Source organism: Sediminicola arcticus (genome assembly GCF_040566695.1).
In the GTDB taxonomy this organism is placed as follows: domain Bacteria; phylum Bacteroidota; class Bacteroidia; order Flavobacteriales; family Flavobacteriaceae; genus Sediminicola; species Sediminicola arcticus.
In genome coordinates this window covers 288,358-346,028 of the sequence record NZ_JBEXAE010000005.1, presented here as the reverse complement: position 1 = coordinate 346,028, position 57,671 = coordinate 288,358, and the positions used below count along the sequence as shown (strand labels likewise).

Sequence of the window (57,671 nt, the reverse complement as noted above, 5' to 3'; positions counted from 1 at the left end):
AGCGATATCCTGTGAATTTAAACTCCTAAAATTGCTTTCATCTACAGGAGCACCGTCAATAATGAATAAAGGCTGTGTATTTCCGTTAATAGAAGTAACCCCCCTTAAGTTAATATTGGATGCTGCACCTGGTTGTCCACTAGCAGTTGTTATGTTAAGACCAGCTACTTGACCAGAAAGAGTTTGAACGAAACTCGCATTAGGCCTGTTTTCAATTGTCTCTGCACTTATGGTAACCGAAGCAATACTAGATTTCTCTTTAGTAGAAGTTCTGTACCCCTGTACCACCACTTCTTCCAATGCCTGAGCATCATCTTCCATTGAAACATTAATGACATTATTAGCCCCAACGTTTCTATCAGTAGTCTTTTGCCCGATATAACTGAATCGTAACACTTGATTACTGTTGGCCTTGATGGCGTAATTACCATCAAAATCTGTTTGTGTCCCTGAAGCAGTTCCTACCACCACAACGGACACACCAGGCAATGGCACACCTTCTTGGTCTGTCACATTACCTGTAATAGTTTTTCCTTGTGCAAAGGAAAAACTCATGTTTAACACCATGAATGATGTTAAAATCCAAGTTAACTTTGATTTCATTTAATTGTATTTTTGAATTAGTCAGCCGTAAAAATGATAATTATTAGTTAATTATCCAAAAATAAATACAAAGACAGATCTGGATTTGTTAAAAAAAGAGAAATAATTATCAATTATTTAATATAATGACAATTTTTCGTAGTTATATGCATAAAATTAACACGTTTTGTTTAGGTTTATTTTGAAAAAAATAAACAGTTTTGTTTTTTCATTATCATTAAATAAAAAATAATGCTAATTCGCAGTCTTTATAACGAAGTAGGAACCGATGAAGCGGGAAGAGGATGTCTTGCTGGACCTGTGACCGCGGCCGCTATTATCTTACCTGAAGGTTTTTATCACAAACATTTGAACGATTCCAAGATAGTATCCGAAAAGAGGCGTAACCTCCTGCGGCCTATTCTTGAGCAAGAATCCTTAACATTTGGCGTATTCCATATTTCCCCCCAAGAAATTGACAACATAAATATCCTGAACGCTTCTATTTTAGCTATGCACAAATCTATTGCCCAACTAAGCAAATTACCTTCTTGTATTATGGTAGATGGGAACCGATTTAAACCTTTTGAACAAATACCCCATAAATGCATCATAAGAGGCGATAGCACCTATACCAGCATTGCAGCAGCTTCCGTACTCGCCAAAACCCATAGAGATGCCTATATGGAAAAACTGCATGAAGAATTCCCCATGTACAATTGGATTAAAAATAAAGGATACCCCACAAAGGAACACAGAGAAGCCATTAGAAAATATGGGATTACCAAATACCATAGGAAAAGTTTCAGACAATTACCAGAACAACTCAAAATTGAAGTTTAAAATTATAAATTTGCTGAAAAGCACCTATATGACCTATAAAATATTATTGATCATAGCATTACTCTTCTTTAGCTGTACTGAAAAGAAAAACACCTCAACTTCTTTATTGGATTTTGTACCCAAAGACGCTTCTTTAGTAATTAAGATCAATCATCTGCCTGGCCTTAAAAGCGAATTAAAGAACAATGAATTTTTATCCCTCCTTAAAACCAATACTATTTATAAGAATGTTTTTGAGACTATAAAAAATATTCAATACCTGAATCCCAAATCGGAGAGTCTATTGGTTTTCTCCGAATTGGGAAAAGAAAATTTTGAATATCTTTTTATTGTGTCTACTGCGGATGGACTCTATAACTTTGATGGCATTAAAAATAAGTCAGAAGAAACTTTTACCTATGAAAATAACAGTATCAAAAAATACTCCCTTGAAGAAGTTGCTTTTTTTACTACGACCATTGACCAAACCACCATCATCAGTTCTTCCCGCCTATTATTGGAAAATAGCATCCGAAATACATTAGAACCTTCCATAAATTTAAGCTTTAAGGAACTTTATAAAATATCTAATACCAAGAAATCAGCTACCCTTTTCCTGAACACCAAAAATAGTAATGCCCTTTTTAATACTATACTCAAAGAAAATTCGAGTTACAGTATTTCCAACTTCTCTGATTGGATCAACCTAGACTTAGATATTGCACAGGATCATTTGAACTTTACAGGAATCAGTATGGCAAATGATTCCTTAAAACACTTTACCAACTTATTCAAGAATACCGGAGCCCGGACCAATACCATAGCCTCATTTGCTCCACTAGCCGCAGAAACTATTATCTCATACACATTTGATGATTATGGCACTTTCGCCAAAAACCAACAGCGCTATTTAGACAGGTCTATTCCTATGGACACCTTATTTAACACGGTAGAAGAAGTTGGTAGCATTTTTTTAAATGGGAAAAAGGCAGTTATACTCAAAACTTTTGGCGCTGAAAAAATTATAAAATTTTTAGAAGAGCGAAAAAAAGGCAGCAGTGAATATCAAGGTACAGAGATATTAGAACTGAATGAAACTAATTTTTTAAATGAATTTTTTAATCCCCTGGTTAAAAGATTTAAAGCAACATATTGCACTATTTTGGACAATGCCTTTGTTTTTTCTTCTGAAATAGAAACGTTACAAACCATTATCAGTAATTATAAGAATGGAACTACCTTTAATAATACTAACTTATATGATACAGCGAATGATGTCTTAGCAGACGAATCAAACATGTTATTCATATCTAATGCTGATGGTATTTCTAACGTATTAAAAGAAGAATTCACTAGTTCACTTTTTAACGATTTTAAGCCAAGTACTTTCTCGAAATATTTATTTGCCTCCCAATTGGTTGCCGATGATAATTTTTACCATATTAATACCGTAATTCAAAAAATTGAAAAGGAAGATAAAACCAATAGCACGTCTCCCTTATTTACCATTCAATTGGATAATCCATTACTCACCAATCCACAATTTGTGACCGATTATAGAACCAACAAAAAAGAAATTGTTGTGCAGGATAAAGAAAACAATCTTTACCTCATCTCAAATGAAGGAAAGGTGCTTTGGAAAAAAGAACTAAAGGGTAAGGTTCAGGGAGATATACAACAAGTTGATATTTATAAAAACGGCAGATTACAATTAGCCTTTACAACCCATAACCAATTTTTGATCATAGATAGAAACGGCAATGATGTGCCTCCTTTCAATAAAACCTTTGAGGGTGGGAATCTAAATCCTTTGGCCATTTTTGATTACGATGGAAGAAAGGACTACAGATTCGTCATTACCCAAGGACAAAAGGTATTTATGTACAACAATAAACTGAATGATGTGAAGGGCTTCAAATACAGCAAAGCCGAACAGCCGATTATAGCCGCGCCCCAACATTTTCGTATTCAAAATAAAGATTATCTCGTTTTTCAATTGGCAGACGGGACCTTGAAAATACTAAACCGAGTAGGTGACGAGCGCATTAAGGTTTCTGAAAAAATTGATTTTTCCACCAACGGGGTACATCTTTACAACGATAAGTTTTCTACTACCGATAAAAAAGGCATCCTATTTCAAATTGACGATAAGGGTAATATAGGAAAGACGAACTTAATCCTTAACAAAGAACACGGGATGGATGCGAGTAATAAGCATTTAGTTCTAATGAATGATAATGTTCTCAAAATCGGGGACCATGCAATAGAATTAGACCTTGGCGTTTATTCCCGCCCCAAAATATTTTTTATACGCGATAAAATGTTCGTTAGTGTTTCCACTATACAAAATCAGAAAATTTATCTTTTTGACAGCCAGGGCCAAAGCATTTCCAACTTCCCAGTATTTGGAACCTCTACCATAGATCTAAGCGATATGGACAACGACAAAAAATTAGAGGTGGTTGCTAAAGACATGGATAACTCTTTGATTGTGTATAAGATATACTGATACTAGACAAATACCCAACTTTACAATATACCCATCAAACAATACAAAAATCCCCAAAATTTAGGGGATTTTTTTGTATCTTAGAATAAGTGAACTTTTTACATTTTAATTAATACTTGCCTTCTTTCTCCTCCCAAAGGCAAAAGTAATCCATTTTCCCAAGTCTCCCCGTCTAGGTCTCTTACCTAAATTTAACTCCGAGAGTCCAATAGTAGAGCATTTTAATAGTATTCAAACCCTTTAGAATGAGGAATAATGAAAACAAGAAACAGCATTATCAGGGTCTTAATGACCATTTTTATACTCACGGCATTTTCTTCCAATGCCCATTCGCAGATACTTAAAAAACTAAAGCAGAAAGCAGAAAAAGCTGCCCAACGAACCGTTGAACGCCGTGTTGAAAAAGAGACACAAGAGAAAACGGATGAGGTGTTGGACAGTATTTTAGAACCTGGTAAAAAAGGTGAAAAGGCTCCAACCCAAGAACCTTTGCCGCCAATAATTGGAGGACAAGAAACGAGAAAAGGGGGCAGTAGCCCAAATGGCACCGGCCAGTCTAGAGATCCTTTAACGACCGATCCAGAAAGCATCGCTATCTACAGCAAATTTGATTATGTACCCGGTGACCAAATTATGTTCTACGATGATTTCACAACGGATTTTATTGGTGATTTCCCCTCAAAATGGAACACCAATGGAGGTGGTGAGGTAGTGACCATAAATGAATCTCCAGAAAAATGGTTGGAGCTGGTTCCTGGTTATAACCTATATTTCATTCCCGATGTACCCAAGTTGCCAGAAGAATATACCATAGAATTTGATGTGATGGCTGTGGGATTGACCAAAAAAACATCTTCAACGGCCACCTTGCGGATAGATCTAAGCGATGATAATAAGTTTAAGGAAGGGACCAATTTTGTGCATGCCCAATTGCCATTTTGCCAATATTCAGCTATAGGAATAACAATAGCCAACCACATCAATAACAAGCGGGAAATATATAGCGTGGTACGAGCGGATCTCAGGGATGAGGTATTAGATAGGCCGCATATTTCCGTTGCCGTAAACCAACAACGTTTTAGGCTGTGGGTCAATGAGGAAAAACATATTGATATTCCAAGAATTGTTCCCGAAGGTGCCGTTCTTACTACCTTAAAGTTTCACATGAACAACTTCAAAGACGGTGAGGAGCGATTGTTGATTACCAATCTAAAAGTGGCCGAAGGGGGAGTGGATTTAAGAAGACAGCTGATTTCAGTTGGAAAAGTATCCACCAATGGCATTCTTTTTGACCCTGGTTCTGACCAAATCAAACCGCAATCCCTAGGCATTATCCGTCAAATTTCACAGGTATTATTGCAAGAGGAAGCTATGGATTTAAATATCATTGGGCATACCGATGCTGATGGGGATGCAGGTTCAAACATCCAACTATCAAAGGATCGGGCAGAAGCCGTAAAGAATGCCTTGGTACAAGTTTATGGAATTGATACATCACGGTTGACCACAGAGGGGATGGGCGAGGCCGACCCTGTTGGGGATAATTCAACTACAGAAGGAAAAGCGCAGAACAGAAGGGTTGAATTTATAAAAACATAGAATTATGAAAACGTACTTGACGGCCATCCTATTGGTACTTTCCTATGTTTGGAACAGTACGGCCCAAACCAATTGCAGTAGCTATTATCCCTTAAAAAAGGGTACTACATTTCAATTGACCCTATATGACGAAAAGGATAAAAATACAGGAACCATTAATTACGTAGTTAAAGAGGCGACCCAAAATTCAGCCACCATGTCCTATGAAATGCATTCCGATAAGGATAAGCTCATTACCTCATCTGAATACAAGATTAAATGTAGTGATGATGGGGTCTCTATTGATTTTAATTCCCTTGCTGCCCCGGGTATGATGGAACAGTATAAAGATATGGAAGTTGATATTTCTGGCACGGACCTGATGCTACCCAATACTTTAAGCCCTGGCACTTCTCTACCCGATGCCAATATGTTGATGACCATAAAAATGAAACCCATTACCATGAAAATGACCGTTGACGTGTTTAACCGCAAGGTAGAGGGTAGAGAAAGTGTTACCACCCCAGCGGGCACCTTTGATTGTATTGTGATATCATGGAATCATGAGTCCAAAATGGGCATTAAAATAAGTGGAAGTGCCAAACAGTGGTTAGCCGAAAATATTGGAATGGTAAAACAAGAAAATTACAATAAAAAAGGTAAGATGACAGGTGGGAGCATTTTAACGGCCTTTAATCAATAACAGTTGTAACTGGAATTTAATAATTCTTAGACACACATTATTGCTACGTTAAATAGACTATGCTATGAAAATAAAAATTATTCTGCTCGTATTATTATTCCCCATTATCTTTCCTATCTATGCCCAAGAAAGTTGTAGTAAATACTATTCTTTGGAAGAAGGAGCTGATTTTCAATATGCCAAATATGGCAAGAACGGCAACAATGAAGGTTCTATTCTTTATAAGGTTCATACTGTTTCCCACAAGGACAGGGATACCGAAGCATGGATGAAAATCACTTACAAGGATACTAAACGCAAGGAATACCTTACTTCAGATTATAATTTCAACTGCATTGACAATGTAGTTGAAATAGACTACGAATCCATGATTTCCAGCGAAACATTAAAACAATACAAAGGCAAGAAAATAGATATTTCAGGAAGTGATATACTACTTCCGAATGATCTGAGTGTTGGGCAAAAACTAGAAGATGCAAGTGTTACTATGAAAATGGATGTGGATGGCACAAAAATGAACTTTCAAATAGAGTTGATCAATAGGAGTGTAGAAAAAAAAGAGTCTACTACTACTCCAGCCGGCACGTTTAATTGTTATGTGATTTATGGTGAAAGAGTGACCAAACAGATGGAGCAGCAAACCTTTCCATCTCTGTTATGGTTGGCAGAAGGTGTAGGGATGATCAAACAAGAAACTTATGCTAAAGGTGGAAATCTAATGAACAGTATGGTCCTTACTCAATATTCAAATTAGTATAAAAAGTAAATTGTGGGGTTAATCAATACTCTAAATGCATTTGGCTTCAAACAAGGCCTCAAAATGGAAGATTAATTTTTTCCGTACCTCCTCCATTGGTACTTCTTTCTTTCCAAGCTCTACATTCAGCGAGGTTACCGCCTTGTCCTTAATTCCACAAGGAATCATCAAATCAAAATAACCTAAATCTGCGTTGACATTCAATGCAAAACCATGCATAGTGACCCATCTGCTGGCACGGACACCCATGGCACAGATCTTTCGGGCAAACGGAGTCCCTACATCCAGCCAAACCCCGGTTTCCCCTGTTGAACGCTCCCCTTTAAGACCATATTCGGCCATGGTCAGAATTACCATCTCCTCCAACAGCCTCAGATATTTATGTATATCGGTAAAAAAATTATCTAAATCTAAAATTGGATAGCCTACGATTTGACCTGGACCATGATACGTAATATCTCCTCCCCTATTAATTTTATAAAAGCTGGCACCCTTTTCTGTCAATTGTTTTTGGTCTACCAAAAGGTTTTCCATATTCCCACTTTTTCCCAACGTAAAAACGTGGGGGTGCTCTACCATTAAAAAATGGTTAGGGGTTTCCAGTTGGGCGTTTTCCCTCCTATTTTTAATTTTAATATCCAAGGTTCCCTTAAATAACTCCTCTTGGTAATCCCAAGTGTCCTTATAATCCTTAAGCCCTAAAACCTGTAGCTTTACTGTTTTATTCATACGTCATCTCCTACAAAAGAAAATTTCCTCATTCGGGCTTTTCTAGTCTATGCATGCAAAGTAACTAATTATTTGGGTTATTCAGAATGACTAGGGCTGCAATAACGCCAGGAACCCATCCGCAAAGGGTTAAAAGAAATACGATAATTAAGGAACCGCAGCCTTTCCCGATTACGGATAAAGGCGGAAATAGGATAGCCAAAAGTACTCTCCAAAAACTCATTTTTTGATTGTTTTGATTGATGTACTTATTAGACGTTAATTCCCCTAATTTGTTACATACCCATAGAAAATATAATTTCCTTAAAACAATACCTATTTAATCAATTGATAGATTAGCCCAGAGTACTTATCTTTGCAGCCTTAATACAGATTTTATGCAACTTTCGGAGCAAGAAGTAATCAGAAGGGAAAAATTGGCCAAATTAAGGGCTATGGGCATAGACCCGTATCCAGCGGCATTATATCCAGTGGATGCTACATCAAAAAGCATTAAAAACGACTATAAGGAAGGTGAAAAAGTTGTGATCTCGGGACGCCTAATGTCCCGAAGAATACAAGGAAAAGCCTCTTTTGCAGAATTACAGGATAGTAAAGGAAAAATACAGGTTTATTTTAACAGAGATGAAATCTGCCCTGGTGAAGACAAAATAAAATACAACGATGTTTATAAAAAGCTGTTAGACATTGGAGATTTTATAGGCGTAGAAGGAGAACTATTCACAACCCAAGTAGGTGAAAAGACGGTAATGGTCAAAGACTTCACCCTATTGAGTAAGGCCTTAAGACCCCTGCCTTTACCAAAGGTAAATGCTGAAGGTAAGGTTTATGATGAGTTCAATGATCCTGAATTAAGGTATCGTCAGCGCTATGTAGATCTTGTAGTAAATCCCGCTGTAAAAGAAACATTCATCAAACGCACCAAAATAACAAATAGCATTCGTCAATTCTTTAACGATAGGGAATATTTGGAAGTTGAAACCCCCATTCTTCAACCTATTCCAGGAGGAGCGTCTGCAAGACCTTTTATCACCCATCACAATGCACTGAACATGCCCCTTTATTTAAGGATTGCGAACGAGTTGTATTTAAAAAGACTAATAGTTGGTGGCTTTGACGGAGTCTACGAATTTTCAAAGGATTTCAGGAACGAAGGAATGGACCGCACCCACAATCCTGAATTTACGGTGATGGAGCTCTATGTAGCCTATAAAGACTACAATTGGATGATGGATACCACGGAACTATTATTAGAAAAGGTAGCCTTGGACGCCAATGGAACCTCCAAAATTACCGTTGGAAAAAACGAAATAGAATTTAAAGCCCCTTATCCTAGGATTCCTATTTTAGAAGCCATAAAAATTCATACAGGATACGACGTTGCTGGTATGGATGAAGTAGAGTTGCGTACCGTTGCAAAAAAATTAGGTTTAGATGTTGATGAAACCATGGGAGTAGGTAAACTGATCGATGAGATATTTGGGGAGAAATGTGAACATTTCTACATCCAACCTACCTTCATCATAGATTATCCTAAGGAAATGAGTCCCCTTTGCAAGGCACATAGATCTAATCCGGCACTTACAGAACGTTTTGAATTGATGGTGAACGGGAAAGAATTGGCCAATGCCTATTCCGAGCTCAATGACCCTATTGATCAGCGAGAACGCTTTGAAGAACAATTAAAGCTTTCTGCCAAAGGCGATGATGAGGCCATGTTTATTGACCAGGATTTTCTAAGAGCTTTGGAATATGGAATGCCTCCTACCAGTGGTATAGGAATTGGGATAGATCGTTTGGTGATGTTGATGACCAATAATGCATCCATACAAGAAGTTTTGTTCTTCCCACAAATGCGTCCAGAGAAAAAACCAATAGAATTGTCGGAAAGTGAGAAAATCATTTTTGAAGTACTAAAAAAGGAGAAAAATATGTCCTTGGAAACTTTAAAAGAAGCTTCCGGATTAAGCAATAAGGCTTGGGACAAGGGGATAAAATCCTTGGGGAAACACGGCTTGGCCAAGGTATCCAAGGTAAATGACTCTTTAATGGTAGAGCTTCAAGATTAATATTTCTACATCTTAAAAAGCAACTAATAGGAAGAGGAGGGGTATTTGCCCCTCTTTTTTATTTTTAAAACTACTGTAAAAAGTATAGCTTAGGGATCTCAAAAACCAGCCATGGACCTAAGTAAAAAAATGGGCCTAATCTTAGGTCCTATCCTATTTTTAATCATCATAAATCTACCCTTTCACCTAATTTCGGAAACAGGCGATCCAGTGGTAGCTGTTGCTGTCTGGATGATTATATGGTGGATAACAGAAGCGATCTCCATTTCCGTTACCGCCTTATTGCCACTAATATTATTTCCCTTGCTCAATGTGATGTCCATAGATGATGTTGGGGCCAATTATGGCAGTCCCATCATATTTTTATTTTTTGGAGGTTTTATTTTAGCCTTAGCCTTAGAAAAGGTAAATCTTCACAAGCGGATAGCTTTAAATATCATAAAGATTACTGGAACAACCCCTAATAAAGTAGTGCTTGGATTTATGATCGCCACAGCAGCCATGAGTATGTGGATCAGCAATACAGCCAGTACTGTAGTAATGCTTCCTATAGCCATATCTGTAATCCGACTACTCATAAATGATGAGGACGGATTTACCAAGGATGACAAAAATTTTGCCTTGAGCGTAATGCTCGGAATAGCCTTTTCTGCGAATGCCGGAGGAATAGCAACCGTTATAGGCACACCTCCCAACTCTGTTTTGATCGGTTTGTTAGAAAATGAATACAACATAGAAATCTCCTTTTTAAAATGGATGGTGATAGGGGTTCCCTTTTCCGTGCTCATGGTAACCATTAGTTATTTGGTACTCGTGAAGTGGATGTTTCCAAACAAACAACTAAAATTCACGGCCTCTAAACAAGTCATACAATCAGAATTGGAAAAATTGGGTCCCACCTCCTCTAAGGAAAAAATGGTATTAGTCATTTTTGGAATTACCGTATTCCTATGGATCTTCAGAACCTTAATCAATGAAGTATTCCCAAGTTTGGGCCTATCTGATACCATTATCAGTATGATTGCCGCGGTAGCCCTTTTTGCTATTCCCCATAACCTTAAAAAGGGTGATTTTATTCTTCATTGGAACGATACCGAAAAACTAGCTTGGGGTATTTTGATACTTTTTGGAGGTGGCTTAGCCTTGGCCAACGGAATGTCTGCCAGTGGAATAGTAGATATGGTTACTGCAGCTATTGCCAGTAGCGATATTAGCATACTGCTTACGGCTTCCCTACTCATCGTTTTGATGCTATTTATGACAGAACTGATGAGCAATGTAGCCTTGATCGCGGTCTTAGCACCTGTTGTTGCAGGCATAGCTATTGGTTTAAACGTTCCAATCGTCTATTTACTGATCCCTGTGACCATGGCCAGCAGTTGTGCCTTTATGCTTCCGATGGCCACTCCTCCCAATGCCATAGTTTTTGCCAGTGGATACATCAAGGTTTCGCAGATGGCCAAAGTGGGACTTATCCTCAATTTAATTTCTGTGGTCATTCTAATATTTATGTTCCAATGGATCTTGCCTTTAGTGTTTTAAATAAACAAAACCCATGCTTTTACAGGGGTTTTGTCTGACTAATCTAAAACCAATTTCTTGAAACCAACGTTTTATACATACACATACGTAGCAATTGGTATGTAAAGATGTTAACAGCAATAAAATAGGATTAATTGTATGCGTCAAACTTTTACAATGAATTTACTTCTCCAGGGACAAAAAAAAGCCCTTTTAAAAAAGGGCCTTTAATTAGCTAAATTTAATAATGACAACCTAAAAAGATGTCTCAGAACAATAATACCTTATTAACTGTAATTCAGCACCTTATATCCCTTATTATAACAGATACTGATATTTACGTTACAAATCCCTTATAAATTGACCTAAATAATCCTTTCCCAAACAGAGGGTTAAAGAATATAACTTCAAATTGGTTGTGATTTCCTTAACAAAAAAATGGATTTATTTTTCAGTTATTTGGGGAAACCAAAAAAAATTGACTAATGACTAAAAAATTACTCCCGAGGTTGCTTATGCTTCTCTTGGTATTGGGTTATTGTGCTCCGGCTGAGGCTCAACTTTTCAAAAAAAAGAAAAAAGAAAAAACAGAGGACAGTGCAAAACCAAAAAAAGATGGTATTCAACCCTATAACAAGGTAATCACAAAAGAAGCCAAAACAGATAAAGGACTTTTTGATGTTCATGAGGTAGAAGATAAATTCTATTATGAAATTCCTGACTCTCTTTTTAATAAGGAAATGTTGATGGTAAGCAGAATTTCCAAAACAGCCAACGGCATAGGTTTTGGGGGAGGAAAAATAAATACCCAAGTGCTTCGTTGGGAAAAAACGCCTAAAAAAGTACTTCTTAGGGTGGTTTCATATGACGTGGTAGCATCAGACTCTCTACCAGTTCATGAAGCCGTATCAAATTCAAATTTTGAACCTGTACTATACACCTTTCCTATAAAAGCTTTTCATAAGGATTCTACTACTACCGCAACGGTAATTGAGGTGAATGATTTCTTCGAAAAAGACGTAAATGCTTTGGGAATGCCAGAATATTACAGGAAGCAATACAAGGTAACCCGTTTAGATGATAGCAGAAGTTATATTGAAACATTAAAAAGCTACCCCCTGAATATTGAAGCGAGACATGTAAAAACATATGCCGCCGGTGATGCCCCATCCAATGAGAGCCTTGGCTCTATTTCCATAGAAATAAACAATTCCATGATATTGTTGCCAGCAGAACCAATGAAACGTCGTTACTTTGATGAGCGCGTTGGTTGGTTTGCTAGGGGTCAGGTAGATTACGGTCTGGACGCACAAAAGAGCAAGACCATTCGTTACTTGGATCGTTGGAGACTGGAAGTAAAAGAAGAGGACAAAGAAAAGTTTGCCAAAGGCGAACTTGTGGAACCTAAAAAACAGATTGTGTATTATGTGGATAGAGCCACCCCAAAACAATGGGTTCCCTTTATCAAGCAAGGAATAGAAGATTGGCAGGTAGCTTTTGAGGCCGCAGGTTTTAAAAATGCCATTATCGCCAAAGATCCACCAACAAAAGAAGAAGATCCAGAATGGTCTCCAGAAGATGTGCGTTATTCTGTTGTACGTTATTTAGCATCGCCAATACCAAACGCCAACGGACCTCACGTTAGTGATCCAAGGAGTGGTGAAATTTTAGAATCGGATATTAACTGGTACCACAATGTAATGACCCTTTTACGCAATTGGTTCTTTGTGCAAACTGCGGCCATTAACCCAGACGCAAGAGGCGTTCAATTCAAGGATGAAGTAATGGGACGTTTAATACGTTTTGTGTCTTCTCATGAAGTAGGACATACGTTAGGGCTTCCTCACAACATGGGAAGTAGCGTTGCCTACCCAGTTGATTCCTTGCGTTCGGCGGAATTTACCCAAAAATACGGAACTGCACCTTCTATTATGGACTATGCACGTTTTAATTATGTAGCACAACCAGGTGATGAGGGTGTTGCCCTTATGCCCAATATAGGGATCTACGATAAATATTCTATCAACTGGGGATACAGACCTATTTTCGGTAAAAATGCCATAGAAGAGAAAGCCACTTTAGACACATGGATCTTGGAACATGCGGGAGACCCTATGTACAGATTTGGTAGTCAGCAACGCGATGTAGTAGACCCAAGTTCACAAACCGAAGATTTGGGAGATGACGCCATTAAGGCCAGTGATTATGGAATTGAAAATTTAAAGCGTATAGTACCCAACCTTATCACTTGGACAGCAGAAGATGGGAAAGATTACGAAGACTTAGGAGATCTTTACAATCAGGTTTTAGGACAATATAATAGGTATATGGGACATGTATCCAACAATATTGGTGGTGTTTATGAATACTATAAAACCTACGACCAAGAAGGAGCTGTATATACCCATGTATCCAAAGACCACCAAAAGAAGGCAATGGATTTTGTTCAGAGACAATTATTCACCACTCCAGAATGGTTATTGGACCAAAATATCTTCAATAAAATAGAGAACTCTGGTTCTGTTGAAAGATTAAGGGCCTTACAAGTAAGAACCTTGGATAATATATTAAGCTTGGGCACCATGGCTAGAATCATCGAAAATGAAACTGCTAATGGAAAAGATGCCTATGGGCTATTGGATGTTACCAAAGATTTAAGATATGGAATTTGGTCAGAGTTAAAAGCAGGCAAAAAAATAGATACTTATAGAAGAAATCTTCAAAAAGCGCATATAGACCGTCTAGCTTATTTAATGACCGCAGAAAATCTTTCACCATCTAGAGGAAGAGGCACTGTTTTGAATACTAGTCAATCTGATATTCGTTCTATTGCACGTGCAGAAATGAATATGCTAAAAGGAGATATTAGAAATGCAATTTCTAGGACTTCTGACAGTATGAGCAAATACCATCTGCAGGACGCACTTGTAAGGATTAAAATGGTATTAGACCCTACTAAATAAGAGAGCGTTCATTCATAAATTATGTAAAAAAGGGTGTGGTTTTAAAACCACACCCTTTTTATTTATTAGGCCTATTATCGATGAATAACTTCAGCAGTCCCTATACACCACAAAAAAATAGACTTTCACAACATTATTTATTTCCCAACTCTAATATGAGGTATATTTAAATCAGATTAAAATCCCAAGTTTATGTCTCAGAAAATTAAAAGCCTACTGTATTTTGTTTGTTTTATAGCATCGGCAGCTATGTATCATGGTCTAGAACCAGAAATGGAACAAAATTCAACCGCCATTGAATCAATTAAAATTAATAAGGTTAATACGAATGAATTGGACGCCAATAAGGTTGCTAATTTAGACCTTATGGAATAATCATCAATAGAAGAACCTACTAAACCTACTTATAAGTATTAATCAGGCATATCCCTACATATGCCTGATTTTTTTTGTTCCATTTTTTTCTTCTACCCGAAATTAAGGCACTTAAATAAGATTCTAAGTGCGTTAAATGGTTCCCAAAATCCTCCCTCCCTTTAAACCATTTGCATTTATGGCTATCCTATAATAGCAACCTATTAAATACTACTGACAGATGAAAAAAGTAATTCTATTGGGGCTATTGATGATTGGCTTTATAGGCCTAGCCCAAAATGAGATAAGAGAGAATAGACATAGAGGTAATCTAGAAGAGCTATCCCCTGAACAAATATCCACTTTACAGACCAAGCGCATGACTTTAGCACTAGATCTTTCAGAGGCTCAACAAAAACAGCTTCAGAAAATCAATTTGGACCAAGCAACTAGTCGCAAGGTTAAAATGGAAGAGAGGAAGTCGAAAAAGGAAGCTGGAGAAATGACCAAACCCAGTTCCGACGAGCGGTATGCGATGCAGACAGAAAAGATGGACAAGCTCATATCCCATAAGGCCCAAATGAAAGAGCTATTGTCCAAAGAGCAGTATGAAAAATGGGAGAAAATGCAGCATAGAAAAAGAAAATATATAAGAAAAGGGAATCATGGTCTCCAAACAAAATCCTAAAATAATGGATAGGACTACTTTCCAGGTGTTCACGGTAATATAAAAGCCCCTTCTGAAATTTCAGAAGGGGCTTTTATATTTCAAAAAATTATTACTGCAATTGGGGAATGATGGTTTCCAAGGCTGTAATGGTAGCGTCCAAATCTTCATAGGATAGGGCATCGTTCAGGAAGTAGCTTTCATACGCACTTGGAGGCAAATAAATTCCTTGGGAAAGCATCCCGTGAAAATACTTCTTAAAGGTTTCATTGTCTCCTTTAGCAGAGGAGGCAAAATCAACCACAGGCTTATCCGTAAAATGTACGGAAATCATTGATCCAAACCTATTGATCTGGTAAGGTATCCCTTTTCCCTGCAACACCCTGTCAAAACCTTTATGAAGATAAGCAGTCTTATCAGCCAGACTGCGGAAAATCTCTGGCTTATTATTTAATTCGGTCAACATGGCTAGTCCTGCGCTCATGGCTAAGGGATTTCCACTTAGGGTTCCTGCTTGATACACTGGGCCTATAGGAGCCAAATAATCCATAATTTCTTTTCGAGCAGCAAAAGCGCCTACAGGCAAACCTCCACCTATGACCTTCCCAAAGGTGACGATATCGGCATCGATACCCAAAACCTGTTGGGCACCTCCTCGTCCCAAACGGAATCCTGTCATTACCTCATCAAATATTAACAATATCCCTTCTTTAGTACAAAGTTCCCTCAGGCCCTTCATAAAATATTCATCTGGGATAATACATCCCATATTTCCTGCAACGGGTTCAATAATTACGGCTGCAATCTCTCTTTTATTGGCATCGGTCAACATTTCCACACTTGAAAGATCGTTATAGGTTGCCAAAAGGGTATCCTTAGCTGTTCCTTGGGTAACACCTGGACTATTAGGACTCCCAAAAGTAACCGCTCCACTTCCTGCCTGAATAAGAAAAGAATCTGAATGTCCATGATAACATCCCGCAAATTTTATAATCTTATCCTTTCCCGTATAGCCCCTTGCCAAGCGCACCGCGCTCATACAAGCCTCAGTACCACTGTTTACAAACCTTATTTTATCAATATTTGGAACCATGGATACTGCCAATTTCGCCAAGTCCGTTTCAATTTCCGTGGGCATTCCAAAGGAAGTGCCTTTCTTGGCCTTTTCAATAACCGCATTTACAACTGGCTCATGAGCGTGACCTAGAATCATAGGACCCCAAGAAGCAATATAATCTATTAATTTATTCCCATCCTCATCATAGAGATAAGCACCCTTAGCCTCCTTCACAAAAATAGGATCACCGCCTACGGCCTTGAAGGCCCTCACAGGAGAATTTACCCCACCTGGAATATATTGTTGCGCCTCCTCAAATAAGGCACTACTTCTTTTATAAATCATATTTATTTTTTGATTTTTTCAGATTTTACAATCACTTCCTGACCAATGGCCAGATCGCTATTGCTTATTCTATTCATTTTCATTAGGTCGTTCACAGAAACAAAATACTTGCGTGAAATAGAATACAGAGTATCTCCTTTTGTAACAACATGTACTTTATAATCGTAATTCTTTGATTCCTTTTTCACCGTATAACCTTCACTAGCAACATCTTGATCATATATGTGAAGTCCATATTGCTCAATAAAGGATATCAATTTTTGTGGATAACGCTTATCCGTTGCGTACCCTGCATCACTAAGGCCCTGGGCCCATCCTTTATAATCGTCCGCATCCAATTCAAACAAGGAAGCATACCTGGCCCTTGAAGATAAGAATTCACTATGGTCCCTGAAGGAATACATAGGGTGGTTGTATTTCCTGAAACACTCCCCCTTTTCATCATCATCATGGTAATCATAATCCCCATTCCAATTGGTATGGCATTTTATGCCAAAATGATTGTTGGTCTTCATGGTAAGCGCACCCCTGCCGCCGCCGCTTTCCAATATTCCCTGTGCCAAAGTAATGCTAGCAGGAATACCATAGGCCTTCATTTCAAATTTAGCAATCTCGGCAAAAGTTTCAATATATTCTTGAGTTGTGGCAATAGGAAACCTTACAAAACTACCTTCATCTTTAGGCAAAGGGTACTCTTTAGAATCCATATTGCTTTGAGAACTAGTTTCCGTTGTTCTACTTACTGTTGTTTGATGGGGTCTTCTATCCCTATTAGAATTGGACGCTCTTTTTTTGGCGCCACACCCAGTTAAAAAAATGGCTAGAATCACAAATAAACCTAATCGTTGTTTCATAGTTCAATCAATGGTAAATTTCTATTTTTCAAAACATTGTTCATCCCTGCTATTCCTTGCAATCCGCCTGAATGGATTGCCAATAGTTTAGTGTTGGGATCAAAGTAATCCTTCCGGGCTAAGTCTAAAATTCCAAATAACATTTTCCCTGTATATACGGGATCTAATGGGATAGAAGTTTTTAATTTAAAGTCGTTTATAAAATCAATCAACTCCTTATTTACCTTCCCATACCCACCAAAGTTATACTCCGTATTCAAATCCCAGTTGTCTCTTTTGGCAAATTTACAAATATCTTTTCGCAAAAAATCACCTTTTAATGCAGGGAAACCTAATACCTTTTGATGTTTTTCCGCTGAGTTGATTAAACCCGCAATAGTACCTCCGGTGCCTACACATGTGCAGATAATATCAAATTCCGCGTCATTGACATTTAAAATTTCCTCACAGCCTTTAACGGCCAAAGCGTTTGCCCCGCCCTCGGGAATGTTATAAAATGATCCGAACTCTTCCTTTAACTCTTGCAAAAACACTGCACTCTCCTTGGAACGATAAACCTCCCGAGAAACAAATTTAAAGTGCATACCCTGTTTTTTTGCCCATGCTAGGGTAGGATTTTCTTGCCAACAATGTACAAGTTCCTCCCCTCGTACAACCCCTATAGTCTTAAGTCCATGCTCTTTCCCCGCGAAGGCCGTTGCTGCAATATGATTAGAATAGGCCCCTCCAAAAGTCAGGAGCGTTTCAAAACGTAAACGCTTGGCCTCCGTTAGATTATAGGCAAGCTTTCTAAATTTATTTCCAGAAATGAAGGGATGAATCAGGTCTTCCCTTTTCATGTAAAGGGTAACTTTTTTTTCTTTTAGGATGGGTAGTTCAACATGTTGATTGTAAACCTTCACTCAGTTGCTTTTCTACCATCAAAGATATTTAATAAAGCGAAACGGTCCTCTATTCTTAATGTAATCTATATTTTTTTCATTTTCGTAAGCTTCTCTTTCAAAACTAATGTTCTTATATGCCTTATAGGTGTTTAAATAAACAAAGGACTTGAAAGCCCATTCCAACGTGTACAAAATATAAAATGGAACCACCAAGAGTTCTTGTTGTTGCCTCAGGTGAATCCTTTCATGGTTCATTAAAATCGCATCTTCTTTTAATGCGTTATTTTTTAAGATGATAAACGGCCTAAAGGAAAGACCTACATAATTCTTATAAAAAATATGCTTGCATATTATGACCATACCAGATACTTTGAGCGTTGTTATACTAGAAATATACTAAATATTGATCTATTGGCAACCTAAGAATTAACATGCTTACTTTTATAAATTTACTACCTACTTGGTTAAAAATTCTTAAATTCTTCACTATTCATGGGAATTGCTGTAATTTTACTTTGATGAAGAAAATTATTCCTTTGGAAGAGGGCGACTTTTATCTTTCCCCTGAAGGGTATAAAGTTTTTACCGAAAAGTACCATTTAAAAAGGGGGTATTGCTGTGAAAGTGGCTGTAGACATTGCCCCTACGGATATGATAAGAGAACCAATAGCAGATAAAGCGCAGTATATTTTCGGCATGATTATTGGTGTATTATTACCCAAATACACGGAACTTTTAACTTAAAAATAATCCCTATGAAAAAAATCGCATATTTTATCGCTCCATTACTTGTACTCTTATTTATGAGTTCCTGTACATCGGTAAGAGTACTATCCGATTACGATAAAGAAGTAAATTTCAATTCCTTCAAATCATACGCCTTTTATAAAACAGGGATTGATAAAGCTCTAATTTCAGATTTGGACAAAAAACGAATTCTGAAGGCTATTGAAACTGAAATGGCTTCCAAAGGTTTCGTAAAATCGAATGAACCAGATGTTTTGATCAGTATCTTTACCAAAGAACGCGAACAGGTAGACGTATACAACAATTACTGGGGAGGCGGATTTGGATGGGGCTGGAATCCCTATTATTGGGGAGGCGGACCTGGATTTGGTTGGGGCCGTGGATTCGGATGGGGAGGCGGCAGCAATGTCAGTACCCGAACAGAAGGCTCTCTATATGTTGATATGATTGATACCAAAACAAAAGAATTGGTTTGGCAAGGAAGAGGAGTAGGTACTTTGAACAACACTAAAAATATAGAAAAGAAAGAAGAACGAATCAAGGAATTTGTTGCAGAAATCTTGAAGGCATATCCCCCTATGATGACCTCCAAATAAATAAGACACCTTTTTTTAAAAAACCGTCCCATCAGGACGGTTTTTTGTTTCTGAGGTACTAGAATGCGGTAAAACAATCCTATCCTTTTTTGTATCTTTATACCATTAAAAAAATTCTGATGTCCTATAAGAGCAATCATATTTTAGATAAACTTCCAAAACACCTTAAGCAGTACATAAAACCTCAAAACTATGACGATTACACGTCGATCAATCAGGCTGTGTGGCGTTATGTTATGCGAAAGAATGTAGATTACCTAAGCAGGGTTGCTCATAAAAGCTATATGGATGGACTGCAAAAGACAGGCATTTCCATAAATCATATCCCAAATATGTATGGGATGAACCGCATCCTTAAAGAAATAGGATGGGCAGCAGTTGCTGTAGACGGATTTATACCACCTTCTGCATTTATGGAATTCCAAGCATACAATGTTTTGGTGATTGCATCGGATATCCGTCAGCTTAATCATATAGAATACACTCCGGCACCGGACATCATCCATGAGGGTGCAGGGCATGCACCCATCATTGCCAATCCAGAATATGCAGAATACCTTAGGCGTTTTGGAGAAATAGGCTGCAAGACCATTTCCAGTGCCAAAGACTATGAACTTTATGAAGCAGTTAGACATCTGTCCATTATAAAAGAAGCTTCGGACACGCCACAAGAGGAGGTGGACAAAGCCGAAAATTTAATTGAAGACCTACAACAAAATATGGGGGAACCCAGTGAAATGGCCCTAATAAGAAACCTACATTGGTGGACTGTGGAATACGGCTTGATAGGGTCTATAGGACAACCTAAAATATACGGCGCTGGCCTCCTTTCTTCTATAGGTGAAAGTGCTTGGTGTATGACGGATGAAGTGAAAAAAACTCCCTATTCCATAGAAGCCGCGCATACCTCTTTTGATATTACCAAACCCCAGCCACAACTTTTTGTGACCCCAGATTTTGCATTTTTGAGTCAGGTTTTAGAGGAATTTGCTAATACCATGGCCTTGCGCACAGGGGGGTTAAAGGGGATCACAAAATTAATCCATTCCAATGCCTTGGGCACGGCAGAACTGAGCACGGGACTACAAATATCTGGGGTCTTTGATCGTGTAATCGAATTTGATAATAGACCATCCTACATTACCACAAAAGGCAAAACTGCCCTTTCATATAGGGAAAAGGAATTGGTAGGACACAGCACCAACCATCATGCAGAAGGTTTTGGTTCTCCTATTGGCAAACTAAAAGGCATCAATCTGCCTATTGAAGACATGAGCCCAAGAGATTTAAAGGCCTATCACATTTATGAAGGAGAAACCGTTTCTTTAGAATTTGAGAGCGGTGTAAAAGTTACAGGGGATATTGTTACTGGTACGAGGAACCTAAGAGGGGAGATTATCCTGATCACTTTTGAAAATTGCACGGTAACCTACAAAACTGAACTCTTATTCCAACCAGCTTGGGGCTTGTACCATATGGCGGTAGGAGAAAATGTATTCTCTGCGTTTAATGGCCCTGCGGACCTCAACAGTTTCGATTTGGTATCCCACGAGTTCACCGAAACCACTATAAAGGCCAAAAAGACAAAAGAGACGACCCAATTGGAATTGCTCTACAAACAAATCAGAGATTTTAGGGAAGGAACAAACACCACCATCTCCAGAAATAAGGTTTTCCAAGAAGTAAAAACCAACTATGCCAAAGACTGGTTGCTATCTATTGAGCTTTATGAATTGGCCATAAACAATGGAGATGAAGAATTTGCCTTGGAAATTGTGAAACATCTTGAAATGGTGAAACTAGAAAATCCAAAACTGGGACACCTGATTGATGACGGCCTAGCATTGGTAGATCAAAGTTTAGCAGGTTAGTTGAGCAACTCCTAAAATTTCATAAAGGGATAGGCTTGTGTTAGCGCTTCTATTTTTTGATCCAAGAATGTAAGGAAGGACGAGTGCTGAACAGAGTTTGGATCGAAAGGTCTATGGTTTAAACCACGCTGGACTTCTCCCACTTTTTCCATGACCGGATAAGCCTTTTCATGTACCCAATTCTCTTTGAATTTTTCCCAGATGTAAGTAATGGCTAAATCGTTGGGATGTACCATGTCCTCAGCATAAAAACGATAATCGCGTAGCTCGTCCATCATAATCTCGTAGGACGGAAAATAGGAAATATACTTTTTATTTAGCACGTTGTGAATCCCTGCTATCAAGTGTGCTTTACTTCGTTGATTTTCTACAAAACCATCCTTTAAATGCCGTACCGGGGAGACCGTAAAAATCAATTGCAGATAAGGATTCTTAGACTGTATTACATTAATTATGCGTTCTAAGCTAAAAGCAATCTCGTCTGCCGAAAGGAGTTCTTTGGTAAATTGATTTTGAGGCACTTTATGACAATTGGCCACAATTGCTCCGGATGCTTTATTGCGATACACCCATGCCGTTCCTAGGGTGATTATCATGTGGGACGCACCTAATATTTTTTGATATGTCTTTTGCAAACCATTATTCAATCGATCCAAAAGCATCTCCCCTGCGGCATCGCTCAATACGGAATGCCCATCAAAACAATGCCAACGCTCATTTAAAAAAAATATATCAGCTTTGGTATACGCCTCTTCTGCCATCGCCCTAGAAATCAAATTTTCTATGGCTAAAGGATGGAATAAGATTCCGAATGGGTTTACTACTGACTGAAATTTATAATACCTCAATTTACTCCCCATATTTTCTGCGAAGCAAGAACCCAATGAAAGGATCTCACTTTCATAGCTGATAGGGTTCTTCGATATTTCCAATGGCACTAGTGTTTGAAGCTTCATGGTCTATCTTTTTTAGCAAAACACCCAAATGATATTAAAAATCAATTGGGTGCTTCTTATTACTTGCAATAATTTTCGATTTTACTCGAATTGACTATAGTTTTATTGTAAATATTCCTTTGCTTTTTCCAATGCTTCCGTAATCCCTGCTGGATTTTTACCTCCGGCCGTTGCGAAGAAAGGTTGCCCTCCACCTCCACCTTGGATAAATTTGCCTAATTCACGGACAATGGTTCCTGCATTCAATTTCTTAGAGGCAACTAGCTCCTTTGAGATGTAACAAGATAATAAAGCTTTTCCTTCCTGCTCTGTTGCAAACAACAAGAATAGATTAGTTTTATTGGCTCCCATCTCAAAAGAAAGATCCTTGATACTGCCGGCATCCAAATCTATCTTTTTTGCCAAGAATTGGATTCCGTTTATTTCAGACAACTCGTTCAACAAATCCCCTTTTACATTTTTGGCTTTGTCTTTTAAAAAAGCTTCCACTTGTTTTTTAAGGGTATTATTTTCCTCTTGTAAAGCTTCAACTGCCTTCAATGGATCTTGGGTGTTGTTCAAAAGACCCTTTATTTCGAACAAGGTCTTATTATTCTCAAAATAGAACTCTTTTACAGCATCAGAGGTACTAGCTTCTATTCGCCTAATTCCAGATGCCACAGCACCCTCTGATTTTATTTTAAAGTGCCATATATCGGCTGTGTTTTTTACATGGGTCCCTCCACATAGCTCCATAGATTTCCCAAAACGAATGGTACGAACGGCATCACCATATTTTTCACCAAAAAGGGCCATTGCCCCTTGTTTCAAGGCCTCTTCCATAGGCACACTCCTGTGTTCTTCCAAAGGAATTCTCCCATCTATCCTAGCGTTAACAAAGTCTTCCACATCCCTTAGTTCATCTACGGTCAGTTTCGCAAAATGCGAAAAATCGAAACGTAGGTATTTGGAGTGTACCGCAGATCCTTTTTGCTCCACATGGGATCCCAACACCTCCCTTAGAGCCTGATGCAACAAATGTGTTGCGGTATGGTTGCAAGCTGTACGCTGTCTTTGATTTTGGTCTACAACTGCCTTGAATTTCTCAGTTACATTTTCAGGAAGATCCTTAGAAAAATGTAAAATTTCATTATTCTCCTTCTTGGTATCCAAGATGTAAATCACATTTCCATTAGCAGTCTCCAAGTAGCCTTTATCACCTACTTGGCCTCCTCCTTCAGGATAAAATGGCGTCATGTTGAAAACCAACTGATATTGTTCCCCTTCTTTTTTTGAGGTTACCTTTCTGTATTTTACCAATTTCACTTTAGCTTCCAGCACATCATACCCAACAAACTCCTGCTCTAGATCATTTGCCAAAATTGTCCAATCTTCCTTGGACACTTCCGAAGCGGATCGGGAACGCTTTTTTTGCTCTTGCATGGCTGTCTCAAATCCTTTTTCATCCAATTCAAAACCCCTTTCCCCTAAAATAAGGGAGGTAAGGTCAATTGGAAATCCATAGGTGTCATAAAGTTCAAAAGCTTTTCTGCCATCGATCAATTTTCCTTTGGCATTTTCCAAAACGCTATCCAATAAAACCAAACCTTGATCTAAGGTCTTCAAGAAAGAATGTTCCTCTTCTTTTACTACGTTTTCTATTAATTGATGTTGTTCCTTCAATTCAGGAAATACATGGCCCATAGTACTACTCAAAACCTGCACCAATCTGTACATAAAAGGTTCTTTGGTATCCAAAAAGGTAAACCCGTAACGAATAGCCCTTCTTAATATCCTTCTAATAACATATCCTGCCCCGGTATTGCTTGGCAATTGTCCGTCTGCAATAGAAAAAGAGACAGCCCTAATATGATCTGCAATTACGCGAATGGCTATATCAGTTTCTTCATTTTTGCCATATTCCGAATTGGTAATGGTCTCTATCTCTCTAATAATTGGTGTAAATACATCCGTATCGTAGTTAGATTTCACCCCCTGTAGTACCATGCATAAACGCTCAAAACCCATTCCGGTATCCACGTGTTTTGCTGGCAAAGGCTCCAATCTGCCATCGGCCTTCCTGTTGTACTGCATAAAAACCAGGTTCCAGATTTCCACTACTTGTGGGTGGTCCTGGTTGACCAGTGAGGCTCCAGAAACTTTTGCTTTCTCTTCTTTGGAGCGGATATCCACATGGATTTCTGAACAAGGCCCGCAAGGTCCCTGATCCCCCATTTCCCAGAAATTGTCTTTTTTATTTCCGTAAATGATGCGGTCTTCAGGAACTATAGCTTTCCATAGGTCTAAAGCCTCAGTATCCATTCCTAGATTATCGGCATCCTTGCTTCCTTCAAAAACAGAAACATATAGGCTTTCTTTATCAATTTTATATACCTCCGTTAAAAGTTCCCAGGCCCAGGCAATAGCTTCCTTCTTAAAATAGTCGCCAAAACTCCAATTCCCCAACATCTCAAACATGGTATGATGGTAGGTGTCCTTACCCACTTCTTCCAGGTCATTGTGCTTTCCACTAACTCTAAGGCATTTTTGGGTGTCCGTAGCCCTTTTGGATTTGGGCACGCTGTTCCCCAGAAAATACTCCTTAAACTGGTTCATACCCGCATTGGTGAACATTAGGGTAGGATCGTCCTTAATAACCATAGGGGCCGAGGGGACTATTCGGTGTGTTTTTTCTTTGAAAAATTCTAAAAACGTATTTCTTGCTTCTTGGGATTTCATGTAAAATGGTAAGCTTTTTATAAAATTAGCTGTTTGTGCAAAACAATTTTTATATTTGTTTGTTGCGTTAATTAAGAGCACAAAAATAGGATAATTTCCATTTATGTCTAAAGTAAAATATTTTTACGACCCGGACACGCTTTCATATCGAAAGATAGAGCCCAAAAAATCTAGAAGATATAGGAACTTATCGTTATTTCTATTAGGCTCCGCCATATTTGGCCTGCTTGGGCTTACTATCATTTTAAACACAAGTATTTTAAATACACCAAGAGAACTTTCCTTACAACGCGAAGTAAAAAATTATGAGCTACAATTCGAGCTGCTAGGCAAGAAAATGGAACAAATGGAGCAGGTCCTTGCGAATATTGAAGACAGGGACAATAATATTTATCGCTTATATTTTGAAGCCAATCCTATTCCTGAGGAACAACGTAGAGCAGGATTTGGTGGGGTTAACAGGTACAAATCTCTGGAAGGATTCAATAATTCAGAGATGATCACAGGCACAACTAAACGCATGGATATCATCCAAAAGCAGATGGTTATACAATCTAAATCTTTGGACGAGATTACCAAGTTGGCCGCAGAAAAAGAAAAACTATTGGCAGCAATCCCTGCAATACAACCAATTTCCAATGATAAATTAACCCGTATGGCATCAGGTTACGGCTGGCGATCGGATCCCTTTACCAAGGCCAGAAAAATGCATTGGGGTATGGATTTCACCTCCCAAAAAGGAACACCTATTTATGCCTCTGGTGGTGGAAAAGTGAGTAGGGCCGACAATAATTCTTCTGGTTACGGGAAACATATCCGAATTGACCACGGTTATGGATATATAAGTCTTTATGGACATTTAAGTAATTACAATGTAAAGGCAGGACAACGGGTAGAAAGAGGAGACCTAATCGGTTTTGTTGGAAGTACTGGGCGTTCCGAAGCACCACATTTACATTATGAAGTCTGGAAAGACGGTGATCGTATCAACCCTATAAATTTCTATTATGGAAGTTTAACAGCGGAAGAGTTTGAGAACATGTTGAAATACGCCACACAAGAAAACCAATCTCTGGATTAAGATGCATATAGAACTTCCTGAAAAAAGGTATTATGGTATTGGGGAAGTAGCCAAAGCCTTTAGCGTAAACACCTCTCTCATCCGTTTTTGGGAAAAGGAGTTTGATGTACTACAACCAAAAAAAAACGCTAAGGGCAATAGAAAGTTTACCCCCCAAGATATCAAAAATTTGCAATTGATCTACCATTTGGTAAAAGAGCGCGGCTTTACTTTAGAAGGCGCCAAAACACATCTCAAGGAAGAAAAGCTAAAATCACTATCAACCTTTGATATTATTTCCAAATTGGAGGGCATCAAAGCGGAACTTATAAAAATCAAAAACCAGTTATAATTCTAACCATATAAAATACCTATCCATGAAAAAGTGGCTAATTCCAGTAATTGTTATCGTTGTCATCATTTTTGGTGTATATCGATGGGCCGTAGGCTTTAATAATACCGCCATTGTCCTAAAAGAGACTTCGACGAAAAGCTGGGCCAATGTAGAGAGTTCTTACCAACGCAGAAATGACCTTATAGGTAATTTAGTAAAAACAGTGCAAGGAGCAGCAGATTTTGAAAAAGGAACCTTAACAGCCGTAATTGAGGCACGTGCCAAGGCTACTTCCTTATCTATAGATCCAACCAATATTACTCCCGAGCAGTTAGCTAAATTCAACGAAGTGCAGGGAGGATTGAGCGGAGCTCTTAAAAGCTTATTAGTTACTGTTGAAAGATATCCAGAACTAAAGGCCAACCAAAATTTCTTGGAACTACAATCCCAATTGGAAGGAACAGAGAATAGGATTAATGTGACACGAGACAGGTTCAACGCCACGGTAGAGCCCTATAATAAGCATATTAAAATATTTCCAAATTCCTTTTTGGCAGGGATGTTCAATTTCAGTGAGCTAGCTTATTTCCAATCAGAGGCAGGAGCTGAAAGTGCCCCTGATGTTAATTTCGATTTCAAATAAAAACCACCTAAATGTCCAAAGTAGAAGACTTTTTAACCGCTGAAGAGGAGACCGCTGTTGTGGCAGCTATAGTAGAGGCAGAAAAAAATACTTCCGGGGAGATTAGGGTTCATATTGAAGCCCATACCAATGAAGACCATTATGAAAGGGCTAAGGCCATATTTCATTTCTTGAAAATGGACAATACCAAAGAAGAGAATGGGGTACTTATCTACGTGGCCGTAGCAGATAAAAAGTTTGTGGTTTTAGGAGATAAAGGCATCAATAAAGTGGTTCCTAAAGATTTTTGGCATTCGACTAAAGAAGCCATTGAGAACCAATTCATACGAAGAAACTTTAAACAAGGGCTTATAGACGGCGTTTCAATGGCCGGTAAAGCACTGGCATCACATTTCCCGTGGGAACATAACGATACTAACGAACTGAGTAATGAGGTATCTAAAGGTTAGTATTCTCCTTTTATTTTTTCTGGGCTTTTCGGTAAGTTTTGGGCAATACCCTATTCCGGAAAAACCAAAACTACAGACCAGTGTCTACGATTACATCAATTTACTGTCCAGTTCGGAAAAAACATCCTTGGAACAGAAACTGATCAGATATTCGGACAGCACCTCTACCCAGATCGTGGTGGCCATTATCAACTCAACCGAAGGAGAGAACATCAATTATTTGGGTGCCCAATGGGGAGAGGCCTGGGGTATAGGACAGGAAGGTAAGGACAATGGCGTTTTGGTGCTCTTGGCAAAAGGGGACCGCAGAGTGGCCATTAATACCGGGTATGGGGTTGAAGGCTCTTTGACCGATGCCATGACAAGAAGGATCATTGAGACCGTTATTATCCCTGAATTTAAAAATGAAGATTATTATGCAGGGCTGGACAAAGGGGCAGATGCCATGTTCCAAGTACTTACAGGGGAGTTTAAGGAAGACCGCAAGAAATCCGAAGACCAAGGATTTCCACTGAGTAAGTTTTTACCCTTTATCATATTCTTTATCATCCTGATCATCCTCTCCAACCGCAATAAAAGAGGTGGCGGAGGGAAAAATAGTGGCCGAGGTGGAGGCTTCAGTATTTGGGATGCCATTATCCTTAGTAATATGGGTCGTGGAGGTTTCGGCGGAGGGTCATCTTCCGGTGGAGGTGGCTTTAGTGGAGGTGGTGGTTTTGGCGGCGGCTTCGGCGGTGGCGGTTTTGGAGGTGGTGGTTCCTCAGGCGGCTGGTAATTGCGCTCCACATAGTAACTAACCTCAAGCAAATTTCTCCAAAATCTACGTATACTATGCGCTTCTTTAATTATAATAGTATACATCGCTTTTCTTATCATTTTTACCACCGAACTGATCAAATTTAAAACTGGCGCTAAACATGAAATAGCGCTGCAGAACGGTTCCCTGAAAATCTTGGATATAATCATCTCCCACGGTCCTTCTGGTATTGATATTCTGGTTCAATAGATCATAAGCCAATACTTTCAGGGTCACCTTTTTTTGGAGCATCTGAACACCCAAGCTCATGTTCCAAAATAAGGCATCTTTATCAAAACCAGGCCCAACATTCCCGTTATAGCTGTACGTAATATCATTGCCCCAAATAACATTTTCGGGCCAATAGGCAGTAGCCTTGAGTCCAAAATTATGGGAAGTGAAATTAATATCATCCAAGGCTTCCAAATTGTATTTGGTATCAGAATAGGAAATTCTGTATTCGGGCTCCAACTCCAAAATCTCCCTGTAATTAAAGGTGATACTGGCTCTAGGATTGAGGGAGAGCGTGGTGGTTTCCAAACGACTTCCATTGGTAAACCCAACATTCTTCCTATACCCCATATAAGGGTTAAAACTATATTTTAGCGTATAGGTACTGTCTTTTTTTATTTGTTTGGAATAGCTAAACCCCCCATCTAAATTATAATTACCATTAACATTGGTATAGGTGGTTGTCCTTAACAAATCCTCATTGGTAGTAGTTATAGATGAAACCCTGTCTTTCTCCAAGTTTGCACCTACGTAAACATATAATCCCGTGCGCTCTTTCCAATTGTAATCATTATAGTTCAGGTAGGTCTGATTTGCCACCGAAGGGGATAAATTAGGATTACCTACAATTATATTCAAGGGATCATTAATATTGGGGACGGGTTGTAACTGATTTATAGTGGGTACATTTAATCTAGAGTTTGACCATAGGCTCAATCTTTTATTTTCTCCTAGGGCATAGTTCGCGTTAGCGCTGAATAACATATTTTCATACGATTTTTGGAAAGACGTATTCTGCAAGTCATCCTGATTTTTCAAATTGGTCAACTTATAGTTCAGAGTAACACCAAAACGAAACTTTTTGTTATTGTGCCTTATGCTCAAAGACGGAGTCTGCTGAATATTACTAAACCTGAAGTCCGAACTCTGCAGCTGGTTAAAATTGGTATAGGTGCCTAAACTATTGTCGAAATCAAAAACACTTCTCGTATTGTTCTGCTGATTGTTTTCATATTCATACCCAAAGTCCAAGAACAGCTCCTTGGCCAAAGGCTGACGATACGTTATTTCTGCTGAATATGTATCGTTATCGATATCTGTAGATGTCCGTTGGTCTAAAATATCCTCCCTCGGGTTATCTCCGAAAGTATTACGTATAGAATTAAAGTTCCGCAAGTTACTATTGAGCCTGTTCTCATTTGAAAAGGATACACGCACGTACCTGCCTAGGGTATCTAGCTTTTTAAACAAAGTCAGTTCATTGGAAAAGCGCCTTTGAAACCCATCTTCAAGGGTTTGGGCACTATTACTGTTAATAGCATTGCCTTGCTCATCACTAGATATGGTGTTCCTATTATTTGCCGAATTTGTCCTACTCACATTAAAACTGGGATCTACTGATATTCGCAAGGTCTTATCAATATCAAATTCAAGATTTGCCGATCCTTGATTGGAATTGGTGCTTCCAGTAAAGTTGGTTTCCGTATCGGTAAAAAAGCGACTGTCTGGTAATATATTCTCCCGTGAGGTTTTCTCATCATTAAACGAATCACTGTAGGAAAAAAAATAATTCCCATTGACCTCAAATTTATCTTTCTTTTGGTTGGCATAACTTGCGCCAAGATTAGAAGCGGTAGTGATTCCCTGACCAAATCCAAAAGAAAGGTCGCCCACCCTAAAGTCACCAGAGTTACTAAAAGAAACACCTCCACTCGTATTGCCCACCATATCATAGATTTCATCAAAGGAAAATCCACTATTATTGATGTTATTGCTCCCTGCGATGACACTAATACGCTCTTGCCCGTTAAAATAATTAAGTAATCCATTACCCTGGTAACGGTCATCGGTACCATACCCTGCTGCCATTCTACCGAGATATCCATTATTTTTATCTTCTTTTATGGTAAGGTTTATGGTTTTGGTCTCCCCATCCCCGGCTTCCCCCGTAAATTCTTGAGTCTTAGTTTTAGTGTCCATAATTTGGATTTTACTAATGATCTCCTTGGGCAAACTTTTAGTGGCCACTTTGGGATCATTGCTAAAGAACACCTGTCCGTTCACCAATACCTGGCTCACTTCTTTTCCATTCACAGTAATCTTTCCATCACTGTCCACCTCAACCCCCGGTAATTTTTTCAATACATCCTCTACGGTAGCATCGGGCCTGGTCTTAAAGGAATCAGCATTGAATTCCAACGTATCCTGCTTAATGGTAACCGGTACTCTTTCACCAACTACTTGTACCCCTTTTAACTCTTGGGCCTGTTCCTCCAGTTCCACGGAACCAAGGTCCATTTGGGACTTTAGGGTGATCTTTTTTACCAAAGATTTATAGCCATTAAAAGAAAAGTACAGATTTACCTCTTTAAGGGAAGTCTTTCCCTCCAACTCAAAGATTCCGTCCTGTTTAGATATGGTATAGGTAATTAATGTGCTATCTTGAATTGACTCCGCATATATGGTAGTCGCTTCTAGTGGCTGTTTGGAAGATGCATCCAACACCTTTCCTTTTACGAGGAACTCTTGGGAATTTGTTTGAAGGGATAAAAAAAGGGCAATAAAAAAGAGGTAAAAAAGCTTAGGCATAGATTGATTTTTGATTGATTTCGCAACAGCACATGTCGAAAATAATCTAACGCATTAAGATTTTTACCTCCCTTAACAGATTTTTGTGAAAATTTTATTTCTTCCTCATAAATATAGAAATAGGCACTCCGGTAAAATCAAAATGCTCCCGTAGCTTGTTTTCCAGAAAACGCTTATACGGATCCCGCACGTATTGGGGTAAATTACAAAAGAATGCAAATTGCGGATATGGAGTTGGCAATTGTGTGCAGAACTTGATCTTCACGTATTTCCCTTTATAAGCCGGTGGCGGATTGTTTTCAATGATGGGTAACATAATATCATTGAATTTACGGGTCTGTATCTTTTTGCTTCTATTCTGAAAGACTTCAACAGCCGTTTCTATAGCCTTGTAAATACGTTGTTTTGTTAGTACTGAGATAAACAAAATAGGTACATCTGTAAAGGGCTCTATGGCTTCCTTGATTTTAGCTGTATACTGCTTAATGGTGTTGGTCTCTTTATCCTCTACCAAATCCCATTTGTTCACCAAAATCACGATCCCTTTGTTATTGCGTTGCGCCAACCAAAAGATATTCTCAACCTGCCCATCAAAACCTCTTGTAGCATCCAATATTACGATACACACATCGGAATGCTCTATGGCCCTAACGGAACGCATTACAGAATAAAATTCCAGATCCTCTTTCACTTTGGCCTTCCTACGGATTCCCGCAGTATCAACTAAGTTAAACTCAAATCCAAAACGATTGTATTTGGTATCTATACTGTCCCTAGTGGTCCCAGCAACATCGGTAACTATATATCTCTCTTCACCAATCAAGGCATTTATAAACGAAGATTTTCCTGCATTAGGCCTTCCAACAACTGCAAAACGTGGTAATTCAGTTTCTTCAACAATTTCTTGTTCAGGTAATACTTCTATCAAGGCATCCAATAGCTCCCCAGTTCCACTACCACTAATACTGGCAATAGTATAGTACTCTCCCAAACCTAAAGAATAAAATTCCACGGCATCTTCAGCACGCTTTCCATTATCCACCTTGTTGATGGCTAACAACACTGGTTTATTGTGGCGTCTTAATAAATTGGCCACATCTTCATCCATCCCGGTTACACCAGCTTCCACATCCACCATAAAAATAATGACATCGGCCTCTTCAATAGCCAGCTCTACCTGCTTATCAATTTCCACTTCAAAAACATCGTCACTACCTAAAACATATCCCCCTGTATCAATAACGGTAAACTCACGTCCATTCCAATCACTTTTTCCGTAATGACGGTCGCGCGTAACTCCGCTCACCGCATCTACGATCGCCTCTCTTCTCTGTATCAACCGATTAAAAAACGTCGATTTACCTACATTAGGTCTCCCTACAATGGCTACAATTGCACTCATACTTCTTTAATTTGCTGCAAAAGTACTATTTATATCCGAAGTAAAATGCTATCTTTTATTTCATAATCAATTGTACCAGTGAAAAGTCTATCGAATGATCTCGTTTTAAGACCAAGATTCCAACATCATTTAAATACCTCAAAAGATATTATCCTAGACAAATTCGAAGAAATTAACAAACACCCATTTCTTGTTAATCGGATAGATGATCATCTTTTCATTAAGTTCGAGCAAGGATTTCGCACTTTATGGACCCCTGAGCTTCACCTGGAACTATATGAAGAGGATAATAATTCCTGTAGGATAAATGGCCTTTTCGGTCCTAGTCCTACGCTATGGACCTTCTTTATGTTCCTGCATTTTGGAGTGATCACCCTATTTATTATTGTTGGTATTTGGGCCTATTCCAATTGGTCTTTGGATAAACCTATTGGCATTCTAAAAGGTTTATTAGTGGGCTTGATAGTGGTTTGGGGCTTGCTTTATGCCTTTGGCAGAACAGGAAGAAAAAAAGGAGAGCCCCAAATGAAGGAGCTCTATTCTTTTATATCAGAGGTCATCAACCCCTAATTATTGATTGTATCCAAACCGTTTTAATTGGTTAAGATTACTTCTCCAGTTTTTATTCACTTTTACATACAATTCCATATGCACTTGTTTGTCAAAGAATTTTTCCAGATCCTTACGGGCCTCAACCCCTACTCTTTTTAAGGCCGATCCCTTATGACCTATAATGATGCCTTTTTGGGATTCGCGTTCAACCATAATTACAGAGCGCATCCTGATTATGTCTTCATCTTCAAAAAATTCCTCTGTATCTATTTCTACGGAATACGGAATCTCCTTTTTGTAGTGCTGTAAGATTTTCTCGCGGATGGTCTCGTTTACAAAAAAACGTTCCGGCTTATCCGTTAATTGATCCTTTGGATAATAAGGTGGCGAAACAGGCAACAAGTCCATGATCCTATGAAATACTTCCTTGACATTAAAATTCTGAAGGGCCGAAATAGGGTGTATCTCAGCTTCGGGTAATTGAGCCTGCCAATACTGCACCTGTTCTTCCAATACCCCTTGTTCTGATATGTCTATCTTGTTCAATAGCAGTAATACGGGGATCTTACTATTCTTTATCTTATCAAAAAAACCTTCATCCTTTAGGGCCTTCTCCCCAATCTCTACCATATAGATTAGTACATCTGCATCCTCAAAGGCAGATTTCACAAAGCCCATCATGGAGGATTGCAATTCATAGGCCGGCTTAATGATGCCAGGAGTATCTGATAAAATCATCTGAAAATCATCCCCATTCACGATCCCAAGGATTCTATGCCTTGTGGTCTGTGCCTTGGAAGTGATAATAGATAATTTCTCCCCTACAAAAGCGTTCATCAACGTGGATTTTCCCACATTGGGATTCCCTATGATATTTACAAACCCTGCCTTATGCTCTGCCATCTTTTACCTTTAAAAAATATATTTTCATTGCTTGGTTCACCTTGGGTGCCAAATAGAGAACCGCAATCATATTGGGGATCACCATTAGGGCAAAAGATAAGTCTATCAAATTTACCACAAGGTCTACCGAAGCGACCGCTGCAAAGGTAATGCTTAAGATATAAATGTGGTTGTAATACTTACCAATTTTGGCATTGGTCAGAAAGGACAGGCATTTGGTCCCGTAATAAGAATAGGTAAATAAGGTGGAAAGTGCAAAGGCAGCTACCACCACCATCAACAGAATATCACCAACTCCATAGAGTGATTTTTCAAAAGCGATAAGCGTCATGGTAATTCCATTATTCTCTGCTTCTAAATGAGCTCCGCTCAACAATATCACTATGGCAGTCAAAGTACATACAACAATAGTATCTATAAAAGGGCCTAACATAGCAACAAGCCCTTCCTGTATTGGTTCATTGGTCTTTGATTGTCCATGGTACATGGGCGCATTTCCCACTCCCGATTCATTGGAGAAAACTGCCCTGCGTATACCTATGATAATAAGACCCCATAGGCCACCCTGAACAGCAGTCTTAAAATTAAACGCCTCTACGAATATCAACTTCAAGGAAGGAAATACTTGTCCCGCATTAATAACCATAATATAAATGACGGCTACCAAATAGACCAGTACCATAAAGGGTACTATAGCCGTGGCCACCTTGGCAATTTTTTTAAGTCCCCCAAAAATAACAAAGGAGGTAATAATGGAGAGCACAATGCCTATACCCAACTTCCAATTAAAATCTCCCAAGAGGGCAATATTCTCATTCGGCTGCACCACCCCCATGATGGTTTGTGTAAATTGGTTCACAGTAAAGGCAGGGAGTACCCCAAAAAGGCCGGCCAAACAGAAGAACACAGCTAATGGTTTGGCTTTCATCCCCATACCTTTCGTAATATAGTACATTGGACCACCTTGGAGGTTGCCTTCACTATCATGCCCTCGGAACATAATTGCAAGGCTACAGGAATAAAATTTTATACACATGCCCACAAGAGCGGTCACCCAGATCCAAAATACCACTCCTGGACCTCCCAAATAAATAGCAATAGCCACCCCTGAAATATTCCCTAACCCAACAGTTGCCGCTACGGCCGAAGAGAGCGCCTGAAGATGACTTACCTCCCCAGGATCATCAGGATTATCGTATTTCCCAGCTGTAATTGCAATAGCATGTTTAAAATACCGATAAGGCAGTAATTTGGAATAAAAAACCAGAAACAATCCTCCTCCTATGATGAGAAAGAGCATAACCCACTCTGTATAAGGCAAAACCGAGGCTAAGAAATCATTGATTATTTTCATAAAATCTAGAAAATTTCTAAGATATGTAATTAAATAGATGAAGCCCGAAAGTAACTAAAAAAGATTTATTGATTTATGTTTTGATAATAGCAAAAAAGCTTTGTATCTTTGCACTCACAGCGCGGGATAGAGCAGTAGGTAGCTCGTCGGGCTCATAACCCGAAGGTCACTGGTTCGAGTCCAGTTCCCGCTACTACCAACCAGATACGAAAGTATCTGGTTTTTTTTTGGATAAAATCTTAAAGCTTGCTTTATGGATTGAAATTCAGAAAAAAATTGATTTGGGAACCAAATCTGGGTCGTAGTAAAGCCTCTCCCCTTGGCCCATTCGCCTTATTGGCGAATGAATCCAGTTCCCGCTACTACCAACCAGATACGAAAGTATATGGTTTTTTGTTTTACGAAAAAGCGATGCTTGCGTCAGCTTTGAAGAAAACCAAAAAAAGGGCGCAAAGCGACCGTGGTTTTCTTTGTAAGGCCAACCCAAAATCCTTTACCGAAGTATCTAGAAAGAAAGAACAAAGTTCCTTCTACAAATCCTAACAGTACCAAAAAAAGCGGATCAGTTACTACTATCCGTTTTTTTTGTACCTCTTATTTTAGACCGTCTAAGAAAAGTATCCAAAAAAAATAACTAATTTACCCCCTGTGTTTTATCCTCATAAACTATATTTAAATGAATCAATTATATGAAAAATAATCTCATCTCCAGTAAATCTCTTTTTTTATGTATCCTTCTCCTGGGGATTTCAAACCATTTTGTTTTGGGTCAAAATAAGAATCAGGACTATGCTAATTTAGTGACCTTATTTAAAGAGTGGAGAACTTTTGAAAATCCTCCTTTACGCAATGGAGCACCTGATTATACCCAAAAAACTTTTGAAAAAAGAGAAGCAAAATTTAAACTATTAAAAGAGAAATTGCGGGGTATTGATACCATCGCTTGGCCTATTCCGCAACAAGTAGATTGGCATATTGTACATGCTGAAATGAATGGGTATGAATTTAACCAAAGAGTACTTCGCCCTTGGGAAAGAGATCCTGCCTTTTATAAGTCGTTATGGACAGAGAGAAGTGATGTTCCTGCACATGAAGGACCAACCCACCACGGTATTACCGACCTTTGGACCTATCAATTTCCTTTAGACAAAGAGGGTGCTAAAAAATTAATAGCCGATTTAAAAATTATTCCTGCAATTAACGAACAGGCAAAAATAAATTTGACGAGCAATGCCAAAGATCTTTGGATTGCCGGCATACGTGATATTATAGATCAGAGTAAAAACCTAACCACTATAAAGGATTTTCCCGGAGTGTCTAAGGATAAAAATCTCCTTATTACTATTGACAATGCCGTACAATCTACCAATGATTTAGTAGATTGGCTTCAGGCCGAAGCAATAACAAAAACAGGACCATCGGGTATAGGAAAAGAAGAGTATACATGGTACCTCCAAAACGTACATTTAGTTCCTTTGACTTGGGATGATGAGGTAATGATTTTAAAAAGAGAGCTTACCCGAGCCTGGGCTGCCTTAAAATTAGAAGAACACCGAAATAGAAAATTGCCCCTGCTTTCCGATGCCAGTACTCCCGAAGAATACGATAATCGCGCGAAAGCCTCAGCCAAGAGCTTGATCAATTTTTTAGATGAAAATGAAATGGTGACGGTAAAAGACTATTTTGAGCCCGCCTTAAATGAACATCTTGGAGCATTTGTACCCAAAGAGAAACGCAACTTTTTTTGGATTACAGCACATTATGATCAGCGCCCCCTATATTCCCATTTTTACCATTGGTTTGAACTGGCTCGAATGGATACAGAACCCCATAAAAGTGAAATTAGAAAAGGCCCGTTGTTATACAATATTTTTGATTCAAGAAATGAAGGTATGGCAACCGCAGTTGAAGAAATGTTTATGGATGCAGGTCTTTATGATGATCAACCCAGATCCAGAGAAATTGTTTACATCATGATTGCTCAACGTGCTGCCCGAGGTTTAGGTTCGCTTTATGCCCATGCCAATGAAATGACCATGGAGGAAGCAGGAAGTATCCACTCCGAATACACCCCTCGTGGCTGGATGAAAACAGAAAAAGAACTATTGCTTTTTGAACAACAGCTTTATTTACGGCAACCAGGCTACGGTACAAGTTATATTACAGGTAAATACCTAATTGAAAATACACTTGCAGAATACGCCAGAATGAAAGAATTAAAAAACGAACCTTTTGAAATGCGGGTATTTTTTGACCAACTCAACTCCATTGGAAATATCCCAATATCATTGGGGCGTTGGGAACTAACCAATGTCAAAACTTATATTTCAGAGTAGCACCGCATGTATTACAATTATATGAACCTTAACAGAATAAATTAAAAATGAAATACCTTCTTTGAGTACTAAAAAACTGACTCGCCAAATGGGGCTTTTAGCTCTTATTGCTACGGGGGTCTGTTCCATGTTAGGGGCTTCCATTAACGTAGTGCCTTTTATGATTCAGCGTAATGTTCCTGGTATTGGACCGTATGTATTGCCCGCATTTCTATTTGCTGCTATACCCGCCGTATTTGCGGCCTTGGCCTATGCTATTTTGGCATCAGCCATGCCACGGGCAGGAGGAAGTTACATTTATGCCAGCCGAGGTCTAAACCCCTATTTAGGTTTTGTAGCCAGCTTTTCCCAATGGTTTGGTCTATCAATAGTTATTGGTGTAATCGCATACATCACTATTCCTTTTATCCGCGACGTAACCGCTAGTTTTGGTTGGGAGAACATTTCATTGACTCTTGAAATTGGTTGGGTCAGAGTTGGACTTGCTTTGTGTCTTATTTGGTTTTTTGTGGTAGTTAACATTCGCGGCTTAAAATCTTATAAAAATATAGTATTACCCATGATGTTTTTAATGTTTGCTCTTGGGGGTATTGTGATTATATCAGGGCTCGTTTTTGATACTACTGATTTTTTAATTGCGCTGCGGGAAAAAGAAGGAAGAACGTTTAAACCCGTGGCAGAAACTGCTTTTGATTGGCGTATTTTCATGTCAGCGGCTGCGTTACTTTTCTCTAGTTTTATTGGGTTCGATTCTATTGCACAAGCCGGTGGAGAAGCAAAAAATCCAACTAAAAATCTTCCTCGGGCAATTTTGTTGGCCATACTCAGCGTAGGGTGTTTTTACTTTTTATTTGCCGCAGCAGTCTACCATATAGTACCATGGAGTTTTGTAGCAGCAGAATCCATGGAAAAAGACATTACAGCACCAGGTCTTTTAAGCTACGTTTTACCCTCTGGCTGGGGCATTGCCATTTTAATAGGTGCTGCCATTGCCTTAATCAACGATTTGCCGGCTATGCTTTTATCCGTTTCTAGACTAATGTTTGCTTGGGCTAAAGATGCTATATTCCCTAAAGCTATTTCTAGAATTCATCCGAAGAACCACACCCCTCATATAGCACTCATCTTAGCCGGTTTTATGGCAAGCATAGGGGTTTTAGGCTCACACTTAGCTGGTGATTTCTTTTTGGGTATTGATATTATGGTGACCTCCATGATGGTAAACTTTCTGCTCATGTGCATAACCTTGGTAACCATTACTAAGGTTAATTCGCAAGTGGCACAACGCATCTCTGTATTAAAAAACCGCACCGTGCAGTTATGTATTGGCTGGTTGGGCATACTTACCTTGTCTGGTTTTCTAACCATCCATACCTACAAAGATTTAACAGCAGAAACCAAAGCATGGTATTTTCATTCTACCCCTATTTGGATAATAGTCATGGGCTTTGCCAGTATTATATTTGTTTATAACTGGAGAAGATTGAAAAAAAATGAGCCCCATTTAAGAAAACGATTTTTAAAACTTCCTGAAGAATAAAACATGAAAGCAACAATTGAATTAGCCAAACAATTAGAGATATCACGCATTGTTACAGGTCTGTGGCAAATAGCTGACATGGAGCGAGATGGTAAAACCTTAGATCCTGTTGCTACCTCAAAATATATGCAGCCTTATATAAATGCTGGACTTACCTCTTTTGATATGGCCGATCATTACGGTTCCAGTGAAATTATTGCTGGGACCTTTAAAAATAGTCTTGAAAATAAAAATGGCGTTCAATTGTTCACAAAATGGGTGCCCAAGCCAGGAAAGATTTGTCGTGGTGATGTTCGTGAAGCAGTACAAACTGCCCTCGATAGAATGCAACTACCCTGTATTGACTTGATACAATTTCACGCTTGGTTTTATCCCGATCCAAGTTGGCTCGATGGTCTTTTTTATTTAAAAGAATTACAAGAAGAAGGGCTGATAAAACACCTTGGCGTAACTAATTTTGATGCAGCTCATTTACGAATTGCCTGTGCAAGTGGCATTCCTATTGTTAGTAATCAAATTTGCCATTCGGTTATCGACCAAAGAGCCTCATTACAAATGAAACATGTTTGCGAAACGTATAACGTAAAAATTTTGGCTTTTGGAACCTTGGCTGGCGGGTTTTTAACAGATAAATGGTTAGGGAAATCCGAACCTAAAGATACTGAGTTGACCACTTGGTCGCAAATGAAGTACAAGCGTTTTATTGATACTGCCGGAGGGTGGACTCCTTATCAAAATTTATTGCAGACCCTAAAAGAAATTGCAGATAAACACCAAGCCTCCATTGCAAACATAGCTAGTAGGTATATTTTAGAAAACCCAACTGTTGCCGCTATAATTGTGGGTGCACGTCTAGGAGAAAGTGAGCATATTGCAGATAATAAACGGATACTAGAAATTGATTTGCAACTTGAAGATATCTCTGCCATAAAAAATGCACAAAATCAATTACAACCCATACCTGGCGATTGTGGGGACGAATATAGAAAACCTCCTTTTTTAACCGCCTCTGGAGATCTTAGTGATCATTTAGAAACTATACCCAAAGCGTTTACTCCAATAAAGACGGGTAAAAATAGAGAACAGATTTTTAGTGGCACGGAATGGGAAGAATATGCCGGTTACTGCAGAGCCGTTAAAGATGGAAATAGAATTCATGTTTCTGGCACTACCGCTACACACGGTACTATGATGATTGGTGGCAATGATGCTGCTGCACAAACACATTTTATTATTGATAAAATTGAAGGTGTACTAACCTCTTTTGGAGGATCATTGGCAGATGTGGTACGGACCCGAATTTTTGTAAATCAACTTGAAGATTGGGAACCCGTTGCTAGAGCCCATGGAGAAAGGTTCCAGGGCATCAACCCTGCAAATACCTTAGTGGAGGCAAAATTGGTAGGTAATGGTTATATGGTGGAAATTGAAGCAGAAGCGGTTTTAAGTTAGACTATCATAAAACTGATCTCCATTATTCTTCTTCCCATTGAAGGTTGCTTTTTTTGACTTCAGATTCAAATGACAGCCACTCGGTTTGCATAAAAGAATTTACGGCATTTGAAAAATCATCAATTAGCAAAGCAGCCTGCCTAAGTACTTCTTGGTGTTGAGAAGACGGAACTTTTGTTTGTGCAGCAGCAATGTTTAAAGCTTCCTGAATTTTTGAAAACGGTGATGTTTCAAAAGATTGCCATGCCCCTACTTGCCTTTCTGGCTTTGGGGTTTGGCCCTTAGAACGAAGTTGTATCAATTGCTGCTCCATATTTTTCACCACTATAAACAAAGGATCGCCCGTCTTGACTTGAGCATTATTTTGCTTTTTAATAAAGCTATCAACCAGGACCTTTTTCTGATCAATATATTTCAAGTGCTTTACTAGTATAGCTACTTGGACATCTATTTCTTTTCGAAAATCGTAAAGTTCTTTATCGACATTTGAAGGGATATCAAATCTGGGATCAGGTATAACCTTTACCCTCGTGGTATCCTTATACGCATTATAATGCAAAACAATAGTATATTCTCCAGGCAAAACAGGTATATCTCTAGAAAAATCATCACTCCATGCCCCCGGTAAAGAATTGGAGTTTTCATCTAGTTTCCAAACCATATAGTTTAAACCCTTTTGTACATCACCGGTTTCAATGGTATTTATAAGTCTATTTTGTGGGTCATAAACTTCTGCCTTTACTTTGATGTCTGCCTCTGGTTGAACTGATAAATAAAATGGAATTTTAGTTTTTTGAAACACCTTATTTTCACCTTCAAAAGTAGTGTGGAAGCCACTCCAAATATTGCCAGGTGGATTAATAAATAATCCTTTTACTTGAACGACATTATTGATTGGCAGCGCAGTAATTCCTTTTTTTAATCGGTTTGCAGTAATTTCCCTTAAAGATAGTAAATCATCCAACACCCATATAGCCCTGCCAAATGTTCCTACGATCAAGGCCGACTCTGGTTCCTGAATTTTCAAATCCATGGTGGAGACTGATGGAAATTCATTCTTAAATTGTTCCCACGTTTTTCCTTCATCCATACTCATCCATAAACCATTTTCGGTCCCTAGAAAAACCAATTTGGGTTCTACAGGATCCTGAATTACAGTAAGCGCATATCCCTTTACCTTTTCTTCATCTACCATGCGCAACCATGTTTTACCATAATCATTGGTTCTAAAAAGATAAGGGGCATAATCGCCCTTTCTATAATTATTGACCACCATCCATGCCGCACCCGGATTAAAACGAGATGCCTCTATTTGGGCAATCCAACCCTCCCTTGGCATTTCCTTGATTTTAGGGGTGCAATTTTTCCAGGTTTTACCGCCATCTGTAGTAATTTGAACCTGACCATCATCTGTGCCTACCCAAATAATATTTTTATCCAATGCACTTGGAGCAATAGTCAAAATAGAATTGTAGCGTTCAGCCCCAGAAACATCAAGGGTAAGTCCACCATAATCGGCCTGTTGATGTTTGGGATTATTAGTGGTTACATCTGGTGATATTATTTTCCATGAGGCGCCCTTATCATATGTAAGATGTACAAATTGAGAACCATAATAGGCCGAATTGGCATCCAAAGGATTTCTGGCAAACCCAGCATTCCAATTAAAGCGCAAACTAGTTTTTAAATCTGGCGGCGGCGGTTGAACACTAACATAATAACCTGTTAGTTTATCATACCTATATAAATTGCCATTTTGAGAGGACCCATAACCAAATCGTGAATTATCCAAATCAGGTGAAATATCAAACCCATCACCGCCAACTAAATACTGCCAATATAAGGTGCGTATACCACCCCTTTTCCAAGTGTACGAAGGGCCAGACCAATTACCATTGTCTTGCATTCCTCCATACACATTATAGGGTACATCATTATCTACCCCTACATGATACAACTGTGCCACGGGAATAGTCTCCGGAAAATACCAACTTTTGCCATGATCATATGTAATTCCTAATCCACCATCGCCGCCAATAATAAAGTGCTTTGCGTCATTTGGATTTACCCAAAAAGCATGAAAATCTGCATGTATCCCTTTTGTTTCATCTGCAGGAATCATGGGAATGGTATCAAAAGTACTCCCCCCGTCATAACTTACAGATAAAGGTTGATAAATATTATAGACCCTATCTGGGTCTTCAGTATCTACTGCTAAATCTTGAAAATAAAAAGGTCTATTATTGGCGAACTTTGGATTGTCATTAATCATTTTCCAGGTATCCCCTCCAGTATCACTGCGGTAAATGGCATTTTTCTTTGCTTCTATTTTTGCATAGATCCTATTGGGTTCAGATGGGGCAATAGCAAAACCAATTCGGCCTAAATTACCCGAAGGTAGACCTTGGCTTTCTCCCTGTTTTTTCCAATTATTTCCGCCATCATTGGATACATAAAGCCCAGACCCCTGACCCCCCGATGTAAAATAATAGGGTGTTCTTTTATGCTCATAAAGAGCAGCAAATAGTTTATTGTTATTTGTGGGATCCATAACCAAATCGGCAATTCCGGATTGGTTGTTTGAAAATAAAATCTTTTCCCAGTGCAAACCACCATCAGTGGTTTTATAGAGACCTCTGTGTTCATTAGCTGTAAACGGATCTCCCATGGCACCCACATAAATAATATTAGCATCAATAGGGTCTATAATAATTCTATGAATGGTTTTTGTGCTTTCCAGCCCCATTTGTTGCCAAGTATCGCCTCCATCTATACTTTTAAAAACACCCATCCCCAAATTCATAGAGTTTCTAGGATTACCCTCTCCAGTACCTACCCAAACTGCGTTTGGATTATTTTGCTGAATGACCAATGCTCCTATATTTTGTGTTGGCTGTTGATCAAAGACAGGCTTCCAAGAGGTACCACCGTTTTCCGATTTCCAGACTCCTCCAGAAGCTGCACCTACATACATGATTTTTGGATTGGCTGTGACTACATCAATAGCGGTAATGCGTCCACTCATATTCGCGGGACCCACATTTCGAATGTCTAAGTTTTTTAAAGCAAAAAAATCGATTTTCTGTGCGGTAACAATATGGTTAATACTTAAAACAAGTAAAATAATGATGGATTGGACTCTCATATAGGTTTTGGCTATTTACTATTTTCAAAAATACAGTATTCAACCATATTTTTTCTTCAACTATTCCTATTTAAAAAACCTCCATTTCCATCTGATGCCTTTTTCCTTAATTATTTTAGCAAGAGATTTATGTCTTTAACGGTATAAATACTTTTAATTTTCCAAAGCACCTGTTGATTATTATTATCTTCCATTCGTTTTAAAAATACTCAACACTACGGAAACCTACACGAATAAGCCCATTGTAATTTTACTTTTACTATGGAATATCTTCTTTGCTTTTGGACAACAGCCAGCGGACAATGACTCCTTGAAAGTTGTTAGTCGCCAATTAGAATTGCAGCACGATAATGATTTTTTGACTTTTACGGACCGTTACTATTCCTCCGGTTTGTTTTTGACCTATCGCCAACTTTTAGAAAAAGGATTCCTATCCTCAGGAAAGGAACAATTAGAATTTTCTGTTAGACAGGAAATTTTCACTCCTACCAATATTACATCTAGGGATCTTGAGGGTTTAGACAGGCTCTATGCAGGTTTTCTAGGGATTCAAGGAGGATGGTCTCGCGTTTCAAAACAAAGTCTTATAGAAGCCGATCTCCTATTTGGTGTTGCCGGACCTGCTTCTGGCGCTAGTGGCTTTCAAAAATGGTATCACAATACTTTTGTAGTCTCTGATCCCCCAGTTTGGGGCAATCAAATAGAAAATAATATTCACATAAATATATATGCAAACTATCTAAAAGAATGGTGTTTGGCTCCAAATCCTTTTAGCGTACATATGGCGGTGAAGCCACAAATTGCTTTTGGAACAAGGGATGTTTATGTACATCCCGAATTCATTGCGAGTTTTGGAAGAAGAAACCCCTTATCCTCTAGTTTGATCTATGACCGATTGGGCGCTGTAGACCGTGAAATATTTTTCTCTTTGGTTGCAGGTCATAGATTTGTCTTCCAAAATGCGTTACTTGAAGGAAATACAATTGGGGGCAATGCTGTTTTTCTAAGCAGCATAAATAAAAACGTGTGGCATTTTGGGTTTGATTTTAAACACCGTTTCGGACCAAATAATTATTGGGTTGGCTACCGCATCAACACCTCAGAATCGAAGAAAACACAAGCCCATAGATACATCACACTTTCCTATGCTAGGAGTTTTTAAATGTAATGATAGTCATCATTTTCTAATTTTTATTTTTGATTTTTCCTTTGGTCCCTCAGTGTTTCTTGTTAAAGCATCAGAACAAGGCACCATAAGCGCATATAAATAGTATAAGGACTAAACTAGTTGCCTTCCTAAAAATGGGCAGAAACTAGAACTAAAAAATGGTTGTAAAAGACCATTTACACTTATATCTTCTGTTTTAAACGATTTCTTAGATCCCATAAATGAAAAGATCTCTTAGCTATTACATACAGATGGTTGCAAATAGCATCCAAGACGGTATCCAGAGCCGGAATAAAAAGAAAAGTGAAACCGCGGCATAATACTTTTACCACCCTATTCGTAAAAAATGGAACCGAGTAGCACCTTATTCAAAAGCCATTTGGACTATGCATCTACCAAGACTATCTAGATTTACACTTATGCAGTAATATATTTTTTGAAAGATCTCGATAATTTACTATTTTGTAATAAAATAGAAATAAAGTGAATAACCTCACTATATCCAATTGTTAGGTTTCATACACTAAAACTAAAATTGAAAAATTATGAAATTATTCATCAGTACCGTGTCCCTGCTCATTTTCTTTTGGAGTATTAATGTTGAATCTCCAATAGTTAAAAAAGATAGAATATACCCACCTACAAATACAGTTTTAGAAAATAACGTGAATAATGATTTTAATGGTTTATGGATTAATGAGGACAACCAAACTAGAGGTACTTCAAAATGCAAAATTTCTTATAAAAACAAGAGTTTTGTTATCCAAATGTGGGCCTCCTGTCATCCACAAGACTGCGATTGGGGTGAAAAAGTATCAAATGAGGTGAAAAAAGGAACCAATAAATTTGAACTTCTTTGGGATCACGAATTTGCTGAAAGCATCATAACTTATGAAATCATTGAAGGGAAACTAAAATTGACACAAAATAGACGTTATAAAGATAATTCAGGTAGGGAAGATTTTACCATTATTGAATATTTCATAAAGAAATAAGTGCCAAAACCTGGCAGTATACAAAAAATAAGAACCACCGCCCGGCCTGATTTTAAAAGTACGGAGTCTACCACGACGGCCCATTGCCATCGCAGATGTCGTCAGAACCAAATCATAGCCTAGGCGTAGTAACCAATTAAAATATAGTTATGAAAAAAACTGCACTACTATTTACATTCGTATTATTTCTATATTCATGCGCTGAATCTCAATTCTACGAGAGTACTTGGATTGACCAAGACACCGAAAAGAGTATCCTGAATATCGAGGAGAAAAATGGAAAATTGTGGCTCAATAATTACGATCGCTCAGATGAAATAGTAATTAAAGGCTCAAGAGCATATATTAAGTATCCTACTTATAATGTCCCTTTAAAAATTGATTCCAAAAAAAATATTCTTACCGTTCGTGGTGTGCACTATGTTCTTTTGCCAAATAGCTTGAAAAGTCAATTTACAGGGAAATGGAAAAACGAAAATGGAGACCTAAGTTTTCTAGTGCAGATAGATGAAAATATTGACTTGAATTGGGATATAAATATTGGTACCAACAAACCTATTAGGTACTATCCAAAGCCCACAGAGGACGGATTCCATTTTACTATTGGACAGGATACGTTATCATACAAAATTGTTGATGGCCTCCTCTTAGATAATAAAGGCAACACCTATTCTAAGGATTCAAAAATAAATTAGCTACAATAATACCTTTAATGTATTGTGGCATCATAAAAAACCAAAAATAAGAACCACCAAACGGCCTGATTTCATAAATGGAAAGGTTTACGACTTTGCCTGAGCGCCTTCGCGCCCACTGCAGTCGCAGATGTTGTCAAAACGAAATCATAGACTTGGCGTTGTATGCAATTTTGACCCGTTTTGAAATATGAAAAAAACCATCATGCTTACCTTTACAAGTATTTTACTATTAAACTGTAGGGATAATAAAAACATTTCTGAACAAGAAAAAAAACAAATTATCTCGGAATTAAATAATATCAAAATACTTGACCAAAAATACGCAGGAATACCACCAGCTGATTTAAAGGAAAAGTATGGTCCCAGAAAAGCTTGGGAAATTTTTATGAAACAAAGAGATAGTGTTGCGCTCTTAAATCAAGGCAAAATTAAAAGTCTTTACCAGAAATATGGATATTTAGGTTATAAACAAGTTGGCGAAATTGCTTCAGGAGACTTTTGTATAGTAATTAAGCATGCAGATAATGACCTTGAATTTCAACAACACATGTTAGAAGCCTTAAAGAAAGAAATTGAAAAAGGGAATGCGGATAAGGCCAATTATGCAATGCTTGAGGATAGGGTTAATGTTAATTTGAATAAGCCCCAGCGATTTGGAAGTCAAGTGATTTATAATGGAGATGGTCAAGCTATCCCAAAATAGGTATTGTTGATTTAATTAACGTTGACAGCCTTAGAAATGAGTTTGACTTGCCTTCCTTCAAAGAATATTATAATGATATGACGATTATGCATTTTGAAATGAATAGACCAATGTTCTTAGAACAGGGAATAAAAGAACCTAAACTATACAAATAAACTGCACGCAACAATGGCTAAAACACACTGTTTAAGTCAGGTACCATAAATAATTTTCATGTATTTAATCAGACTCCAGTAAAAACTACAGATGATGCATATCAAAGTTCACCCATGAAACTTCAGACAATTGAACTAATGAATAGTTAAAGAGTAATTATTATCAGGACAAAATTAATTTTGTTGATTGGAGTTTTTGGATTCACATTCCATGCCAAATACCAGATTAAAGAAGGTGAATTGATCAACAAATAAAATGAGGAGATGAAGCTTTCAATTATAAAAGAAGATGTGAAATATTGGTTAAACTACAAACAAAAACAAGTACTTTCAGGCAAAAAGTATTAGATTTAATGGCTTATGATTATCTACTAACTTAGCCAACTAAGACTTCTGGTTTTTGAATTGAAGAATAAAAGAATAGAATAGGACGTAAGCGCGAAATAGAAAAAAGTGCTTACTGATAGCTTTTCCCTTTTATTGTACAACCCTTTGAATATTGTCATGAAAAATATTTTATTAATTGGATTTTTATTACTACACCTTACCACATATGGTCAAATTGAACTTAGAGGCGATCTTGGAGACGTTTACTATTCTAAAGATTTGTATAAAACCAAATACAATTCTCCAGCTGGCAGTCCGTATTTAAATGAAAACTTCACCCCTGCTAAAATAAACGATATCAGTGAAACCAAGTTGGTCCGATTTGATGCCTTTGAAGATAGGGTTGAAATTATGGTTGATGAAAACAAGGTTGTGATATTACCAGATAAGACACCTTTTACCATCTCACTACTAGATGGTTCGGATAAACTATTTGAAACAAAAAGCTACCTTGATGAAAAAGGCAATTTAAAAACTTCTTTTTTTGAACTACTGTCCATACAAGAGAATTATAGATTATACCTAAAAGAAAAAATTGAATTCTCTAAAGCAGTTAAGGCTCAAGGGTACCAAGATGCTGAACCTGCAATATTTAAAAAACAGCATGGAACCTATTTTATTACAGATTTTAAAGGGCAATCAGACCAACTCCTTAGCATACCTTCAAACTTCAGTAAGTTCTTAAAGTTTCTCCCTAATCATTCCAAATCAATGAAAATGTTTATAAAAACCAATAAACTAAAAATAGATCAAGATGTTGATCTATTGACAATTTTTGACTTTTACTTGAGTAAAACCTGAATCATAAGAAAATTGTACTTCAAGACTTCATTTTATCAAACACGGTGCTTGTCTCGCAACTATAGCTATACCCTAAGAAATAATTTATTATCTTAATAAATTCATAGTTGAACCTATGTCGAAAAGAAAAAAATGAGGCAGCATATTGTAAAAATATTGGAGGCACATTATATCACTCATGATATGAAACGTTTTGCTGTGGAACTACCTAAAGGATAGCATAAAGTAGTAAGGGATTCACTGCGCTTTACGTAAGGCAACCCTTTAACATCGAGTGAAAATTGATGAAAACGTTCTAAAAATATGTTATCAAAAAGAGAATTCTCATTCTCTAGGGCAATAAAAAGGTAGCTGTCATCTGTCCCTAATTCTGAAACAAAATCTTGATAAAACTCTAACTCCTCATCTCCCTCTGAAAAAAAGGGCTGAAGATCAAATGAAAACTTTAATCCTGATAACAAAAATCCAGCTACCAGAGACAAAAGATCAAAACCTAAAACGATATACTTTTTATACCTTAAAATCTGCTCCATCAATAGTATAAAATAATCGTTTCAATATATTCTTATTAAAATCCTACAGTTCAATAAAGTTATCCAAATAAAGGGTCCAGTCATAATTTTTATAAACCAAATCTATATCTTTCGTACTCTTTATGATGCCATTCTTTTTTAGGATCTCCTTGGTGCCACTTTTACCTCCAAAATCACCCCTAAACCAACTGAACAATGACGTCACGGCAGCGACCCTATTATCATTGCTAAACTCCGATGTTCTGGTTAAGAAACGTTGGGTACCCTTTTCAAGTTGCTCATCCAATCTATCTGCATTATAAATAGCCACGGGCGGACAATCCTTGGCACCACAGTTAAGAGCAAAGTGAACGCGGTAATCTCGATCTTCAACCCTCAGTGTGCGTTCAAATTTGTTCGGAAACGATGTTCTTATATATCCCAAACCATACTCCCATTGGGATTTACGCACCATACCATGTTCTATTTCTGCAAAAGAAAAGATTCTTCCTGCAATATTAATCTGTTCAATTTTAAAGAAACTACTCCTATCTTTATACAACTCTGGCTTGTCTGCTAAAATAACCTGTATATAGGCATTGTAAATATTTAACCAAAAAGCTGTTTTCTCATCGTTAGTTTTTAAGGAGGATTCCAACTCTTCTAAACTCGTATTAGCTAAGATATTCTGCAGGTCCTTTGTATCCTTTCCCTCCTTAATATTCCTTAAAAATTGCTCAGATAGTTCATTGAAATCTGTCTTTTGTATTGAGCCCTTTTGATCATCAACCTCTTCAAAGGGTAAAAAAGGCAAGAAAATGAATAATATTATACCGAGTACTTTCATAATTGTAAACTTGTGTCTATTAAAATAAATACGCGATTTATTGTAGATAGGTTTTATTCTTAGTCCATAGTTCTCTAATTATCTTTCAAAAGAATCGATCAATTTTAAAATTGAACTTATAAAAATTGAACCCTAACCTTTGTACCTTCGTACATGACTAGAGGAAAACCCTTTTGAACTAAGAGTATGCTCAGTATTATTATCCCTGCCCACAACGAGAAAGAAAATATTGAAAGTCTTTTAAAAATACTTTCTGCACAATTAAAACAACATCCTTCCCTTCAAGTAGAAGTGTTGGTGATCCTATCTGCTGGTAATTCAGATGGAACAGAACTTATAACAACTACAGGACCTTTTAAAATAATTAAATGCAAAGGAAAAGGTAGGGCGGTACAAATGAACTTGGGGGCAAAAATGGCTAAGGGAAGTATTCTAGCATTTTTACATGCAGACAGTATTCCTCCAAATGGATTTTTGAATAATATATATGACACCATAGGTGATGGTTATGGTGCAGGCCTTTTTTCTTATAAATTTGATAAGAGTGGTCCTCTCCTTAAAATAAACGAATTTTTTACCACCAAAGACGGATTATTCACGGGAGCGGGAGATCAATGCCTCTTTATTACCAAGGCAAATTTTGAAACCTTGGACGGCTTTAACGAAAAGCAGGTGATCATGGAAGATTTTGAATTTTGGTTTAAGCTCAAGAAAAACAAAATTACCTATAAAATTGTGAATAACAACTTAGTGGTTTCTGGCAGAAAATACGACTACAATTCCTACTTGCGTGTTAATTTCACCAATTTGGTGCTTTTCCTAATGTTTAAAACCGGCTTTCCACCAGAAAAAATTAAGACCACCCACAACACCATGTTAAACCTGCCCAACGATAACTATAAATGACCCATCCCTCTTTCTTTTATCGTCCATAACAGGGGCGTATTGTTTCTTCACTTTAAAAATTAAATATATCTTTAAACTATTAAAGCTATCTAGACCGTGTAAGAGTTAATACTAATTATCCTCTTACCTTTATTTTTACTGAAAAATCTTAGGGCTAGATCTTTCTAAACCAATAGTTTGATGAATAAAAAGTTTGAAGTGACTGTAAATGAAACCTACAGTTTTACCATTCCTTTAGCTGATTTGGAACAACTAGATACTACGCCAACAGGGCCATTACAATATCATGTTCTCCAAAATAACAAACCTTTTAAAGCAGAAATGGTAAAGTCGGATATGAATAAAAAGGCATATACCGTAAAAATCAATCACAAACCGTATCACGTAACTATAACTGATGACCTGGACCTTTTGATCCAGGAAATGGGTTTTGCCCTGGGGTCTACCAAACAGATTGATTCCATTAAGGCTCCTATGCCCGGTTTGATATTGGACATCCATGTGGCTCCCGGTCAATCAGTAATAGAGGGTGAACCTCTTTTGATATTGGAAGCCATGAAAATGGAAAATATCATCACTTCCCCGCGTGAAGGGGTCATAAAAGCGGTCCTAGTAAACAAAGGAACGGCAATTGACAAGGGACAGTTATTAATTGAATTTGACTAAGAAATGGACATAAAAAAAATACTGATTGCCAACCGTGGTGAAATTGCCATTAGGGTAATGAAAACTGCCCAAAAAATGGGTATCAAAACCGTAGCAATTTATTCTACTATAGACAGAAATGCCCCCCACGTAAGATTTGCAGATGAGGCCGTTTGCATAGGAGAGCCCCCCTCCAATGAATCCTATCTCTTGGGATCCAAAATCATTAAGGTTGCTAAAGAACTAGGTGTAGATGCTATTCATCCGGGGTACGGATTTCTAAGTGAGAATGCGGCATTTGCAGAAGAAGTCGAAAAAAATAACATTATTTTCATAGGGCCAAAATCTGAAGCCATTAAAATAATGGGGAGTAAATTGGCAGCCAAAGATGCCGTTAAAGGCTATGGTATACCCATGGTCCCTGGGATAGACAAAGCCATTACCGATGTAAATAAAGCAAAGGAAATTAGTAAAGAAATTGGTTTTCCCATCCTGATCAAAGCTTCTGCTGGTGGTGGTGGAAAAGGGATGCGGGTCGTGGAAAAGGAAAGTGAATTAGAATCACAGATGAATAGGGCCATAAGTGAGGCAACTTCTGCCTTTGGGGATGGGTCTGTTTTTATAGAAAAATACGTAGCTTCTCCTAGACATATAGAAATACAGGTCATGGCAGATACCCATGGTACCATTCTACATCTTTTTGAAAGGGAATGCAGTATCCAAAGAAGGCACCAAAAGGTAGTGGAGGAAGCTCCATCTTCGGTGCTTACCACAGAATTAAGGACAAAGATGGGAGAAGCGGCAGTAAAAGTTGCTCAAGCATGCAATTATGTCGGTGCCGGTACCGTAGAATTTCTATTAGATAAAAACCATAATTTTTACTTTCTGGAAATGAACACCAGACTTCAAGTGGAACATCCAGTAACTGAACTGATCACTGGAGTAGATTTGGTGGAACTACAAATAAGAGTAGCTATGGGCGAAAAACTCCCCATTGCTCAAAATGACTTAAAAATAAATGGCCATGCCCTAGAGTTAAGGGTATATGCCGAAGATCCTCTAAATGACTTTTTACCAAGCGTAGGCCACTTAGATACCTATGTACTACCAGAAGGAGATGGCATACGTGTTGACAATGGGTTTGAGGAAGGGATGGATATTCCCATTTATTACGACCCCATGTTGGCCAAACTAATCACTTATGGAAAAACAAGGGAAGAGGCAATTCAATTAATGATTTCAGCCATTGACAGGTATCAGGTGGCCGGTGTAGAGACCACCTTGGCTTTTGGAAAATATGTTTGCGAACATGAAGCCTTTAGATCCGGTGATTTTGATACTCACTTCGTTAAAAATTATTATTCCACTGAAGCCCTAAAAAACATCAAGGAACAGGAGGCTAATATTGCGGCCATGATTGCCTTAAAACAGTATATGCAAGACCAAAAAATGTTAAGATTGCCAATTCAGTAATATATGGATTCTAAAATAAAAGAACTACAAGATAAAATTGCCAAAGCCCATTTGGGGGGAGGTGAAAATCGGATAAAAAAACAACACCAAAAGAAAAAATTGACTGCTCGTGAGAGGGTCAATTATTTGATGGATGCCGGTTCCTTTGAGGAAATAGGTATTCTCGTGACCCACAGGACCACAGATTTTGAAATGGATAAGGAACTCTATTACGGTGATGGGGTGATTACAGGTTACGGCACTGTCAATGGAAGGTTGGTATATGTGTTTGCCCAAGATTTTACAGTATTTGGAGGAGCACTTTCAGAAACCCACGCCGAAAAAATCTGTAAGATCATGGATCTTGCGGTTAAGATTGGTGCTCCCCTTGTTGGATTAAATGATTCAGGAGGGGCCCGTATCCAAGAGGGCGTGCGCTCCTTGGGAGGTTATGCGGATATTTTTTATAGAAACGTACAGGCCTCTGGGGTTATCCCCCAAATATCAGCTATTATGGGACCATGTGCCGGAGGAGCGGTATATTCTCCTGCGATGACAGATTTTACCATGATGGTAGAAGACACCAGCTATATGTTCGTAACTGGCCCAAATGTGGTAAAAACAGTAACAAATGAAGAAGTTACCTCTGAAGAACTAGGTGGGGCAAGCACACATTCAACTAAATCCGGAGTGGCACATATTACCTCAGCCAATGACGTACTATGTTTGGAGGATATAAAAATACTTTTAGGGTATTTACCACAGAGCAACAAAGAGACGCCAAAAACCCTTCCATTTGAGTTCGGCGATGAAATCAGGGATCGGTTATCGAACATTATTCCCGATAATGCCAATAAACCATATGATATGCATGAGGTGATTAAAGGCATCATAGATAAAGATAGCTTTTACGAAATACATAAAGACTATGCCGAAAACATCCTTGTAGGATTTGCTAGACTAGGTGGCAGAAGCATAGGTGTTGTTGCCAACCAGCCTATGTTTTTAGCAGGGGTATTGGATGTAAACAGTTCTAAAAAAGCGGCTAGGTTTGTGCGTTTTTGCGATTGTTTCAACATTCCCCTTCTGGTCTTAGTTGATGTCCCAGGTTTTTTGCCGGGTACGGATCAGGAATGGAACGGAATTATAGTGCATGGTGCCAAACTCCTTTATGCCTTGAGCGAAGCCACTGTTCCCCGCATCACGGTCATAACACGTAAAGCCTACGGCGGCGCCTATGATGTGATGAACTCTAAGCATATTGGAGCCGATCTAAATTATGCTTGGCCAAGTGCTGAAATTGCCGTCATGGGAGCCAAAGGTGCTAGTGAGATTATCTTTAAAAAAGAAATTTCTGCAGCAGACGACCCTTCAAAAAAGCTAGCAGAAAAGGAAGCAGAATACGCACTCAAGTTTGCCAATCCGTACCTAGCAGCACAACGTGGTTTTATAGACGAAGTGATTCTGCCAAAGGATACCCGTAGAAAACTGATCAAGGGGTTTAGTATGCTGGAAAATAAGGAGCAAGTGCGACCCAACCGAAAACATGGCAATATCCCATTATAACTAAAAAGCCTTCTTTAAAGAAGGCTTTTTTATATCTGTGCATTTAGAAAGTAATTACAATTTATTGTCTATAATCTCCTGAACTATTTCAGGGTTCAATAAGGTAGACGTATCCCCTAGGTTATCCATTTCGTTACAAGCTATTTTACGAAGAATCCTTCTCATGATTTTTCCAGATCTTGTTTTTGGAAGGCCACTGGTAAATTGAATTTTGTCCAACTTGGCGATAGGTCCAATATGCTCCGTAATAATCTGGTTGATTTCTTTACGGAGGTTGTTATGATCCCGAGATTCCCCGGTTTCTTTTAATATTACATATCCGTAAAGGGCACTTCCCTTAATATCGTGCGGAAAGCCAACTATGGCTGACTCTGCTACGGCAGGGTGTTCATTAATTGCATCCTCAATGGGTGCCGTACCCAAATTATGTCCTGAAACAATGATTACATCGTCTACCCTACCTGTAATCCGGTAATACCCTACCTCATCTCTTAATGCCCCGTCCCCTGTGAAATATTTATTCTCATACGTGGAAAAATAGGTATCCTTATACCTTTGGTGATTTCCCCAAATTGTTCTGGCCATGGAAGGCCATGGAAATTTGATGCACAAACGACCATCAACCTGATTTCCCTTAATTTCGTTACCCTGTTCATCCATTAAAGCAGGTTGTATACCCGGCAAGGGCAGGGTAGCGTAGGTGGGAATGGTAGGAGTGGCATAAGGGATAGGTGAAATCATGATGCCTCCTGTTTCCGTTTGCCACCACGTATCCACAATTGGGCTTTTCTTTTTGCCCACATTTACATTGTACCAATGCCATGCCTCTTCGTTGATAGGTTCTCCTACAGTTCCCAATACCTTTATTGAAGACAGATCGTATTTTTCAACAAATTCTAAATTCTCTTTAGCCAAGGCTCTAATAGCCGTTGGGGCCGTATAAAACTGATTGACTTTATGCTTTTCTATAATTTCCCAAAAACGCCCAAAATCAGGATAGCTTGGAACCCCCTCGAACATTACTGTTGTGGCACCATTGGCCAATGGCCCATAAACGATATAACTGTGACCCGTAATCCAACCAATATCGGCGGTACACCAAAACACATCTTCTTCTTTATATTGAAAAACATTCTTAAACGTATAGGCGGTGTATACCATATACCCCGCTGTGGTATGCAACATGCCCTTAGGTTTTCCTGTAGATCCAGAAGTATACAAGATGAACAAGGGATCCTCGGCATCCATTATTTCCGGAACACAATCCCTATAGGCATTATCCAATAAAGGCTGCAACCATTTATCACGGCCCTTCTTCATAGGTATCTCTGAGTTGATTCGCTTTGCTACAAGAACCGTTTGCACACCTGGACAATTTTCCAAGGCATCATCTACAATCCCTTTTAAATCAATTGATTTTGCACCTCTATAAGAACCATCAGAAGTAATTACCATTTTACAATCACTATCATTTATACGGGTAGCTAAGGCCGTTGATGAAAAACCGGCAAAAACTACGGAATGAATGGCTCCAATGCGGGCACAGGCCAAAACTGAAATGGCCAATTCCGGGATCATTGGCAAATAGATACATACCCTATCCCCCTTTTTTATTCCTTGGTCTTTCAGTACATTGGAAAATTCACATACTCGTTCGTGAAGCTGTCTAAAGGTTATATGCTCCGCTTCTTCTTCGGGATTATTTGGCTCAAAAATAATGGCCGTTTTGTCGCCTCTTGTAGTCAAATGCCTATCAATACAGTTTTCAGTGATATTTAATTTCGCCCCTTCGAACCACTTTACTTCAGGTTTCGAAAAGTCCCAACTTAATACCTTATCCCATTTTTTTCGCCACATAAAATGTTCTTCCGCAACTTCTTCCCAGAAACTTTCTGGGTCTCTCACCGATTTACGATACACCTGAAAGTACTCTTCTAAATGTTTGATATGGTAATTGCTCATTTTAAAATGCTAATATTATAAAATCATTTAATATTAATGGCCTTTAGCCTTACCCGCTCCACTTGGAATTCGGATATCTTCTACAATTTCTTGCACTAATTCTGGGGGATCTGGCGCAAATAGGTTGACCAAAAGGGCCACTATAAAATTAACAATCATTGCAATGCTACCAAAGCCTTCAGGAGAAATTCCAAACCACCAGTCTTTTGAAAGTGCTGCCACCGAAGCTTTACCCCCATCGAAAAGTCCAAATTTGAATTTAACCATATAGTATAACATCAAAGAAATCCCAACAATCATTCCTGCTATGGCTCCTTCCTTACTCATTTTCTTATAAAAGATTCCTAGTACGATAGCAGGGAAAAAGGAAGCCGCTGCAAGTCCAAATGCGAGGGCTACCACCGCCGCTACAAAACCAGGTGGATGAATACCAAAATACCCAGCTATAATCACAGCAACTGTAGCAGAAATACGAGCAGCCCATAATTCTCCCGCTTCTGAAATATTAGGTTTAAAAATACTTTTAATCAAATCATGGGATACAGATGAGGAGATTACTAACAACAAACCTGCAGCTGTGGATAACGCCGCTGCTAATCCCCCAGCGGCTACCAATGCAATTACCCATGCAGGTAAATTTGCGATTTCCGGATTTGCTAATACCATAATATCATTATCAATAGTCAGTTCATTATCAATTTTATTGGCTACATACTGTATTTTTCCATCACTATTTTTATCATCAAAAACCAAAAGCCCAGTTTCTTCCCAGTTTTTAAACCAGGTAGGCATACTGGAATAGTCCT

Annotated in this window: 50 protein-coding genes and 1 tRNA gene (2 of these 51 only partly in view); 33 read left to right on the top strand and 18 right to left on the bottom strand. The window is 38.3% G+C overall.

Features of this window, described 5'->3' with window-relative positions; genetic code table 11:
- A protein-coding gene (locus ABXZ36_RS12430) for a SusC/RagA family TonB-linked outer membrane protein (RefSeq protein ID WP_354615993.1) crosses the window boundary here: on the bottom strand, nucleotides 1-603 show its 5' end (the start). The gene continues 2,400 nt to the left of window position 1, outside the view; only the first 603 of its 3,003 coding nucleotides appear in the window; its start codon is at nucleotides 601-603; the stop codon falls past the left edge of the window.
- A 231-nt stretch (nucleotides 604-834) separates the two neighbouring features.
- Here ABXZ36_RS12430 and rnhB point away from each other — a divergent pair, with 231 nt between their 5' ends.
- The 5 genes from rnhB (at nucleotide 835) to ABXZ36_RS12405 (ending at nucleotide 6,948) form a co-directional block, all read left to right on the top strand.
- Nucleotides 835-1,425: a ribonuclease HII gene (gene rnhB / locus ABXZ36_RS12425; protein WP_354615992.1), complete on the top strand. Its 591-nt coding sequence runs from the start codon at nucleotides 835-837 to the stop codon at nucleotides 1,423-1,425.
- A 28-nt stretch (nucleotides 1,426-1,453) separates the two neighbouring features.
- A complete protein-coding gene (locus ABXZ36_RS12420; protein WP_354615991.1) occupies nucleotides 1,454-3,913 on the top strand; it encodes a ribonuclease HII in 2,460 nt (819 codons plus the stop codon).
- A gap of 255 nt (nucleotides 3,914-4,168) precedes the next feature.
- On the top strand, nucleotides 4,169-5,512 hold the full coding sequence (locus ABXZ36_RS12415) for an OmpA family protein (RefSeq protein ID WP_354615990.1): 1,344 nt from the start codon (nucleotides 4,169-4,171) through the stop codon (nucleotides 5,510-5,512).
- Between the two features lie 4 nt (nucleotides 5,513-5,516).
- A complete protein-coding gene (locus ABXZ36_RS12410) occupies nucleotides 5,517-6,194 on the top strand; it encodes a TapB family protein (protein WP_354615989.1) in 678 nt (225 codons plus the stop codon).
- A 64-nt stretch (nucleotides 6,195-6,258) separates the two neighbouring features.
- Nucleotides 6,259-6,948 carry a TapB family protein gene (locus tag ABXZ36_RS12405; protein ID WP_354615988.1) on the top strand — a complete coding sequence of 230 codons (690 nt, stop codon included), beginning with the start codon at nucleotides 6,259-6,261 and terminating at the stop codon, nucleotides 6,946-6,948.
- A 33-nt stretch (nucleotides 6,949-6,981) separates the two neighbouring features.
- Here the strand turns inward: ABXZ36_RS12405 and lipB are convergent, their stop codons facing one another.
- Together lipB and ABXZ36_RS12395 are read right to left on the bottom strand one after the other, a co-directional pair.
- Nucleotides 6,982-7,680 carry a lipoyl(octanoyl) transferase LipB gene (gene lipB / locus ABXZ36_RS12400; protein ID WP_354615987.1) on the bottom strand — a complete coding sequence of 233 codons (699 nt, stop codon included), beginning with the start codon at nucleotides 7,678-7,680 and terminating at the stop codon, nucleotides 6,982-6,984.
- A gap of 64 nt (nucleotides 7,681-7,744) precedes the next feature.
- Nucleotides 7,745-7,903 carry a YqaE/Pmp3 family membrane protein gene (locus ABXZ36_RS12395; protein WP_354615986.1) on the bottom strand — a complete coding sequence of 53 codons (159 nt, stop codon included), beginning with the start codon at nucleotides 7,901-7,903 and terminating at the stop codon, nucleotides 7,745-7,747.
- 154 nt (nucleotides 7,904-8,057) lie between these two features.
- On the opposite strand from ABXZ36_RS12395, the gene lysS reads away from it, so the two are divergent.
- The 5 genes from lysS to ABXZ36_RS12370 all read left to right on the top strand — a co-directional run bounded on the left by lysS (nucleotide 8,058) and on the right by ABXZ36_RS12370 (nucleotide 15,275).
- The gene (gene lysS, locus ABXZ36_RS12390) at nucleotides 8,058-9,749 is read left to right on the top strand and encodes a lysine--tRNA ligase (RefSeq protein ID WP_354615985.1); all 1,692 of its coding nucleotides are present in this window, start codon (nucleotides 8,058-8,060) and stop codon (nucleotides 9,747-9,749) included.
- Between the two features lie 111 nt (nucleotides 9,750-9,860).
- On the top strand, nucleotides 9,861-11,291 hold the full coding sequence (locus tag ABXZ36_RS12385) for an SLC13 family permease (RefSeq protein ID WP_354615984.1): 1,431 nt from the start codon (nucleotides 9,861-9,863) through the stop codon (nucleotides 11,289-11,291).
- Between the two features lie 464 nt (nucleotides 11,292-11,755).
- On the top strand, nucleotides 11,756-14,233 hold the full coding sequence (locus ABXZ36_RS12380; RefSeq protein WP_354615983.1) for a zinc-dependent metalloprotease: 2,478 nt from the start codon (nucleotides 11,756-11,758) through the stop codon (nucleotides 14,231-14,233).
- Between the two features lie 192 nt (nucleotides 14,234-14,425).
- Nucleotides 14,426-14,608, top strand: coding sequence for a hypothetical protein (locus ABXZ36_RS12375; RefSeq protein ID WP_354615982.1), 183 nt, complete (start codon nucleotides 14,426-14,428; stop codon nucleotides 14,606-14,608).
- Nucleotides 14,609-14,828: 220 nt separating this feature from the next.
- Complete coding sequence (locus ABXZ36_RS12370) at nucleotides 14,829-15,275, top strand: DUF4890 domain-containing protein (protein ID WP_354615981.1); 447 nt, start codon at nucleotides 14,829-14,831, stop codon at nucleotides 15,273-15,275.
- A gap of 91 nt (nucleotides 15,276-15,366) precedes the next feature.
- On the opposite strand, the gene hemL is transcribed toward ABXZ36_RS12370, so the two are convergent.
- The 4 genes from hemL to ABXZ36_RS12350 are packed head-to-tail and all read right to left on the bottom strand — an operon-like array spanning nucleotide 15,367 to nucleotide 18,754.
- Nucleotides 15,367-16,656 (bottom strand): glutamate-1-semialdehyde 2,1-aminomutase, encoded by a 1,290-nt coding sequence (gene hemL, locus ABXZ36_RS12365; RefSeq protein WP_354615980.1) that lies wholly within the window; start codon nucleotides 16,654-16,656, stop codon nucleotides 15,367-15,369.
- Between the two features lie 2 nt (nucleotides 16,657-16,658).
- Nucleotides 16,659-17,510, bottom strand: a complete 852-nt coding sequence (locus tag ABXZ36_RS12360) for a glucosaminidase domain-containing protein (protein WP_354615979.1) — start codon at nucleotides 17,508-17,510, stop codon at nucleotides 16,659-16,661.
- A complete protein-coding gene (locus tag ABXZ36_RS12355) occupies nucleotides 17,507-18,412 on the bottom strand; it encodes a 1-aminocyclopropane-1-carboxylate deaminase/D-cysteine desulfhydrase (protein ID WP_435602471.1) in 906 nt (301 codons plus the stop codon). Before ABXZ36_RS12355 ends, ABXZ36_RS12360 begins: the two co-directional genes overlap by 4 nt.
- A gap of 18 nt (nucleotides 18,413-18,430) precedes the next feature.
- Nucleotides 18,431-18,754, bottom strand: coding sequence for a hypothetical protein (locus tag ABXZ36_RS12350; protein WP_354615977.1), 324 nt, complete (start codon nucleotides 18,752-18,754; stop codon nucleotides 18,431-18,433).
- A gap of 158 nt (nucleotides 18,755-18,912) precedes the next feature.
- On the opposite strand from ABXZ36_RS12350, the gene ABXZ36_RS12345 reads away from it, so the two are divergent.
- From ABXZ36_RS12345 to ABXZ36_RS12335, 3 genes are all read left to right on the top strand, one after another.
- Nucleotides 18,913-19,071, top strand: a complete 159-nt coding sequence (locus ABXZ36_RS12345) for a C1orf53 family protein (RefSeq protein ID WP_354615976.1) — start codon at nucleotides 18,913-18,915, stop codon at nucleotides 19,069-19,071.
- 78 nt (nucleotides 19,072-19,149) lie between these two features.
- Entirely contained in the window at nucleotides 19,150-19,737 is a 588-nt protein-coding gene (locus tag ABXZ36_RS12340; protein ID WP_354615975.1) for a DUF4136 domain-containing protein, read from the top strand.
- 119 nt (nucleotides 19,738-19,856) lie between these two features.
- Entirely contained in the window at nucleotides 19,857-21,608 is a 1,752-nt protein-coding gene (locus ABXZ36_RS12335) for an aromatic amino acid hydroxylase (RefSeq protein ID WP_354615974.1), read from the top strand.
- 11 nt (nucleotides 21,609-21,619) lie between these two features.
- Here the strand turns inward: ABXZ36_RS12335 and ABXZ36_RS12330 are convergent, their stop codons facing one another.
- A complete protein-coding gene (locus ABXZ36_RS12330) occupies nucleotides 21,620-22,564 on the bottom strand; it encodes a GSCFA domain-containing protein (protein ID WP_354615973.1) in 945 nt (314 codons plus the stop codon).
- A 102-nt stretch (nucleotides 22,565-22,666) separates the two neighbouring features.
- Nucleotides 22,667-25,282, bottom strand: a complete 2,616-nt coding sequence (gene alaS, locus ABXZ36_RS12325; RefSeq protein ID WP_354615972.1) for an alanine--tRNA ligase — start codon at nucleotides 25,280-25,282, stop codon at nucleotides 22,667-22,669.
- Between the two features lie 103 nt (nucleotides 25,283-25,385).
- Between alaS and ABXZ36_RS12320 the strand changes: the two genes are divergently transcribed.
- Genes ABXZ36_RS12320 through ABXZ36_RS12300 form a run of 5 tightly spaced genes read left to right on the top strand, consistent with a single transcriptional unit; the run spans nucleotide 25,386 to nucleotide 28,543 of the window.
- The gene (locus ABXZ36_RS12320; protein ID WP_354615971.1) at nucleotides 25,386-26,363 is read left to right on the top strand and encodes a M23 family metallopeptidase; all 978 of its coding nucleotides are present in this window, start codon (nucleotides 25,386-25,388) and stop codon (nucleotides 26,361-26,363) included.
- Between the two features lies 1 nt (nucleotide 26,364).
- Entirely contained in the window at nucleotides 26,365-26,694 is a 330-nt protein-coding gene (locus ABXZ36_RS12315; RefSeq protein WP_354615970.1) for a MerR family transcriptional regulator, read from the top strand.
- 25 nt (nucleotides 26,695-26,719) lie between these two features.
- Nucleotides 26,720-27,319: a LemA family protein gene (locus ABXZ36_RS12310; RefSeq protein ID WP_354615969.1), complete on the top strand. Its 600-nt coding sequence runs from the start codon at nucleotides 26,720-26,722 to the stop codon at nucleotides 27,317-27,319.
- A gap of 11 nt (nucleotides 27,320-27,330) precedes the next feature.
- Nucleotides 27,331-27,768, top strand: a complete 438-nt coding sequence (locus ABXZ36_RS12305; RefSeq protein WP_354615968.1) for a TPM domain-containing protein — start codon at nucleotides 27,331-27,333, stop codon at nucleotides 27,766-27,768.
- Entirely contained in the window at nucleotides 27,749-28,543 is a 795-nt protein-coding gene (locus tag ABXZ36_RS12300; protein ID WP_354615967.1) for a TPM domain-containing protein, read from the top strand. The genes ABXZ36_RS12305 and ABXZ36_RS12300 overlap by 20 nt, the downstream gene beginning before the upstream one ends.
- Nucleotides 28,544-28,609: 66 nt before the next feature.
- On the opposite strand, the gene ABXZ36_RS12295 is transcribed toward ABXZ36_RS12300, so the two are convergent.
- Together ABXZ36_RS12295 and der are read right to left on the bottom strand one after the other, a co-directional pair.
- Complete coding sequence (locus ABXZ36_RS12295; RefSeq protein ID WP_354615966.1) at nucleotides 28,610-31,384, bottom strand: outer membrane beta-barrel protein; 2,775 nt, start codon at nucleotides 31,382-31,384, stop codon at nucleotides 28,610-28,612.
- Between the two features lie 94 nt (nucleotides 31,385-31,478).
- Complete coding sequence (gene der / locus ABXZ36_RS12290) at nucleotides 31,479-32,786, bottom strand: ribosome biogenesis GTPase Der (RefSeq protein WP_354615965.1); 1,308 nt, start codon at nucleotides 32,784-32,786, stop codon at nucleotides 31,479-31,481.
- Between the two features lie 78 nt (nucleotides 32,787-32,864).
- On the opposite strand from der, the gene ABXZ36_RS12285 reads away from it, so the two are divergent.
- Nucleotides 32,865-33,356 carry a GTP-binding protein gene (locus ABXZ36_RS12285; protein ID WP_354615964.1) on the top strand — a complete coding sequence of 164 codons (492 nt, stop codon included), beginning with the start codon at nucleotides 32,865-32,867 and terminating at the stop codon, nucleotides 33,354-33,356.
- On the opposite strand, the gene era is transcribed toward ABXZ36_RS12285, so the two are convergent.
- A complete protein-coding gene (gene era / locus ABXZ36_RS12280; protein WP_354615963.1) occupies nucleotides 33,357-34,241 on the bottom strand; it encodes a GTPase Era in 885 nt (294 codons plus the stop codon). It abuts the gene before it with no gap.
- On the bottom strand, nucleotides 34,228-35,595 hold the full coding sequence (locus ABXZ36_RS12275; RefSeq protein ID WP_354615962.1) for an alanine/glycine:cation symporter family protein: 1,368 nt from the start codon (nucleotides 35,593-35,595) through the stop codon (nucleotides 34,228-34,230). The genes era and ABXZ36_RS12275 overlap by 14 nt, the downstream gene beginning before the upstream one ends.
- Before the next feature lie 120 nt (nucleotides 35,596-35,715).
- On the opposite strand from ABXZ36_RS12275, the gene ABXZ36_RS12270 reads away from it, so the two are divergent.
- The 5 genes from ABXZ36_RS12270 (at nucleotide 35,716) to ABXZ36_RS12250 (ending at nucleotide 40,923) form a co-directional block, all read left to right on the top strand.
- Nucleotides 35,716-35,788: transfer RNA gene (locus ABXZ36_RS12270), tRNA-Met, on the top strand.
- 65 nt (nucleotides 35,789-35,853) lie between these two features.
- On the top strand, nucleotides 35,854-36,138 hold the full coding sequence (locus ABXZ36_RS12265; RefSeq protein ID WP_354615961.1) for a hypothetical protein: 285 nt from the start codon (nucleotides 35,854-35,856) through the stop codon (nucleotides 36,136-36,138).
- A gap of 221 nt (nucleotides 36,139-36,359) precedes the next feature.
- Complete coding sequence (locus ABXZ36_RS12260) at nucleotides 36,360-37,931, top strand: DUF885 domain-containing protein (RefSeq protein ID WP_354615960.1); 1,572 nt, start codon at nucleotides 36,360-36,362, stop codon at nucleotides 37,929-37,931.
- A gap of 61 nt (nucleotides 37,932-37,992) precedes the next feature.
- Nucleotides 37,993-39,471, top strand: coding sequence for an APC family permease (locus tag ABXZ36_RS12255; RefSeq protein ID WP_354615959.1), 1,479 nt, complete (start codon nucleotides 37,993-37,995; stop codon nucleotides 39,469-39,471).
- A 3-nt stretch (nucleotides 39,472-39,474) separates the two neighbouring features.
- Nucleotides 39,475-40,923 (top strand): aldo/keto reductase, encoded by a 1,449-nt coding sequence (locus tag ABXZ36_RS12250; RefSeq protein WP_354615958.1) that lies wholly within the window; start codon nucleotides 39,475-39,477, stop codon nucleotides 40,921-40,923.
- Nucleotides 40,924-40,945: 22 nt separating this feature from the next.
- Here ABXZ36_RS12250 and ABXZ36_RS12245 read toward each other — a convergent pair whose 3' ends face one another.
- Nucleotides 40,946-44,068, bottom strand: coding sequence for a WD40/YVTN/BNR-like repeat-containing protein (locus ABXZ36_RS12245; RefSeq protein WP_354615957.1), 3,123 nt, complete (start codon nucleotides 44,066-44,068; stop codon nucleotides 40,946-40,948).
- Nucleotides 44,069-44,273: 205 nt separating this feature from the next.
- Between ABXZ36_RS12245 and ABXZ36_RS12240 the strand changes: the two genes are divergently transcribed.
- From ABXZ36_RS12240 to ABXZ36_RS12220, 5 genes are all read left to right on the top strand, one after another.
- Nucleotides 44,274-45,230, top strand: coding sequence for a lipid A deacylase LpxR family protein (locus tag ABXZ36_RS12240; RefSeq protein ID WP_354616005.1), 957 nt, complete (start codon nucleotides 44,274-44,276; stop codon nucleotides 45,228-45,230).
- A gap of 551 nt (nucleotides 45,231-45,781) precedes the next feature.
- Nucleotides 45,782-46,231, top strand: a complete 450-nt coding sequence (locus ABXZ36_RS12235) for a hypothetical protein (protein WP_354615956.1) — start codon at nucleotides 45,782-45,784, stop codon at nucleotides 46,229-46,231.
- 149 nt (nucleotides 46,232-46,380) lie between these two features.
- On the top strand, nucleotides 46,381-46,926 hold the full coding sequence (locus ABXZ36_RS12230; RefSeq protein ID WP_354615955.1) for a hypothetical protein: 546 nt from the start codon (nucleotides 46,381-46,383) through the stop codon (nucleotides 46,924-46,926).
- 190 nt (nucleotides 46,927-47,116) lie between these two features.
- Nucleotides 47,117-47,632, top strand: a complete 516-nt coding sequence (locus tag ABXZ36_RS12225; protein ID WP_354615954.1) for a DUF6624 domain-containing protein — start codon at nucleotides 47,117-47,119, stop codon at nucleotides 47,630-47,632.
- A gap of 659 nt (nucleotides 47,633-48,291) precedes the next feature.
- Nucleotides 48,292-48,975 (top strand): hypothetical protein, encoded by a 684-nt coding sequence (locus ABXZ36_RS12220; RefSeq protein WP_354615953.1) that lies wholly within the window; start codon nucleotides 48,292-48,294, stop codon nucleotides 48,973-48,975.
- Between the two features lie 176 nt (nucleotides 48,976-49,151).
- Here ABXZ36_RS12220 and ABXZ36_RS12215 read toward each other — a convergent pair whose 3' ends face one another.
- Nucleotides 49,152-49,508, bottom strand: a complete 357-nt coding sequence (locus tag ABXZ36_RS12215) for a hypothetical protein (protein ID WP_354615952.1) — start codon at nucleotides 49,506-49,508, stop codon at nucleotides 49,152-49,154.
- Between the two features lie 43 nt (nucleotides 49,509-49,551).
- Complete coding sequence (locus ABXZ36_RS12210; RefSeq protein ID WP_354615951.1) at nucleotides 49,552-50,334, bottom strand: DUF547 domain-containing protein; 783 nt, start codon at nucleotides 50,332-50,334, stop codon at nucleotides 49,552-49,554.
- 186 nt (nucleotides 50,335-50,520) lie between these two features.
- Here ABXZ36_RS12210 and ABXZ36_RS12205 point away from each other — a divergent pair, with 186 nt between their 5' ends.
- The 4 genes from ABXZ36_RS12205 to ABXZ36_RS12190 all read left to right on the top strand — a co-directional run bounded on the left by ABXZ36_RS12205 (nucleotide 50,521) and on the right by ABXZ36_RS12190 (nucleotide 54,903).
- A complete protein-coding gene (locus ABXZ36_RS12205; RefSeq protein WP_354615950.1) occupies nucleotides 50,521-51,240 on the top strand; it encodes a glycosyltransferase in 720 nt (239 codons plus the stop codon).
- Between the two features lie 180 nt (nucleotides 51,241-51,420).
- A complete protein-coding gene (locus ABXZ36_RS12200; protein WP_354615949.1) occupies nucleotides 51,421-51,906 on the top strand; it encodes an acyl-CoA carboxylase biotin carboxyl carrier protein subunit in 486 nt (161 codons plus the stop codon).
- Nucleotides 51,907-51,915: 9 nt separating this feature from the next.
- Nucleotides 51,916-53,358, top strand: a complete 1,443-nt coding sequence (gene accC, locus ABXZ36_RS12195; protein WP_354616004.1) for an acetyl-CoA carboxylase biotin carboxylase subunit — start codon at nucleotides 51,916-51,918, stop codon at nucleotides 53,356-53,358.
- Nucleotides 53,359-53,361: 3 nt separating this feature from the next.
- Entirely contained in the window at nucleotides 53,362-54,903 is a 1,542-nt protein-coding gene (locus tag ABXZ36_RS12190; protein WP_354615948.1) for an acyl-CoA carboxylase subunit beta, read from the top strand.
- 54 nt (nucleotides 54,904-54,957) lie between these two features.
- Here ABXZ36_RS12190 and acs read toward each other — a convergent pair whose 3' ends face one another.
- The gene (gene acs / locus ABXZ36_RS12185; RefSeq protein WP_354615947.1) at nucleotides 54,958-56,865 is read right to left on the bottom strand and encodes an acetate--CoA ligase; all 1,908 of its coding nucleotides are present in this window, start codon (nucleotides 56,863-56,865) and stop codon (nucleotides 54,958-54,960) included.
- Between the two features lie 33 nt (nucleotides 56,866-56,898).
- On the bottom strand, nucleotides 56,899-57,671 hold the end of the coding sequence (locus ABXZ36_RS12180) for a sodium:solute symporter family protein (RefSeq protein ID WP_354615946.1). The gene runs 940 nt beyond the window's last position; only the last 773 of its 1,713 coding nucleotides appear in the window; the start codon falls outside the window, past its right edge — the gene reads right to left on this strand; it ends in the stop codon at nucleotides 56,899-56,901.

Bases quoted from the DNA above. Each gene is read 5' to 3' on its own strand.
- era (WP_354615963.1), bottom strand. From the start codon at position 34,241: ATGGCAGAGCATAAGGCAGGGTTTGTAAATATCATAGGGAATCCCAAT.
- ABXZ36_RS12225 (WP_354615954.1), top strand. From the start codon at position 47,117: ATGAAAAAAACCATCATGCTTACCTTTACAAGTATTTTACTATTAAAC.
- ABXZ36_RS12345 (WP_354615976.1), top strand. From the start codon at position 18,913: ATGAAGAAAATTATTCCTTTGGAAGAGGGCGACTTTTATCTTTCCCCT.
- ABXZ36_RS12250 (WP_354615958.1), top strand. From the start codon at position 39,475: ATGAAAGCAACAATTGAATTAGCCAAACAATTAGAGATATCACGCATT.
- ABXZ36_RS12200 (WP_354615949.1), top strand. From the start codon at position 51,421: ATGAATAAAAAGTTTGAAGTGACTGTAAATGAAACCTACAGTTTTACC.
- ABXZ36_RS12300 (WP_354615967.1), top strand. From the start codon at position 27,749: ATGAGGTATCTAAAGGTTAGTATTCTCCTTTTATTTTTTCTGGGCTTT.
- ABXZ36_RS12330 (WP_354615973.1), bottom strand. From the start codon at position 22,564: ATGAAGCTTCAAACACTAGTGCCATTGGAAATATCGAAGAACCCTATC.
- ABXZ36_RS12215 (WP_354615952.1), bottom strand. From the start codon at position 49,508: ATGGAGCAGATTTTAAGGTATAAAAAGTATATCGTTTTAGGTTTTGAT.
- ABXZ36_RS12410 (WP_354615989.1), top strand. From the start codon at position 5,517: ATGAAAACGTACTTGACGGCCATCCTATTGGTACTTTCCTATGTTTGG.
- rnhB (WP_354615992.1), top strand. From the start codon at position 835: ATGCTAATTCGCAGTCTTTATAACGAAGTAGGAACCGATGAAGCGGGA.
- ABXZ36_RS12380 (WP_354615983.1), top strand. From the start codon at position 11,756: ATGACTAAAAAATTACTCCCGAGGTTGCTTATGCTTCTCTTGGTATTG.
- ABXZ36_RS12295 (WP_354615966.1), bottom strand. From the start codon at position 31,384: ATGCCTAAGCTTTTTTACCTCTTTTTTATTGCCCTTTTTTTATCCCTT.
- ABXZ36_RS12405 (WP_354615988.1), top strand. From the start codon at position 6,259: ATGAAAATAAAAATTATTCTGCTCGTATTATTATTCCCCATTATCTTT.
- ABXZ36_RS12210 (WP_354615951.1), bottom strand. From the start codon at position 50,334: ATGAAAGTACTCGGTATAATATTATTCATTTTCTTGCCTTTTTTACCC.
- ABXZ36_RS12205 (WP_354615950.1), top strand. From the start codon at position 50,521: ATGCTCAGTATTATTATCCCTGCCCACAACGAGAAAGAAAATATTGAA.
- ABXZ36_RS12320 (WP_354615971.1), top strand. From the start codon at position 25,386: ATGTCTAAAGTAAAATATTTTTACGACCCGGACACGCTTTCATATCGA.
- ABXZ36_RS12190 (WP_354615948.1), top strand. From the start codon at position 53,362: ATGGATTCTAAAATAAAAGAACTACAAGATAAAATTGCCAAAGCCCAT.
- ABXZ36_RS12370 (WP_354615981.1), top strand. From the start codon at position 14,829: ATGAAAAAAGTAATTCTATTGGGGCTATTGATGATTGGCTTTATAGGC.
- ABXZ36_RS12395 (WP_354615986.1), bottom strand. From the start codon at position 7,903: ATGAGTTTTTGGAGAGTACTTTTGGCTATCCTATTTCCGCCTTTATCC.
- ABXZ36_RS12230 (WP_354615955.1), top strand. From the start codon at position 46,381: ATGAAAAAAACTGCACTACTATTTACATTCGTATTATTTCTATATTCA.
- hemL (WP_354615980.1), bottom strand. From the start codon at position 16,656: ATGATTTATAAAAGAAGTAGTGCCTTATTTGAGGAGGCGCAACAATAT.
- lysS (WP_354615985.1), top strand. From the start codon at position 8,058: ATGCAACTTTCGGAGCAAGAAGTAATCAGAAGGGAAAAATTGGCCAAA.
- ABXZ36_RS12415 (WP_354615990.1), top strand. From the start codon at position 4,169: ATGAAAACAAGAAACAGCATTATCAGGGTCTTAATGACCATTTTTATA.
- acs (WP_354615947.1), bottom strand. From the start codon at position 56,865: ATGAGCAATTACCATATCAAACATTTAGAAGAGTACTTTCAGGTGTAT.
- alaS (WP_354615972.1), bottom strand. From the start codon at position 25,282: ATGAAATCCCAAGAAGCAAGAAATACGTTTTTAGAATTTTTCAAAGAA.
- der (WP_354615965.1), bottom strand. From the start codon at position 32,786: ATGAGTGCAATTGTAGCCATTGTAGGGAGACCTAATGTAGGTAAATCG.
- ABXZ36_RS12375 (WP_354615982.1), top strand. From the start codon at position 14,426: ATGTCTCAGAAAATTAAAAGCCTACTGTATTTTGTTTGTTTTATAGCA.
- ABXZ36_RS12420 (WP_354615991.1), top strand. From the start codon at position 1,454: ATGACCTATAAAATATTATTGATCATAGCATTACTCTTCTTTAGCTGT.
- ABXZ36_RS12235 (WP_354615956.1), top strand. From the start codon at position 45,782: ATGAAATTATTCATCAGTACCGTGTCCCTGCTCATTTTCTTTTGGAGT.
- ABXZ36_RS12245 (WP_354615957.1), bottom strand. From the start codon at position 44,068: ATGAGAGTCCAATCCATCATTATTTTACTTGTTTTAAGTATTAACCAT.
- ABXZ36_RS12385 (WP_354615984.1), top strand. From the start codon at position 9,861: ATGGACCTAAGTAAAAAAATGGGCCTAATCTTAGGTCCTATCCTATTT.
- ABXZ36_RS12315 (WP_354615970.1), top strand. From the start codon at position 26,365: ATGCATATAGAACTTCCTGAAAAAAGGTATTATGGTATTGGGGAAGTA.
- ABXZ36_RS12340 (WP_354615975.1), top strand. From the start codon at position 19,150: ATGAAAAAAATCGCATATTTTATCGCTCCATTACTTGTACTCTTATTT.
- ABXZ36_RS12335 (WP_354615974.1), top strand. From the start codon at position 19,857: ATGTCCTATAAGAGCAATCATATTTTAGATAAACTTCCAAAACACCTT.
- lipB (WP_354615987.1), bottom strand. From the start codon at position 7,680: ATGAATAAAACAGTAAAGCTACAGGTTTTAGGGCTTAAGGATTATAAG.
- ABXZ36_RS12305 (WP_354615968.1), top strand. From the start codon at position 27,331: ATGTCCAAAGTAGAAGACTTTTTAACCGCTGAAGAGGAGACCGCTGTT.
- ABXZ36_RS12310 (WP_354615969.1), top strand. From the start codon at position 26,720: ATGAAAAAGTGGCTAATTCCAGTAATTGTTATCGTTGTCATCATTTTT.
- ABXZ36_RS12360 (WP_354615979.1), bottom strand. From the start codon at position 17,510: ATGAAACAACGATTAGGTTTATTTGTGATTCTAGCCATTTTTTTAACT.
- ABXZ36_RS12220 (WP_354615953.1), top strand. From the start codon at position 48,292: ATGAAAAATATTTTATTAATTGGATTTTTATTACTACACCTTACCACA.
- ABXZ36_RS12275 (WP_354615962.1), bottom strand. From the start codon at position 35,595: ATGAAAATAATCAATGATTTCTTAGCCTCGGTTTTGCCTTATACAGAG.
- ABXZ36_RS12350 (WP_354615977.1), bottom strand. From the start codon at position 18,754: ATGGTCATAATATGCAAGCATATTTTTTATAAGAATTATGTAGGTCTT.